The organism is Enterobacter sp. N18-03635 (genome assembly GCF_004006055.1).
Classification (GTDB): Bacteria; Pseudomonadota; Gammaproteobacteria; order Enterobacterales; family Enterobacteriaceae; genus Enterobacter; species Enterobacter vonholyi.
Genome location: NZ_CP034769.1, coordinates 2,867,639 through 2,925,309 on the forward strand (window position 1 = coordinate 2,867,639; position 57,671 = coordinate 2,925,309).

The following is a 57,671-nucleotide window of genomic DNA, read 5'->3' on the forward strand; positions in this document are numbered from 1 at the left end:
GCAGCTTAACCAGTGGACCCAGAAAGTCGATACCGCGCTGAATTTCTGGCGCGAGAAGAAGCAGCGGCTGCAGGCCTGGCAGACTTTACAGGACCGACAGATCGCGGCAACGACCCTGGCGGAAAACCGTCTGGATCAGAAGAAAATGGATGAGTTTGCCCAGCGCGCATCAATGAGGAAACCGGAATGATCACACTGCAACAACTGCTGATGAGCGACAGCGACCTGTCAGGCGGCACGCAAACAGGGAAAGGCACCGACGGTGCTCAGGACTTTCTCTCTCTGCTGGCGGGCGCCCTGTCGGACGCAACGGGCAAGGGCAAAGATGCGCCGCTGACCCTGGCTGACCTGAAAGCCGCCGGCAGTAAACTGTCAAAAGTGGCCCAGGACGCAAAAGGTGATACCACCCTGCAGGCCAAAATTGCCGACCTGCTCTCGCGCCAGACGGCGCTGAATGGCGATGATACGTCGCCCGTCACGTCGCTTGATACGCTGGTTTCGGGGCTGGTGCCGCTGTCTAAGGGCGACGCGCTGAAGACGCTCAATGCGGCGAACAGCAAAGATGACGGTAAAAGCGAGCTGAGCGAAGAAGAACTGGCCGGATTAAGCGCCCTGATGGCGATGCTGCCTCACCAGCAAACTACCGCCTCTCGCGCGGCAGGCAGTGAGGGCGTTTCCGCCACCTCAACGCTGAGTTCCGCGACGCTTTCGCAAAACGGCGTGGGCCAGCCGTCCCTGAACGCGTCCGCGGGAAGCCACGATAAAGCGCAGAGTTCTACGCCTTATCAGAGCCAGGCGAAAACCAACGAACCCGCTCTGTCGGGCAACGTGCCTGCTACACCGGCCGTGGCCGCAGCAGCAGAGAAGCAGGAGCTCGCCAGTTCGTCCTCCTCATCATCACCAACGGCCACCCTGGCACCGATTATGTCCAGCCATACGACCAGCCAGACGGCCGCTACCATTGCCACCGCGCCGGTGTTAAGCCAGCCTCTGGGAACCCACGAGTGGCAGCAGTCTCTGAGCCAGCACATCACCCTGTTCACTAAGCAGGGCCAGCAGACGGCAGAGCTGCGCCTGCACCCGGAAGATCTGGGTCAGGTGCAAATTTCGCTTAAGCTGGATGATAACCAGGCGCAGTTACAGATGGTCTCAGCGCACAGCCATGTTCGTGCGGCGCTGGAAGCCGCGCTGCCGGTACTGCGGACCTCACTGGCGGAAAACGGCATTCAGCTTGCACAGAGCAGCGTCAGCAGCGAGAGCTTCGCCGGGCAGCAGCAGTCCTCATCCCAGCAGCAGCACCAGGCTTCGCGTTCCGGCAATACCGGCGGTTTTAATGAAGAGAGCGATGAGTTGCTGCCTGTTCCTTCCGCCCTGCAGTCCGCAGCGCGCGGTAACAGTGCCGTAGACATCTTCGCCTAAACGCCAGAGGTAGCGTGATTATCCCCGTCTTTTCCACGCTTTGACGACAGCAGGACACGGGATAATCACCTTATTAAGCTGTACCGAAACAGGAAGCTCGTATCAGATGACTGACTCCGCTATCACCAAAAAAAGTAAGCGTTCCATCTGGATCCCGCTGCTGGTGTTGATCACGCTCGCCGCCTGCGCTACCGCGGGCTATAGTTACTGGCGTATGCAGCAGGAACCGACCACCGCTGCGGCCAAAGCTGAAGCACCTCCTCCGCCGGCTCCAGTGTTCTTCCCGCTGGATACCTTCACCGTCAATCTCGGTGATGCGGATCGCGTGCTTTACGTTGGCATTACGCTGCGCCTGAAAGATGAAGCCACCCGTTCACGTCTGAACGATTACCTTCCTGAAGTGCGTAGCCGTCTGTTGCTGCTGTTCTCTCGTCAGGACGCTTCGGCGCTGGCCACCGATGTGGGTAAGCAAAAGCTGGTCGACGCTATTAAACAAACGCTGGCGACCCCGCTGGTAAACGGCCAACCTAAGCAGGAAGTCACTGACGTTCTGTATACAGCATTCATTCTGCGGTAACGACATGGGCGACAGTATTCTTTCTCAGGCAGAAATCGATGCGCTGCTCAACGGCGACAGCGATAAAAGTGATGATCCGCAACCGGGTATTGGCGGCGATAGCGATATTCGTCCCTATGACCCGAATACCCAGCGTCGCGTGGTACGTGAACGTCTGCAGGCGCTGGAGATCATTAACGAACGTTTTGCACGTCAGTTCCGTATGGGGCTGTTTAACCTGCTGCGTCGTAGCCCGGATATTACGGTCGGTGCGATCCGCATTCAGCCGTACCATGAGTTTGCCCGCAACCTGCCGGTGCCAACCAACCTTAACCTGATTCATCTGAAGCCGCTGCGCGGCACCGGTCTGGTGGTGTTTTCGCCAAGCCTGGTGTTCATCGCGGTGGATAACCTGTTCGGCGGCGACGGGCGTTTCCCGACCAAAGTAGAAGGTCGTGAATTCACCCACACCGAACAGCGCGTTATTAACCGCATGCTGAAGCTGGCGCTGGAATCATACAGCGACGCGTGGAAAGCGATTAACCCGCTGGAAGTGGAGTACGTCCGTTCTGAGATGCAGGTGAAATTTACCAATATCACCACCTCCCCGAACGATATCGTTGTTAACACGCCGTTCCACGTGGAGATCGGTAACCTGACCGGCGAGTTCAACATCTGCCTGCCGTTCAGTATGATCGAACCGCTGCGCGAGCTGCTGGTTAACCCGCCGCTGGAGAACTCCCGCAACGAAGACCAGAACTGGCGTGAAAACCTGGTCCGCCAGGTCCAGCATTCGCAGCTTGAACTGGTGGCGAGCTTCGCCGATATCCCGCTGCGGTTATCTCAGATCCTGAAATTACAACCCGGCGATGTTTTGCCGATAGAAAAACCCGACCGCATTATTGCCCATGTGGATGGTGTCCCCGTGCTGACAAGCCAGTACGGCACGATTAACGGTCAGTATGCGTTACGCGTTGAGCACTTGATCAACCCGATTTTGAATTCGCTGAATGAGGAACAGCCCAAATGAGTGACATGAACAATCCGTCCGATGAAAACAGCGGAGCACTGGACGATCTGTGGGCTGACGCGTTAAACGAGCAAAAAGCGACCCCGGCCAAAAGCGCAGCGGATGCCGTATTCCAGCAGCTCGGCGGCGGTGACGTCAGCGGCACGCTGCAGGACATCGACCTGATCATGGATATCCCGGTTAAGCTGACCGTTGAGCTGGGACGCACCCGTATGACCATTAAAGAGCTGCTGCGCCTGACGCAGGGTTCCGTGGTGGCCCTTGACGGTCTGGCCGGTGAGCCGCTGGATATCCTGATCAACGGCTATCTGATTGCCCAGGGTGAAGTCGTAGTGGTTGCCGATAAATACGGCGTGCGCATCACCGACATCATTACCCCGTCTGAACGTATGCGTCGTCTGAGCCGTTAAGCATGAAAACCCAGGCAACAATATCACAGCCTTCTGCCGTTCCCGGCTCACCTCTGCTCCAGGTGAGCGGGGCGTTGTTCGGTATTATTGCCTTTATTCTTATCGCCGCCTGGCTGGCAAAACGCTTTGGCCTGGCGGGTAAAACCGCCGGTGCCCGCGGCCTGAAGGTCAGCGCCAGCACCACCCTGGGTCCACGCGAACGCGTGGTCATCGTCGAGGTGGAAGATGCGCGTCTGGTTCTGGGCGTAACGGCCTCAAACATCAGCGTATTACACAAGCTGCCGCCCGCCCCTGTTGTGGTGGACGAGCGCGCAGAGGCCCCTGCGGATTTTCAGTCCGTCATGAAGAGTTTGCTTAAGCGTTCCGGGAGATCCTGATGCGCCGTTTGTTATCCCTGACGCTTGCGGGCGTTGCCCTGTTTGCTCCCGCGGTCTATGCACAGCTGCCCGGTCTGGTCTCAACCCCTCTCGCGGGCGGCGGACAAAGCTGGTCACTTCCCGTTCAGACGCTGGTGTTCATCACCTCGCTGACGTTTATTCCGGCCATCCTGCTGATGATGACCAGCTTCACCCGCATCATCATCGTTTTCGGTCTGCTGCGAAACGCGCTGGGCACCCCTTCCGCTCCGCCAAACCAGGTTCTGCTCGGGCTGGCGCTGTTTTTGACCTTTTTCATTATGTCGCCGGTGATCGATAAGATTTATACCGACGCCTATCAGCCGTTCAGCGAAGACAAAATCTCCATGCAGGAGGCGCTCGATAAAGGCGCACAGCCGCTGCGGGAATTTATGCTGCGCCAGACGCGCGAAGCCGACCTGGCCCTTTTCGCCCGCCTGTCCAACACCGGTGAGCTGCAAGGACCGGAAGCGGTGCCAATGCGTATTCTGCTGCCCGCCTATGTCACCAGCGAGCTGAAAACCGCGTTCCAGATTGGCTTTACCATTTTTATTCCGTTCCTGATTATCGATCTCGTGATCGCCAGCGTCCTGATGGCGCTCGGGATGATGATGGTGCCGCCCGCGACCATTGCCCTGCCGTTTAAGATCATGCTCTTTGTACTGGTCGACGGCTGGCAGCTGCTGGTCAGCTCGCTGGCGCAGAGTTTCTACAGTTAAGGAACGGCAATGACACCCGAATCGGTCATGATGATGGGCACGGAGGCGATGAAAATCGCGATTGCCGTTGCCGCGCCGCTGCTGCTTGTCGCGCTGGTTACCGGTCTGATTATCAGTATTCTGCAGGCCGCCACCCAGATAAACGAAATGACGCTGTCATTCATCCCGAAAATCATCGCCGTGTTCGTGGCGATCATCGTAGCCGGGCCGTGGATGCTGAACCTGTTGCTGGACTATATGCGCAACCTGTTTACCAACCTGCCGTACATCATCGGCTGACCTGACGATGCTGCACTTCACCAGCGACCAGTGGGTTCAGTGGCTCGGCGTCTACTTCTGGCCGATGCTGCGCATCATGGCGCTGATCTCCACCGCCCCCATTCTCAGCGAGAAATCGATACCCAAGCGCGTCAAGGTGGGACTGGGGATTATTATCTCCATTATCGTCGCGCCCTCTCTGCCCCCCGTGGATATTCCGATCTTCTCGGCGAACGCGGTGTGGGTGGCCTTGCAGCAGGTTATGATTGGCGTCGCCGTCGGCTTTACCATGCAGCTGGCCTTTGCCGCCGTGCGTACCGCGGGGGAACTGATTGGCCTGCAGATGGGGTTATCTTTTGCCACATTTGTCGATCCCGGCAGTCATCTCAACATGCCCGTTCTGGCGCGCATTATCGATCTGCTCGCCATGCTGCTGTTCCTGTCGTTCAACGGCCATCTGTGGCTAATCTCCATGCTGGTGGACACGTTCCATACCCTGCCGATTGGCGAAAACCCGGTGAACAGCAACGCTTTCCTGGCGCTCACCCGAGCGGCGGGGCTGATCTTCCTGAACGGGCTGATGCTGGCGTTACCCATCATCACCCTGCTGCTGACCGTCAACCTGGCTTTAGGTTTACTCAACCGAATGGCGCCGCAGCTTTCGGTGTTTGTCATTGGTTTTCCGCTGACGCTGACGGTCGGAATTTTATTAATGTCATTACTGATGCCACTGATCGCTCCCTTCTGTGAACATTTATTCGGCGAGATATTCAACCTGTTAGCGGATATTGTCAGCGAGCTGCCACGTAAATAATAGCCCTCACTGTTGGTATTGTCTTTCTGAGGATATTCCTAAAATAAAATGCGAAAAACATCTTCCAGGATATATCTGACGCGGTTTAATTGTTTCTAACCACCTCACAATACTTAATATTTACTTTACTTTAAGAAGATTCCTGGCAAATTATACGTAACTTTACGGGATAGTGAGTCCGCCTGAAAGTCTTTGTCATGCTCACAGGTTTATTATTTTTTTCCATCCCGTATGGCTGTTTTGAGCTCTCAGGCAGATGGTGAATTATCGTTACGCATTGAGTGAGGGTATGCCATGTCAACGATCATTATGGATTTATGCAGCTACACCCGGCTAGGGTTAACCGGGTACCTGGCAAGCAGAGGGGTAAGAAAGAGAGACATCAACGATGCACACACCGTTGACGAACTCGCAGCCGCTTGTGACGAACTAAAACCAGGCGTGGTGTTTATTAATGAGGACTGTTTTATTCACGATCCAGCCAACAGTCAGCACATTAAGCAAATCATTAATCAGCATCCAAAAACCCTGTTTATTGTTTTTATGGCGATCGCGAATATCCATTTCGATGAGTATTTGTTGGTCCGTAAAAATTTATTGATCAGTTCTAAATCGATTAAACCCGAGTCGCTGGATGACATTTTGGGTGATTATTTGAATAAAGAAGTTAAAAATGTAGGAGCGGTTAACTTACCCACCCTATCATTAAGCAGGACTGAATCAAGTATGCTGCGAATGTGGATGGCGGGACAAGGAACTATTCAGATCTCCGACCAGATGAATATTAAAGCGAAAACCGTTTCGTCACACAAAGGAAATATTAAACGGAAAATTAAAACGCATAATAAGCAAGTGATCTACCACGTGGTACGCCTGACCGATAATGTGACGAACGGGATTTTCGTCAACATGCGTTAGTCGCTTAAGACCCTGTGCACCCTACCTTTGATCTCTGGCCTGGCCAGAGATTTTTGCTTCTGCAGAGGATGTCGGGCCGCGATGCGCTACCCGACGCCGTGTTAGTCTGCTTTCTCAACAAAGATACCGTCAGGATGCCCCAGTTCGTTAAAAAACCAAATGCCGAGCGGGTAGTCTTCCAGTGATACCAGGTACATTGTCCCTTCACTAAACTCTTCAATTGCCAGCACCACACCCGGGCGGCGCGGCCCACCGTCCGTTTTAACGGTTACCCGATCGTTGACCTTCATACATTCCTCCTCTGGTTTTGAGCCAGTGTAGAACAAAACGCAAAAACGCACATCGCCGCCCGGCGTGAATGGCGTTTTTATACACAGGCTATACTTAACCCTGGACACGTTTGCAGGTTGAAAGAGGAGTCCCGCAATGAAGACGGATAAAGAGTACAGCGATACCATCAAGCGCGAAGTCGAGGTGGATGTCGATGCCCTGCTGGCCGCCATCAATGAGATCAGTGAGTCAGAAGTCCGCCGCTCGGACGACAATTCGGACCGCGTTATTGTCAACGGAAGGGATTATCACACCTATCGTGAGCTGGCGGAGGCCTTCGAGCTCGATATTCACGACTTTAGCGTGTCTGAAGCCAATCGTTAGGGCGAAAAAAATCCCGGTCATGGGGATGACCGGGATCAAAACTTGCTTATGCAAGAAGCACTTGAAAATTCGTTACACCAGGAAATCTGATGTACAAGCCACACTATCCCCAACGAATTTGTCTGACAAGCATATATTCTTATGATGAATATAATATTTTTAACATAATGCTTTTCGCTATGAGCAATAACATACGCCGAATGCGGGTTTGCCAGGGAATACTCTCATTTCTCCTGTTAACAATTCGGTTATTTTTTAGGAATTTTCTTAGATAAGGATGCAGCCGTTACCGGGAGCCACTATGCCTTCACTGCGGGATAACTTGCTGATTTTTTCTGACCTGGACGGCTCGTTGCTGGATATTCATACCTATGACTGGCAACCCGCCATGCCCTGGTTGGACAAACTGCTGGATAATCAGATTCCGGTCATTCTCTGCAGCAGCAAGACCGCGGCGGAGATGATGGATATCCAGCAGGATCTTGGGCTTGAAGGCTTGCCTTTTATTGCCGAGAACGGCGCGGTGATTCAGCCTGACGTGCGCTGGGATAAGGTTCAGCGCCAGACCAGAGGGATGACGCACCGGGATATTCGTCCGCGGATCGAGCAGATTCGTCTGCAGACGGGCTTTAAATTCACCACCTTTGACGATGTGGATGAGCACGTTATCAGCGAGTGGACCGGGCTGACGCGCTACCGTTCGTCGCTTGCCCGCAAGCATGAAGCGTCCGTCACGCTCATCTGGCGCGATACCGACGAGAAAATGGTTCAGTTTGAAGAGGAACTGGCGAATATCGGCCTGAAATGCCTGCAGGGTGCGCGGTTCTGGCATATTCTGGACGCCCGCTGCGGCAAAGACGTAGCGGTGAACTGGCTGATTGCACAGTATCGCGAGCAGGACGAGATCGAGCCGACCACGCTGGGGCTCGGCGACGGTCCTAACGATGCGCCGCTGCTCGACAGCGTTGACTTCGCGGTGGTGATTAAGGGGATTAATCGCCAGGGCATCACGCTACTGGATGATAACCCTGCCCGCGTTTATCACACCCAGCAGCCCGGCCCGGCAGGCTGGCGGGAGGGGCTGGATCACTTCCTGTCCTGATCTCGCCACACGACCCGGTTACGCCCGCTCTGCTTGGCCTCATAGAGCCGGACGTCCGCCACGGACTGCAGCTGCTCAAAATCGTAGTTACCCGCTTCATCCGCGCTGCTGACCCCCAGTGACGCGCTGATGCGCAGGGTCGTGCTTTTCTTCACCAGGATCTCCTTACTGTTGATTCGGCAACGAATGCGATCCGCGACGCCTCTCGCCTCCTCCAGACCAATCCCAGGCAAGACGACGCAAAACTCTTCCCCGCCCACGCGCCCTGCCACATCATTCTTGCGTAACGCGCTGGCAATCAGTCCTGCCGTGTGGGAGAGCACCTTATCACCGGCCTGATGGCCGAAGCGGTCGTTGATGTTTTTAAAATGGTCGAGATCGATCTGAATCACCGAGAACGGCAGCGACTGCTGGCGACAGGTTTCTGCCAGCATTTTTGCGCGGTCGAACAGCGCGCCGCGATTATTCAGCCGCGTAAGCGGATCGTGCCAGGCCTGCCACTGGAGGGAGTGCTGAAGCGTATACATGTTACTCACCATCCGGCGGATCACCAGCCACGAGATCAACAGCATGGCGGTAAAGAGCGCCCACAGCAGCGCCAGTACGATACTGATGCTACCAAAGTCATCCTGTACCCCTTCATGCAGAGTGTGGATCCGCAGGACGACGCCATCGAAGTGATCGAGCCGCTCCCAGGTAATAAACCGGCTCCCGAGGCGGATACCGCCGCCGGTATCATGCTCAATCGCCTGGGCAATCTGCGCCGCTTCGCGTTCGTCAAAATGGTTAACCGGGCTTCCCGCGTGGGCTGAGGTGGCGATCATATTTAGCCGGGTATCGTACAGCTGATACTCTCCCTCCGTTCGATCTTCCGTCGCATCGGCCAGCAGACGCTGCATCGTGCTCAATGTAAAGTCCATCGCCACGACGCCGTACCAGTAACGATCGAAATAGATGGGGACGCTGGCGGTGATCGTTCGTTCATCCCCGGTCCAGGATGAAGGCGTGGAGATAAACCAGCGCACGGCGCGGGCGCGGTTGTTACGTTCTGACTGCTGGGTAAACCAGGACTGCGTGACCAGATTATAATAGCGGGCGGTAATATCACCCGCCCGATCCGGCGTATCCGTGGAAAGGAAAAATCCGGCGCGGGAGACGTAGATCACTCGCGCTTCCGTTTGCGCTCTCGACGACGCCAGTCTGAGCAAATAGCCCACTTCGAGCGCGGCAGAAATTTCATGGCTTATGCGTTCAGCGTCCCGATTGAGAAGCGTGGTTTTTTCGACAAAGGCGTCCGAGACCCCGTTAATGGGAAGGGTACGTTTTTTATCAACGGCAAGCTGCCAGGTGGAGAGCATGCGGACGGTATTGAAGCGTGACACCGCATCCTGTAAGACTTCAAAGGCCAGCGGCGTCTCGATTGCATCATGCATGCCCTGGCGAAATAACAGCAGCCTGTCGATGCTGTTCTGTAACTGCCTGTCCAGAGAGCTGGCCACCGTATCCAGATGATTGCGCTGGCTGGAGATGTATGCCTCTTCCAGCACCACCACCTCACGCCAGGTAAGTAGAGTGGAAAATACCAGAACGATCAGAAAACAGAGATTAACAATCCGCCCCGGATTGCTACGCTTATGCAGCCATTGCAAAAAAGATTGTCTTACAACAAAGGTATCGCGCTGCACACACACTCCATGATCGCTACCTAACACCCAGTACCAGAGATAAAAACGCCCGGCAAAGCCGGGCGTTATGTGATTAAGCCTTGTCCCGCTTGTGCTGCCCGTCACCCGGCTGAAGCTCATCTTCACGAAATGCTTCCCGCTTGATGCTATAGCCATCGTGCCACCGGCATTCCACCATTCCGCTGGAATACCCGGTGACGATCATACGTGGGCCGCCCTTTTTAGGCTTAACTTCATCACTGACCAAAAAGACCATACCTGCCTCCTGTATCAGGGTGAAACTGTTTCAATTTAGACGAGGAATGGTCTTTTTGCATCCTGCCGCGGGTAACAATTAGTGCGACGTGCCGCGAATTTTCTCAACCAGCTTCACCGCCGCAACGACGATAGCGCCAATGATAAAGCCCAGCACCAGATTCAGCAGGGTGGGTAGAATCGCCGCGATAACGGCCCCCTGCGTGGAGGAGAAATGTTCGATGGCATGGTGCAGCGGCGCAATACCGTGAACCACAATTCCGCCGCCCACGAGGAACATCGCCAGCGTGCCCACCACCGACAAACTCTTCATCAGCCAGGGCGCCAGCACCAGCAGGCTTTTGCCGATGCCTCTTGCTACCGCGCTCGACTTTTCTTCCAGCCAGTAGCCAATATCGTCCAGCTTGACGATCAGCCCCACCAGACCGTACACGCCCACGGTGACCAGAATCGCAATGCCGGAGAGGATCAGCACCTGGTTCAGAAGCGGCGCGTCAGAGACAATCCCCAGCGTAATCGCGACGATTTCCGCAGACAGGATAAAGTCGGTCCGAATGGCGCCTTTGACCTTATCACGCTCGAAGGTTTTCGGATCCTGCGCGGCCAGCGCTTCAAGACGCTGCTGGCGTACCTCCGGCGTATCGCTCTGCTTGCTCGCGCTAAAGGAGTGGAGCACCTTCTCCACACCCTCGAAGCAGAGAAATGCCCCACCGATCATCAGCAACGGCGTGATGGCCCAGGGGATAAAGGCGCTGATCAGCAGCGCCAGCGGCACCAGGATCACCTTATTCAGGAAAGAGCCTTTCGCCACGCCCCACACCACCGGCAGTTCACGGTTTGCCCTCACCCCACTCACCTGCTGAGCGTTAAGCGATAAATCATCGCCCAGCACGCCTGCGGTTTTCTTCGCCGCCAGTTTCCCCATCACTGAAATGTCGTCCAGTAAGGTGGCAATATCATCCAGCAATGTTAATAAGCTACTTCCTGCCAAAATCTTAATCCTTCATTTTTTGGTAATTAAGTGAATAGTATGGAGCAAAAGCGCCAACCCGGAAACAGGCACCTTACGTCAACAAAAAATTCACATCTGCCACACAATTAAAGGGCTCGCCAGCGCGATAGTTTTCGCGTTTACTATCAGCGAACTTTTTATTTCGTCGTGAGGGATTATGCGTTTCCGGCAATTGCTACCGCTCATCGGGGCACTCTTTTCGCTGTACATCATCTGGGGGTCAACCTACTTTGTCATTCGCATCGGCGTGGAAAGCTGGCCGCCGCTGATGATGGCGGGCATTCGTTTTCTCTCGGCGGGCATCCTGCTGCTTGCCTTCCTGCTGCTGCGCGGGCATAAGCTTCCCCCGCTGCGTCCGATGCTGAATGCCGCCCTGATCGGCCTGCTGCTGCTGGCTGTGGGGAACGGATTTGTGACGATTGCCGAGCACCAGAACGTACCGTCCGGGATCGCCGCCGTGGTCGTTGCCACCGTACCGCTGTTTACCCTGTGCTTCAGCCGCCTCTTTGGTATCCGCACCCGCAAGCTGGAGTGGCTGGGTATTGGGATTGGCCTTGCTGGCATCATTCTGCTGAATAGCGGCGGTAACCTGAGCGGGAATCCGTGGGGTGCAGTCATCATCCTGATTGGCTCGATGAGCTGGGCGTTTGGTTCCGTGTACGGTTCGCGTATCGAACTGCCTACCGGCATGATGGCGGGCGCAATCGAGATGCTTGCCGCCGGGATTGTACTGCTGCTCGCCTCCATGCTTACGGGAGAAAAGCTGACAACCCTGCCGCCGCTGTCGGGCTTGCTGGCGGTAGGCTACCTGGCGCTGTTCGGCTCTATCATCGCCATTAACGCCTATATGTTCCTGATCCGCAATGTCTCTCCGGCTGTCGCCACCAGCTACGCTTACGTCAACCCGGTCGTGGCCGTGCTGCTCGGGACAGGACTGGGGGGAGAAACGCTCTCGCCAGTGGAATGGATTGCATTAGGGATCATTGTGTTTGCCGTCGTGCTGGTCACGCTGGGCAAATATTTGCTGCCGGCAAAACCGGTAGTCACGCCTTGCGAGGCGGAGAAACCGTAAGCAGGTGAATGCCCTGCGTGTCGATCTGCGCGGTCTGGCCGCCGCCGCAGATCCACTCTTCAAGCCGTTCGGTCAGATCGGTATCATTCAGCTTTAATCTGCCTCTCAGCGCACACTCCCAGACAATCAGCACCCGCCAGCCCTGCTCAATAAGCGTCGAGAGGTCCCGCTCGTCGCGCTCGACGTTTTTAGCAATCTTATCCAGCCAGAAATCGGTGCGCGTCGCGGGGACTTTAAACAGGTAGCAGTCGTGATGGTGCCAGAAACAGCCGTGGGTAAAGATGATGCACTGCCAGGCGTCGATGACGAAATCGGGACGCCCCGCCAGGGCGGGATCCTGGACGCGGAAGTCAAACCCCGCCTGCGTCAGCAGCGCGGCCAGGCGCTTTTCAATCGCGGTGTCACGCGTGCCGATGGCACGCATGTTTTTACTGCGCGTCGCCTTATCGTGAACGTCCGTCATTGACGGCCTCACTCTGGCGGAGCGCCACCGCCTGCCTGATGCGCGAGGCCAGCAGCTTTGCGACCGCCGCAAACGCGGGAACGACCACAGAATTACCAAACTGGCGGTACGCCTGGGTATCCGAAACCGGAATCCGGAAACCGTAGCCTTGCGGCGTTTCAAAGCCCATCAGCCGGGCGCATTCCCGCGGCGTTAAGCGTCGCGGACGGTGACGCTGGTTGTGCGGATCGTCGAAATCTTTTTCACCCAGCGCCTTGTCCCATCCTCTGTCGATCAGGATTTCCGCGCCGTCTTTATAGTAGCGAGCAGACAGCGTGCGGGTGACGCTGTGCGGATCGTTAGGGTTTACCATCCCAAAGCCGAAGCCGTTACCTTTCGCCTGGTGCTTCTTGGCATAGCGGTAGAGGTATTTCCACAGCACCGGGGTCAGGATAAATTTCGCGTCGACGACCGGTTCCAGCAGGTCGGCCACGGTGGGACGCCGCTCGGGATACAGAGAGGGTATATCCCGCAGGGTAAAATCGCCTTTCAGATTGAGATCGCGACGGAAGCCCACCAGCACGATACGTTCGCGATGCTGGGGCAGGAAATGTTTCCCATCAATAATTTTAGGGTCGTCCGCCCCCATGTCCTGTGAATCGGCCACGTCATAACCCAGCTCATCCAGGGTTTGCATGATAATGCGGAAGGTTTTCCCGCCGTCGTGGCTTTTTAAATTTTTGACGTTTTCCAGCACAAAGATGGGCGGGCGGCGGGCGTCAATAATGCGCGCCACATCAAAAAAAAGCGTTCCCTGCGTATCGCAGGCGAAACCGTGGGCGCGTCCAAGGGCATTCTTTTTGGAGACGCCCGCCAGCGAGAAGGGCTGACACGGGAAGCCTGCCAGCAGCACGTCATGCGCCGGGATCGTCTGACGAATGTGCTCGGCGGCCTGTTCATCGCTCACGCCGCTTTTATGGCTCAGGGTCACATCGCGGATATCCGCGTTGAAATGATGCTCGTTCGGATCGCAGTACCAGTTAGCCTTGTAGGTGCGTACGGCATGTTTGTTCCACTCGCTGGTAAACACGCACTGTCCGCCGATGGCTTCAAAACCGTGCCGGATGCCGCCGATACCGGCAAAAAGATCGATAAAGCGGAAGGCATAGTTCGGGTGCGCGGCAGAAGGACGCGGAAGCAGGTTTTGCAGATAACGATACTCGCCTTCACTCAGGCGACGCCCTGCTCGCTCGCTGGTCAGCAGGCGTTTAAGGATCGCCGGGCTCCAGTGGCTCTCGCCGTGCGCCACCAGCAGGCTGGCCAGCGTTTTAGCATCATAGATATCCAACAGCTGGCGCAGTAAGGCCTGCACCGTTGCCGTTGATTTCTCAGCCTGCGCGGGCGCGGGCTCTGTCACTGATCGATTTTCCTGCATTCTTTTAACCGGAGAATAAAGACTGGAAACAGATTACCACAGTTCAGTTGCGCAAACTGCGACGGAAACGGCTCAGCACCTGGCTATCCAGCCCGAGGCAGTCGCCGTGTAATTCGGCGCTGAGTTTCGCCATAAACTGGATCAGGAAATCGGCATTGTGACGTGCCAGTTCGCGGCCCATGTCCGTTTGCATTGTATCAGGCAATCGCAGCAGCTTGGTCTGAAAATGGTCGAGGGCAAACGCACGGTCGTCGAGGGGACGCGCATCGGCGAAGGGATCGTTAGCATCAAAAAGCGACACGCCCAGCGCGCCCGAGACGGCAAAAACGCGCGCCAGGCCGATAGCGCCTAACGCTTCCAGCCGGTCTGCATCCTGCACAATTTTGGCCTCCATGCTCTGCGGCGCAATCCCGGCGCTGAAGCTGTGCGCCTCAATCGCGTGCCCGACGGCGGCAATATGCTCTGGCGGAAAGTCCGGGAAGTCGTGGCGCAGAATGTCGCTCGTCTTAAGCGCCGCGAGCCGTGACGACCGGCTGCGTTCAGGATGATTTTTCGGCAGGCTGACAATATCGTGAAAATAGCATGCGGTCAGAATCACCAGCGGCTCGACCATGTGGTGAACCATGATTTTTTGCGCCGTCATCCAGACCCGACGAAAATGCGAAATATCATGTGCGGTATCGTCGGTGCTGTGATTCTCCTCGAGCCAGTGCTCAAATCGTTGCTGCCACCGGGCAAGTTCCATCGTCATGTCCTGTCGTCTAAAAGAGAAAGAATTATAACACAGGTAAACTAAACCAATTAAAAAATAGAAATTCGAAATACTTAATAATAATTACACCCTATAAATTCAAGCAACTAATTCACAGGAAAAATAAAGAGACTAATTGAAATATTTAGCAATATTTAAAAGGTTTTAATTACATTTGTTTTTAGAACTAAATAACACATCCTGGAATAGTATCCATCCTGTAATTGCGGGGAGTGATTACATATATTCATATAAATTATCTTTCAAGGGAATATATAATGAAAAGAAAAGTTTTGGCAATTATTGCACCTGCATTATTAATTGCAGGCATAGCAAATGCGGCTGAAGTTTACAACAGCAATGGCAATAAACTCGACCTGTACGGTAAAGTAGATGGTCTGCATTATTTCTCTGACGACACGGGATCAGATGGCGACGTAAGCTACGTTCGTCTGGGCTTCAAAGGCGAAACGCAGATCAACGACCTGCTTAGCGGCTATGGCCAGTGGGAATATAATATTCAGGCTAACAAAACAGAGAACTCAGGCAATCAGTCATGGACACGCCTTGGCTTCGCTGGTCTGAAATTTGGTGAATACGGTTCATTCGACTACGGTCGTAACTACGGCGTGGTTTACGATGTTGAAGGCTGGACCGATATGCTGCCTGAGTTCGGCGGAGATTCCTATACCTATACCGATAACTTTATGACCGGCCGTACAAACGGTGTTGCAACCTACCGTAATAATGATTTCTTTGGTCTGGCTCAGGGCCTGGATTTCGCTATTCAGTATCAAGGCAATAACGAAAGCGCCTCTAACGATCAGGAAGGTACTAACAATGGCCGTGATATCCGCAAAGAAAACGGAGACGGTTGGGGTATTTCAACCTCCTACGATTTCGGTATGGGATTCAACGCCGCCGCTGCATATGCTTCATCTGACCGTACCAACGACCAGGTTACCAAAACAACAGCCGGTGGTGACAAGGCTGACGTCTGGACTGTTGGCTTGAAATACGATGCCAACGATATCTATCTGGCAACCATGTATGCAGAAACCCGCAATATGACGCCTTACGGTGACTTCGGCGTTGCTAATAAAACTCAGAACTTTGAAGTGACAGCGCAGTATCAGTTTGATTTCGGCCTGCGCCCTGCGGTCTCTTTCCTGATGTCTAAAGGTAAGGATCTGAATTCCTTCTACGGAAGTGATAAAGATCTGGTGAAATATGCTGACGTGGGTGCGACCTATTATTTCAACAAAAATATGTCCACCTATGTTGACTACAAAATCAACCTGCTGGATGAAGATGACAATTTCTACAACGCGAATGGCATCAGCACCGATGACATCTTAGCAGTCGGTCTTGTTTATCAGTTCTAATCCCCAAAATACCAAAGGCCGCAATTGCGGCCTTTTTTATTTCTTCATTTTTATTATGGCGCTTCCTGCAGCGCCACCCGAATAAACCCGTTATTCTGCGCCAGCAGTTCATGGGCCTTCCACGCATCCAGCCCTGTGAGCACCATCAATACCGCCGTTTTACAGTGATGGTTACAGCTCTCCAGCGCGGCTTTTGCTTCAGCCCGGGAGCATCCCCCCGCTTCCATCACGATGGCGATTTGGCGTTCGGCCCATTTGGTGTTGCTTGCCTCAAGATCCACGCGCAGGTTGCTATAAACCCGTCCGGTCCGAACGGCCAGCCCTGTAGCGATCATTGATAGGATCATTTTCTGCGCGATCCCCGCTTTGGTGTTGATATAGCCTGCGACGACATCGGCACCCAGCTCCGGAGCGATAACCATGCTCGCCAGATGCGCGGCTTCACTTTGCGCATCGCCGGTAATGATGGCCACAGGCGAACCCAGCGACCACGCATGGCGCATTGCCCCCCAGACCCACGGCGTTTTTCCGCTGACGGTCACGGCCAGCATCATATCGTGTTCACCAAACTTAATGGCCTGCAGATCGGCAACGCCGCGCTCGTAGCTCCCTTCCCCTTCTTGTGCCGTAACGGCAATCACCGGGGTTTTGCCCGGCGCATACTCATCGGTAACCTGTTGCGCAACGCGCCCAGACGGCCCCTCGCCAACGATGACCAGGCGACCGCCGTGGCTGAGCGCCGCGGCGGCGTTGTCTACCACGCGTGCAATAGTATCTAAACAGGGGGTAATAGCAGCAGAAATGAGTGCATCATCCTGGTGAATGACTTTCAGCATGTCCAGCGTGGACAATCTATCAATATTCATCGTGCTGGCGTGCCGTCTTTCCCTGACCGAACCGGTAAGCATAACGCTCATAAACAGCCTCCTTATTATGAGTACCCACACACTATAAAGTGTTTTATATAGATGACCTGCGAGGAGGGTCACGAAAAGAGGACCAAATCCACGCCTTTACATGGCTTTAAGAAAAGCGCGTCATCGGCGATAATTACCCCCTTTCTTAATCATCGCGGAGTGTTGATGAGCGATTTGCAGCCTTTCCTTCCGACGCGCAAGCGCCCCATGAAACTCAATACGCTGGTCACGCTGATGGTGTGCGCGATTATTGCCTCTGTGCTGCTGGTGGTCTTTGCGCTCTACTCCGTACAAATCACCCGGGCGACCCGTGATGATGTTAAAGATACTGCGCTCGGCATTGCCCGCACCCTCGCCGACAGCCCCGAGATACAGCGCGGCCTGATGCAGGCACCGCAGGAGAATATTATTCAGCCTATCGCCCAGGCGGTGACGAAGCGAAACGATCTGCTGTTCACCGTGGTCACCGATATGCGCGGGATCCGCTATTCACACCCGAACGAGGCGCTGCTGGGGCTGCATTTTATCGGCGATGATTTAACCCCTGCGCTGGAAGGCAAAGAGAACGTATCGGTTAACCGGGGCGCGCTCGCCGAAGCGCTGCGCGTTTTTACGCCCGTCTACGACGGCCAGCACGAGCAGATCGGCGTGGTGGTAGTCGGTATCTCCCTGAATAAGGTTGAAGAGCAGATTGCCCGCGGGCGGCTAAACGCCGTCTGGACCATTTTATTCAGTATTTTTATGAGCTCCATGGCAATTTGGGGTCTGGTGCGGGTACTGAAACGCATCCTGTTCGGGCTCGAACCTTACGAAATTTCCGCCCTGTTCGAACAGCGTCAGGCAATGCTGCAGTCGCTTCGCGAAGGGGTTCTGGCCGTCGATATTCACGGGCGCGTGACGATGATCAACCAGACCGCCAGAGAAATATTGCTTCTCCCCTCCGGCAAGCAGACCGAAAACGCCAGCGCGCCCCTGCTGGCCAGCCTGCGTGACGTCTCGAAGACGGGCGTTGCGCGCCAGGATCAGGAGATCAGCTGCAACGGTAGGCTATTGCTGTGCAACATGGTCCCCGTGAAAAGTCAGGATCGGGTGATCGGCGCCATCACCACCTTTCGTGATAAAACGGAAATCAGCCAGCTGATGCAGCGTCTGGACGGCATGGTTAACTACGTCGATGCCCTGCGCGCCCACACCCACGAGTTTATGAATAAACTGCATGTGATACTCGGCCTGCTGAATATTAAGCGCTACGACAAGCTGGAAGAGTACATTCTCCAGACGGCACATCATTACCAGACGGATATCGGTACGATACAGAGCAAGGTAAAATCCCCGGTGGTTGCCGGGTTCCTGCTGGGTAAAATCAACCGGGCGAAAGAAGCGGGCGTCACCCTGACGCTGGCGGATGAAAGCCAGATACCGGATACCGCAAGTGAAGAGCAGGTCGCGGTGCTGATCACCGCGCTGGGCAACCTCATTGAAAATGCGCTCGACGCGATGGAAGGACAGCAGGAGGGCGAGATCGGCCTGCTGCTGCATTATCAGAACGGCTGGCTCAGCTGTGAAGTCAGCGACGATGGCCCCGGCATTGATCCCACTCAGCTGGAGTCTATTTTTACAAAGGGCTTCTCAACAAAAGGTGAAAACCGCGGCGTTGGGCTGTTCCTTGCTCGCCAGCAGATTCAGAACCTCGGCGGCGATATCTCCGTCGAGTCTGAGCCCGGCGTATTTACCCAATTTTTTGTTCACATCCCCTGGGATAGCGAGAGGAAAATCGCGTGATAAATGTGTTAATTGTCGATGATGACGCCATGGTGGCCGACCTCAACCGTCTGTACGTCAACCGTGTTGAAGGCTTTACCTGCAGTGGCGTCGCCTCCACGCTAAACCAGGCCGAGGCCATCATTAATGACCCCAGCCATCCTGTCGATCTGGTGCTGCTGGATGTCTATATGCAGCAGGATAACGGGCTGGATCTGCTGCCCGTCATTCGCGCATCCGGCCGCCCAATCGACGTGATCATGATCACCTCGGCCGCCGACGCCGCCACGATCCAGACCTCCATTCACTACGGCGTGGTGGATTATTTGATCAAGCCTTTCCAGTTCCCGCGCTTTGAAGAGGCGCTGAACGGCTGGAAGGCAAAGCATAGCCTGATGGGTTCGCACCAGTATTACGAGCAGGCCGACGTCGACCGGCTGATCCACGGCGGGGCACCGGAACTGGCTGACAGCAAAAAGCTGCCGAAGGGATTAACGCCGCAAACGCTGCGCACGATTTGCCAGTGGATTGACGCTCATCCGGAGACGGAGTTTTCTACCGATGACCTGGCAAATGCGGTCAATATCTCCCGCGTGTCCTGTCGCAAATACCTGATTTGGCTCGCCCAAATCAACATTCTGTTCACCAGCATTCACTACGGCGCCACCGGGCGTCCGGTGTATCGCTACCGCCTCCAGCCGGAGCAGACGGGCCTGCTCAAACAATACTGCCAGTAACGCGGTAGGTATCATCCAGCAGGGTAAAGCGGAAGTGGTGTGCTGAAGAGAACACCACTTCTTTTGTTTTGGTCACAAAGATCGCTTCTATGTCGGGACGCGCGCGCAGCGCAGCGCGGCCCTTCTCCACGCCCATGCCGTACATCAGCGTGGTCCAGATATCGCCGTCGATGGAATCTTTTGAAATGATGGTCACGCTGTCCAGTTCGTTATCCAGCGGATACCCGGTGCGCGGATCGAGAATGTGGTGATAGCGTTTGCCGTCTTGTTCAAAATAGCGCTCGTACGTTCCCGACGTCACGACGGACAGGTTCTCTACGGTCATAGTGCCGATCAGCGCGTCACCGGCGAACGGTTTTTTCAGCCCGACGCTCCAGCCCCCTTCCGGCGAGCCTAACGTCTGAATGTTTCCGCCGAGGTTAATCAGCCCCAGCTCAGCGCCCTCTTTATGCAGGTAATCCCGCACCCTGTCGGCGATGTAGCCTTTGGCAATCGCCCCCAGATCGATCTCCATCCCCGCTCTGGTCAGAAACACGCTGCTGCTGGCCTCATCAAGGAGAACATCCTCGGGGCGGGTAATCGCCAGCAGCGAGGCGATTTCATCGGCAGGCGGAACGCTGTCCCCCTGAAAGCCTATTTTCCAGCGCTTCACCAGCGGACCGATCGCCAGGTTAAAGGCGCTGTCCTTGAGCAAACTTGCCGCTTTTGCACAGCGGATCAGATCAAACACCGGCCGGCTGACGGTGACCGGATGGTGGCCCGCAGCATGGTTAATATCCATCACCTGCGAATGCGCGCGGTTAACGGTGAGCAGATCTTCGTACTGTTTGATCAGACGAAACACGCGGGACGCGAGGGCTTCGTCATGGGAGAAGAGCTTCAGGAGGATGGGTGAGCCCATCAGAACGGCGGAGTAACTGTAAACGCGATGGCTATCAGGCATGGCAGGAATCCTCAGATGTCGCCCCGGCAGGCACCGCGCCGCCGGGGAAAATGCCGGATAGCGCTACGCGTATCCGGCCCGGGAAGCAGGTGCCTCACATCTTTTTCGAACGCAGAGCCGCCTGATGTCCTGCAAGGGTACCAAAAATAATGATATCTGCCACCGCGTTACCGCCGATACGGTTGCCGCCGTGGATCCCGCCGACCACTTCACCGGCCGCAAACGCGCCCGGCAGCACGTTATGGTTGCTGTCCAGCACGCAGGTTTCGGTGTTGATGGTCACGCCGCCCATGGTGTGGTGCACCCCCGGCGCAATCTGAATGGCGTAGAATGGCCCTTCATTGATTGGCGCACGCAGCGCGGTGGTACGACCAAAGTCATCATCGTGCTGTTTTTCAACGAAACCGTTGTAACGTTCCAGGGTCGCCAGGAAAGCGTGGTGATCCATACCGAGCGCTTCCGCCAGAGCTTTTGGCGAGCTGGCGCTGGTCACGAAGCCTTTGGCAATGTACTCATCAGCGGCTTTGTTTTTGGCGCGTACGTGCTCGTCAAAGACGATGTAAGCGTATTTCTCCGGCAGCGCGATGATTGCAGCCGAGACTTTATCGCGGGTCGACATTTCATTATAGAATCGCTCCCCTTTCTGATTGACCAGAATCGCACCGCCCCCGCGGATGGATTCGGAAATCAGGTACGAGGTTTTCTGCTCAACGGTTGGGTGAATTTGAATTTCTCCCATATCGACAGTGCCAGCCCCGATGCGCTCCAGCAGCGCGATGCCGCCACCGGTCGCCCCTTTGTGGTTGGTGGTGACGAAACCTTCCAGATCCGGACGATATTTCACGACCATCTGGCTGTTGGCGCTGAAGCCGCCTGTGGCGACAATCACGCTTTTCGCTGCCACGGTGACGGTTTCATTCTCTTCGGTGGTCAGGCGCACGCCGGTGACTTCACCGTTTTCGAAGATAATGTCGCTGACGGAGGTATCCAGCATTACCTCGATGTTGCGTTTGTTGACGTTACGCACCAGGCCGCTAATCAGGTAACCGCCCACCGCAGAACCGTCTTTTGGACGGTGAGTACGGTCGATGCTCATCCCGCCGGTGGTGGTGATGTCGTTCAGCATGATGCCGCGCGTTGCCAGCCACTCAATAGCCTGCGGCGCGTTCTCGACGAAGCGGCGCAGCAGTTCCGGGTTGTTCTTGTTGCCGCCGCCTTTCAGGCTTTCCTGGTAGAACAGCTCTTTGCTGTCCTGAATGCCCCTCACGCGCTGGAAGCGGGTTTCGGCGGCGTTCATACCGGCAGAGGCTTTAATGGTGTTCCCACCGATGGTTGGCATTTTCTCGACGATCAGCACGCTCGCGCCTTCGTCGTGAGCCTGAATCGCCGCAGCCAGACCGGCGCCGCCGCTGCCGACAACCACCACGTCCACACTGCGGGTTTCGTTCGGGTCAACGCCCTCTTCCGCTGCCAGCGCTTTGCTGGATTTCAGCATCGCTTTAGACACCGCTTTCTTCACCGCCTCGCTCTGGCTGGTGGCGCCGGTGATGGCATCCACGTGCGGGGTGTTGGCATCCAGAATGCGGGTGCGGATCTCTTCAAAGCTGGTGACAAACTCAACGTCTTCGCTCGGGCCAGAGGCCAGCTCGATGTCCGCAATGCGGTCGGTTTCCAGACTGACGTTAATCACCAGCTCGTTCGCGTCGTCCTGCACCTTCTCAGTAAACATGCCCGGTTTGAATTTCGATTCGCCCATGCTCATGTCGCGGATCATCGCTTCCACCAGCGAGAAGCGCCACAGCGGCTCTGGAATGTTCAGCGCCTCGCGCTGGGTGCTGTCCATAAACAGCTCCAGGTTTTCCCCGGCCGCGATGCGGTCGGTCCAGTTCGGGTAAGCGATGGTGGCACGGCCAACGGCAATCAGGTCGTAACCGTGGTCCAGCGCTTCATTGGCATCGGCGGCATTCACCACGCCGCCCACGCCCATCACCGGTACCTGAGCCAGCGTTTCAGAACGCATCGCGCAGTATTTTTCGATAAGCGGCGTCGGGTCCTGGGTGTCAACAATGGAAGGACGCAGGGTCGCGCCGACGGAGAAGTGGAGGTAGTCCACGCCGCGAGCCGCCAGTTTTTCCAGCAGGTACATGGTGTCTTCAAAGCGAATGCCCGGCACTTCAAGCTCTTCAGGAGAGAAGCGGTAGCCAATAATAAAGGCGTCGTCCGCGTACTGGCGCACCATTTTGTGGGTGATATCCAGAACCGCCAGCGGGAACTTCGCGCGGTTATCGCGGCTGCCGCCCCACTCGTCGTCACGCTGGTTAGAGTTTGGCGAATAGAACTGCTGAATCAGATAGGTGTTCGCCCCGTGGATTTCCACGCCGTCGAAGCCGGCCTGGATCGCGCGGCGCACCGCTTCACCAAACTTGCCGATCATGCCTTCGACTTCTTCGCCAGTCAGCGCCACTGGCGTTGCTGCGCCCTCACGCGGCGCGGCAACAGCGCTTGGGCCAACCGGCGTACGGCCACCGATCAGTTTCGGGTCAACCATGCGGCCGCCGTGGTAGATCTGCAGCAGGGCCTTTGACCCTTTGGATTTAATCGCCTCCGCGATTTTCGCCAGCCCGGCAATTTTCTCGTCATTATCAATCCCGATCGCGCCCGGGAAGGCGAGGCCGAGATCGTCAACGAAGCAACACTCCACAATGATGGTGCCGATGCTGCCGGAACGAGCACGATAGTACTCCACCAGTTCGCTGGTAACGGTGCCGTCGTAATAGCCGGTACAGGTGGTCATAGGGGCCATTAACAAACGGTTTTTCAGTTCAGTGCCATTCGGTAATGTGAAGGGGCTAAGAATGCGTTCGTTAGTGCTCATAATAGAAACTCCAAACTTTTAAAAAATTAAGAATTCGTTATCGGAGTGATTTTTTAGTTCGTCGTTATTTGCCGATGTCATGATATTAATATAATGATTTTTTTAGTTTCTAAAGTTATTACGTTAGTTAATAAACTATTTAATCCCTGCAATAACACAAATAACACATTGGTGTTAGAGAATGTAATTTAGTCATTCACAATAATTTAAAATTCGTTAAATAAAAATTGGTAAAACCAATTTCCGTATCACATTAAAAACAATAAAAAACAATAAGATAAAAAAAACAAAGAAGGCATAGATGTTACAAAAATGATAAAACAAACCAATAAAACAGGTAATACCCACATACGCCTGAGTGGTTATTAATAAAAGCATAAAAATAACGCTGCAATTCTGTTTTTTTGATCGCGATCAATAGTTATGGCATCCAAAGGCGCAATATAAAAACATCATCAATTTTTAATTTAGCGCCTCCACAAAAGCGTTAAATTGCTATTACTGAAAATACAAAACCGCACCTTTAATAACTAAAGAAAGCAAAGAAACTTAAGAAAGTGATTTTGTTTTTTCAGTACGACCGAATCTTTGACAACTTAAGACGTGAAACTATGAATACAAAAACTGCTGTAACGCCCCCTGTGGCGAACCAGGCATCAAATGGAAACGCAAAACGTCTGCTGATGATGGCACTGCCCGTCATCGTCGCCGTACTGCTGCTGTTTGTTCCGGTACCGGAAGGCCTGCCTCCTTACGCGTGGCACTACTTCGCAATCTTTGTCGGCGTGATCGTCGGTTTGATCTTCGAACCGCTGCCGGGTGCGGTGATCGGTCTGACCGGCGTGGTCGCCATTGCCCTGTGCAGCCAGTGGGTGCTGTTTAGCCCTGAACAGCTGGCCGATCCAAAATTCAAGCTGGCGGGCGCCTCCTTTAAATGGGCGGTAAGCGGGTTTGGTAACTCTACCGTCTGGCTGATTTTCGGTGCCTTTATGTTCGCCGCAGGCTATGACAAAACCCGCTTCGGCCGCCGTCTGGCGCTGATTCTGGTGAAATACCTCGGCCGTCGCAGCCTGACGCTCGGTTACGCAATTACGTTTGCTGACCTGCTGCTGGCGCCGTTCACCCCGTCCAACACCGCGCGTAGCGGCGGAACCATCTACCCGATCATCGCTAACCTGCCGCCGCTGTACGGTTCAAAACCTAATGACCCAAGCGCGCGTAAGATTGGTTCGTACCTGATGTGGGTGGCGATCACCGCGGCCTGTATCACCAGTTCAATGTTCCTCTCCGCCCTCGCGCCAAACCTGCTGGCCCTGGCGCTGGTGAAAAGTACGGTTGGGATTGATATCTCCTGGGGCACCTGGTTCCTCGCCTTCCTGCCGCTGGGTATCCTGCTGATTCTGACCATGCCGCTGCTGGCCTACTGGTTCTACCCGCCTGAAGTTAAGGTCAACAACGAAGTGCCGCTGTGGGCGACCCGCGAACTGGAAAAACTCGGCAAACTGTCCCGCAATGAAATTCTGCTGCTGGTGTTCGTGTGCTGCGCGCTGCTGATGTGGATCTTCGCCGCCGCGTGGATTGAACCCGCTATGGCTGCCCTGCTCATCGTCGGCCTGATGCTGTGGACCGGCGTGCTGGAGTGGAACGACATCACCGGTAACAAAGCCGCGTGGAACACCTTCGTCTGGTTCGCCACCCTGGTTGCGCTGGCGGACGGTCTCTCCTCTACCGGCTTTATCAGCTGGCTGGGTAAAGAAGGCGGTCTGCTGATGAGCGGTATCTCTCCGGGCGTGGCGACCATCGTCCTGCTGCTGGCGTTCTACCTGCTGCACTACCTGTTTGCCAGCACCACCGCGCACACTACGGCGCTACTGCCAGCGATGCTGACCATCGCTTCCACCATCCCGGGCATGAATATGGAAGTGTTTGTTCTGCTGATGGTGACCTCGCTGGGCGTGATGGGGATCATCACCCCGTACGGTACTGGCCCAAGCCCGATCTACTACGGTAGCGGCTACCTGCCAACCAAAGACTACTGGCGCCTCGGCACCATCTTCGGTGCCATCTTCCTGGCGGCCCTGCTGCTGATTGGCTATCCGTGGATGTCCATGATGTTCTGATTCCTGACCGCCGGACTTCTCCTCCGGCGGTTTTATTTTTTGTGGAGCAATACGCTATGTCAAACAAACCGTTTATCTACCAGAACCCCTTCCCTCTTGCGCATGACGACACCGAATACTACCTGCTGACCAAAGAGCACGTCTCCGTTGCCGAGTTCGAAGGCCAGGAAATCCTGAAGGTGGAGCCGGAAGCTCTGACCCTGCTGGCGCAGCAGGCCTTCCACGACGCCGCGTTTATGCTGCGTCCTTCCCATCAGAAGCAGGTTGCCGCCATTCTCAACGATCCGGAAGCCAGCCAGAACGATAAGTACGTTGCCCTGCAGTTCCTGCGTAACTCTGAAATCGCGGCCAAAGGCGTGCTGCCGACCTGCCAGGATACCGGCACCGCGATCGTCATGGGTAAAAAAGGCCAGCGCGTCTGGACCGGCGGCGGTGACGAAGCGGCCCTGAGCCAGGGCGTGTATAACACCTACATTGAAGACAACCTGCGCTACTCGCAGAATGCGGCGCTGGATATGTATAAAGAGGTGAACACCGGCACCAACCTGCCGGCGCAGATTGACCTCTACAGCATGGACGGGGACGAATACAAATTCCTGTGCATGGCAAAAGGCGGCGGTTCTGCCAACAAAACCTATCTCTACCAGGAAACCAAAGCGCTGATCACCCCGGCTAAGCTGAAAAATTACCTGGTTGAGAAGATGCGTACCCTGGGGACAGCAGCCTGCCCGCCGTACCACATTGCCTTTGTTATCGGCGGAACCTCGGCGGAAGCCACGCTGAAAACCGTGAAGCTGGCCTCCACGCGCTACTACGACGCCCTGCCGACGGAAGGTAACGAACACGGCCAGGCTTTCCGCGACGTTCAGCTCGAACAGGAGCTGCTTCAGGAAGCACAGAACCTCGGCCTGGGCGCGCAGTTTGGCGGTAAATACTTCGCCCACGACATCCGCGTGATCCGCCTGCCGCGCCACGGCGCGTCCTGCCCGATTGGCATGGGCGTCTCCTGCTCCGCGGACCGCAACATCAAAGCGAAAATCAACCGCGACGGGATCTGGATTGAGAAGCTGGAGCACAACCCGGGTCAGTATATTCCTGAATCGCTGCGCCAGCAGGGTGAAGGCGACGTGGTCAGCATCGATCTGAACAAGCCGATGAACGAGATCCTGGCGCAGCTTTCCGCACACCCGGTCTCTACCCGCCTGTCGCTGAACGGGACCATCATCGTGGCGCGCGACATCGCCCACGCGAAGCTGAAAGAGCTAATCGACAACGGTGAGGAACTGCCGCAGTACGTCAAAGATCACCCGATCTACTACGCGGGCCCGGCCAAAACGCCGGAAGGCTACGCGTCTGGCTCGCTCGGCCCAACCACGGCGGGACGCATGGATTCATATGTGGACCTGCTGCAGTCCCACGGCGCGAGCATGATCATGCTGGCAAAAGGCAACCGCAGCCAGCAGGTAACCGACGCCTGCCATAAGCACGGCGGCTTCTACCTGGGCAGCATCGGCGGCCCGGCGGCGGTGCTGGCGCAAAACAGCATTAAGAGCCTGGAATGCGTCGCGTATCCGGAGCTGGGAATGGAAGCCATCTGGAAAATCGAAGTCGAGAACTTCCCGGCGTTTATCCTGGTGGATGACAAAGGCAACGATTTCTTCCAGCAGATCCAGAACCAGCAGTGTAAAGGCTGTTCACAGCGCTGAGTGCTTCCATACGTCCGGCAAGAGCGACAGCGTTTCAGCGATTGTGCTGCGCTTGTCGCTCCCCGGCTTCCAGATGGTGACCATCGTCTGACCAATTCCCTGGCTGCCCACTTCGGTGTGCAGCCTTTTTACGTTTTGCCACTGCCCGGCGTGAAAATGCGTCGGTAAGAATCCCCAGCCGCAGCCGCGCTCCAGCAGACCGCGCAGCATCTCCGGCTCATTGGTAAAGAGAGTATGCCCGGAAATCTGCAGGCGGCGCGCCACCGGCTCGTCCGAGGCGGGGTGCATGACGACCTGGGGCACAAGGGAAAGATCGAGCAGCGACAGAGGTGAAGCACTGTCCGCAAACAGCCCGCTGGCGGCATAAAAATCCATATCGATGGCACCCAGGGCACGCCACTCCATATCGTTGCCCACGCTGCGGTTGCGTGCCTGGCAGATGGCGAGATCCGCGTCGTTTTTCGCCAGCAGCCGTTCCGATTCATCCCGCGAGGCGCAGATAAGGCTCAGGCGAATTTTTCGCACCGCCATTTCAGCAATCACCCCATGCAGAAAGGCTCTGGGCGTAAAAGGATCGTAGGCCAGCGTCAGGTCCTGCGTGGCACCGTGCGACACCTCTCTGGCAAACGCCTCAAAGGCTTTTACCTGCCGCATCAGCAGGTGCGCCTGGCGCTGAAGCTGTTCCCCTTCGGGGGTGAGCCGCAGGGTGCGGCCGTCGCGAATAAACAGCGCGTAGCCCAACCCATCCTCAAGAAAATCAACCAGATCGCGAAGCGTCGTTCGGTCCTTCTTCAGCGCCACCGCGGCTTTACTCAGGCTCCCGTTCTCGGCCACGGCGGTAAATGCCTCGAGCTGTGCAAAAGAGTAAATCAGTCCCGCCACGCTACGCTCCCTCTGTTTTTTGGGGGGATTTTCCCCCGCTATGCGTTTTTTATTATAGCTCCGGGGTTTTTAAACTGAAGCCGTTCCTAACCTGTAAGAGACGGATATGAAAAACAGAAAAGTAAACCATGCCCTGCTGGCGGGCCTTATCTTCAGCACCCTAATCTCCCCTGCGGCAGTGGCCGCCTGTAAAGGCACCGACCTCAGCGCTTGCCCTGCCCCCTTCGACACCACGCTGCCTGACACCCATAAGATGCTCACCTGGAGTCAGGCCGATCGCGTGGTGGGCTTTCGCAATGACTACCGCAACTACGCCGGGGACGTTTTCCGCCACGGTAGCGCCGTGCCGCTGGAAATGTCGGACAAGCCGCTCACGGACGCACACTATCAGGTCAACGGCAGGCGCTACGGCCTTAAGGACTACCTCCAGCGGCAGAACGTCAGCGGCATGCTGGTGCTGAAGGACGGCAAAATCGCCTGGAAGTATCTTGGAGAGGGCAACACCGACTCCACGCTCTGGACCTCGCGCTCGGTTGGGAAATCGGTGGTATCGGCGCTGGTGGGCGTAGCCCTCAAAGAGGGAAAGATCCACTCGCTTGACGATCGGATCACGCGGTATGAACCCGATCTGAAAGGCACCGCGTGGGACGGTGTGACGCTCAGACAGCTGATCACCCATACGTCCGGCGTGGCCTGGAACGAGGATTACACCAACCCCCACTCCGACTTTGCGCAGCTCACCGAGTGCGAGGCGAAGCCGGGTACCTATGACTGCGTGCGCAAGCTGGTGAAGGGGCTGCGCAGGGCGCATCCGGCCGGAGAGAACTGGTCTTACTCTTCGGGCGGTGCCTGGCTGCTGGGTGACGTGCTGGAGCGGGCCACCGGCATGACGCTCGCAGCCTATCTGGAGAAAAGCATCTGGCAGCCTTACGGCATGGCGAGCGACGGCGTGTGGCATGCCTACAGCAAAGGCCAGCACGACGTCGGCGCGCACGGCTTTAACGCCACGCTGGAGGACTGGGGACGCTTCGGGCAATTTATCCTGAACAACGGTACGCTGCCGAACGGTAAGACCGTACTGCCGGAAAACTGGATAAGGCAGTCGTCAGACTGGACGAAGGCCAAAGGCTCGGTGTCAGACGCCCATCCCGATGGGCTGTACGGCTATCAGTGGTGGAACAATGAAGTGCCCGCCAACGCCACGGGCGTAGAGCCGACGGCACAGGATTCGCTGAAAGGTTCGCTCTGGGCGCTGGGCATTTTCGGGCAGATGATCGTGGTGAACCCAAAGGAAAATCTGGTCATCGTCCAGTGGTCTACCTGGCCGCAGGCGGAACCGTCCTTCAGCGCCCAGCCGCTGGAAGCCTCTCTGATGTTTAGCGCGATTGCCAGGGCGCTGCGCTAAATTGCATCCGCCGGGTAATGAAGCGGTTACCCGGCTCATTCTGAAACGCGCCTCTGCGCCACATCACAAAATCGCAATATCAGAGACTTACAGAATATTGGTGAATAAAAAGCCAACGGTTTGTTAAGTTATTGTTGCCATTAATTGTATTTATTCGTCGGATTATATTCATGCAAGAAATGCATCAGTCGATGCGGCATTTGCGCTTATCTAATTCCTCATCCTGATCCAGTTTTCAGAAACAGACGCATAAAACGTCAACAATAAAACTGGAGATAACCATGTTTTCCTCAACCTCACCTGCAACCGTACGTTCTAAGGCGGGCGCGATACTTCGCGTCACGTCCGGCAACTTTCTTGAGCAGTTCGATTTCTTTCTGTTCGGCTTCTATGCCACCTATATCGCCCACACGTTCTTCCCGGCGAGCAGTGAATTTGCGTCGCTGATGATGACCTTCGCCGTCTTCGGCGCGGGCTTTTTGATGCGTCCCATCGGCGCGATCGTGCTTGGCGCCTATATCGATAAGGTGGGGCGCAGAAAGGGGCTGATCGTCACGCTGTCCATCATGGCGGCGGGGACGTTTCTGATTGTGCTTATCCCCTCTTATCAAAGCATCGGCCTGTGGGCGCCGCTGCTGGTGCTGACGGGCCGTCTGCTGCAGGGCTTTTCCGCCGGCGCGGAGCTTGGAGGCGTGTCGGTCTATCTGGCTGAAATCGCCACGCCGGGCCGCAAGGGTTTTTACACCAGCTGGCAGTCCGGTAGCCAGCAGGTCGCCATTATGGTCGCCGCGGCGATGGGCTTTGCGCTGAATGCCCTGATGGCGGAGAGCGCCATTCGCGAATGGGGCTGGCGCATCCCGTTCCTGTTCGGCTGTTTAATCGTGCCGTTTATCTTCTTCCTGCGCCGCAAGCTGGAAGAGACGGAAGAGTTCAGCGCGCGCCGCCAGCATCTGGAGATGCGTCAGGTCTTTAAAACGCTGCTTGGCAACTGGCAGGTGGTGGTCGCGGGCATGCTGATGGTAGCGATGACCACCACCGCGTTCTACCTGATCACCGTCTACGCTCCCACCTTTGGCAAAAAAGTGCTGATGCTGAGCGCATCGGACAGCCTGCTGGTCACGCTGCTGGTGGCGGTTTCTAACTTCATCTGGCTGCCGGTGGGCGGTGCCCTGTCGGATCGTTTCGGCCGCAAGCCGGTGCTGATTGCCATGACCCTGCTGGCGCTGGCGACCAGCTACCCGGCCCTGACGCTGCTGGCGAGTGCCCCCAGCTTCTCCATGATGCTGAGCGTGCTGCTGTGGCTCTCCTTCCTCTACGGCCTGTATAACGGCGCGATGATCCCGGCCCTGACGGAGATTATGCCTGCCGAAGTGCGCGTGGCGGGCTTCTCGCTGGCTTACAGCCTGGCAACGGCGGTCTTTGGCGGCTTTACCCCGGTAATGTCCACCGCGCTGATTGAATATACCGGTGACAAAGCTTCGCCTGGCTACTGGATGAGCTTCGCCGCGGTGTGTGCCCTGCTGGCCACGCTCTACCTCTACCGCCGCCGTGCGGTATCGCTGCAAAACACCGTCAAGTCACAGGGGGCAGTATGAAACGCACTTATCGCTATACCGCCAGCGCGCTGGTGCTGATGTTCCTGAGCGTCAATGCCTTTGCCCAGGACGTAAAGGTCATGATTTCAGGCGGCTTCAAAGCCGCCCTTGAAAAACTGGCTCCGGAATATGAACGCCAGACCGGGGATAAAATCGTGATCATCCCCGGCCCCTCAATGGGCGCTACGCCGCAGGCGATCCCAAACCGTCTGGCGCGCGGCGAGAAGGCCGACGTGGTGATTATGGTGGGCGATGCGCTGGAGAAACTCGAAAAAGCCAGCCAGACCCAGCCGGGTTCGCGAACTGAACTCGCGGACTCTCCCGTTGGCATGGTGGTGAAAAAAGGTGCGGATGTCCCTGATATCAGCAGCGATGCGAAACTGCGTGAAACGCTGCTGCAGGCCAGCTCCATCGCCTACTCTGACAGCGCCAGCGGTAGGTACGTCAGCCAGACGTTGTTCAAAAAGCTGGGGATTGAAAAAGAAGTGGCGGGTAAAGCGACAATGGTCGAGCGTATCCCGGTCGCCTCTGAAATGGCGAAAGGAAAATACGCCGTGGGCTTCCAGCAGGTTAGCGAGCTGCTGCCCGTTCAGGGCGTCACCTTTATCGGTAAAATCCCGGATAATCTGCAATACATCACGCGCTTCGCGGGTGCGGTCACCCGTCACGCTGAACATCCTGACGAGGGGAAAGCGCTGCTGACCTATCTCGCCTCACCGCCCTCACGCGCCGTCATCGAGAAGACGGGGATGATCCCCGTTACGTCCGGCGATACTGCTCGGTGATCTGCTTTTCCAGTTCAGCCGCGATATAAGACTGGATGCGCCCCCGGCGCCGGATAAGCCCTACGGTGCGTTTGACCTCCGGCGCCACCAGCGGCAGATGCGTCAGCAGCGTGTGCTCTGAGGTCGGCATTGACATGGCGGGAACGGCAGCGATGCCGATCCCCGCCTCAACCATACCGAGCATCGTGGTAACGTGGCGCGTTTCGCAGACGCTGGGCCGCTCGGGAACGATATCCCCCAGCATCCGATCGAGCAGGTTACGGTTACCTGACGTTTTATCGAGAGAGATATAATCCTGCTGATAAAATGCCTGCCACGTCAGGTGACTCTTCTGCGCCAGCGGATGATCCTTTCTGCACGCCGCGACGTAGACATCCTCCACCAGCGGGAAAAATTCGATTTCAGACGGCAGGTTTCCTGCGAAGCAGATACCAAAATCCGCCTGGCTTCGGGCCACGGCGTCAATCACATTCCCCGCGCTGCTGTCGATGAGCTTAATGCGCACGCGCGGATAGCGAGACTGAAAGCGACGGATCACATCAGGCATAAAGTAACAGGCGGCGGAAGGTACCGTGGCAACCGTGATCAGCCCCGTCCGCTCTTCGCTGGCTTTATCGACATCCGCCAGCATTGACTCAACGTTGTCGAGCAGCTGCGCGGAGCGCTCGGCAAAGTTTTGCCCATAGAGCGTCAGCGCCACGCGGCGGGTGGTGCGATCGAACAGCCGGTTCCCCAGCGCGGCTTCCAGCTTTTCAATCCTGCGGCTCAGGGCTGACTGGGATAAGCAGATTGATTCAGCAGCAACACGGAAGTTACCGTATTCCACTAACGCTCTGAAAGCATAAAGATCGTTAAGGTCAAAATTCACGGGCATAGCGTCTGGATGTCCTGTCGGGGAATACGCAACAAAGTCAAAAATAATAGCGTCTTACGGAACCACCGCAACCTGTACGGCGATGAAATAGGTCAAAGGTCGTTGAGATGCAGGCGAACATACCCTGCACGATCGGCAATGGCCTGCCGCTCCTCTTCCTTCATGTCCGCAAGCTGTTTAAAGACAATGCCCAGGCGGGGATTGTTACCCAGACGCGCCTGATTGCGCGCAAAGAAATCCCAGTAAAGGGCATTAAAGGGGCACGCCAGCTCCCCAGTGCGCTGGTTATGTTGATACCGGCACCCCTGACAGTAATTACTCATCTTATGAATATATGACGCGCTCGAGACGTAGGGTTTACTCGCCAGTAAACCGCCATCGCCAAACTGGCTCATGCCGAGGGTGTTGGGCAGCTCCACCCATTCGAAGGCATCAATATAGACCCCCAGATACCATTCATGAACCGCCTGCGGCGACAGGCCGCTGAGCAGGCTAAAGTTGCCGATGACCATCAGGCGCTGGATATGGTGGGCGTAAGCCTCCGTGAGCGACTGCCCAATAGCATGTGACAGGCAGCGCATCTGCGTCCTGCCGGTCCAGAACCAGTCCGGCAGCGGAGCGTGCTGGTCTAAGGCATTCAGCTCCCGATAGCCCGGCATCTGCGACCAGTAGATCCCACGCACGTACTCCCGCCAGCCGAGAATTTGTCGGATAAACCCTTCAACGGCGGGCAGCGGCGCATGGCCCGAACGCCATGCCTGCTGGGCGGCTGCGACCACTTCCCGCGGATTAAGCATTTTGGTGTTTAGCGCGAATGAAATTAACGAGTGGAAAAGAAAAGGTTCCTCCGCGTGCATCGCGTCCTGCCAGTTTCCAAACTGCGGGAGCGCGTGCGCGATAAAATCATCCAGCCTGGCTTTGGCTTCAGCACGGTTGAGCGGCCAGCGAAAATTGTCGGCCTGCGGTTCGCCGAAGGTCTTTACGCCGCAGCGTTGGATCTCCGCCCATAAGGCGGAACGATCGTTGCAGGGACGCGCGTCCACCGGCGCGGGAGGCTCGCCGGACCAGCGCTTGCGGTTTTCAGCATCGAAATTCCATTTACCTCCCTCCGGCTCGTCTTCTGATGTCAAAAGAATGCCGTGCTGACGACGCATTTCCCGGTAAAAGTACTCCATTCGCCAGCTTTTGCGCGTTGCAAAGAACGCGCTGACCTGTTCCCGCGTGGTGAAAAAATGCTCGCTGCTGACGCAGGCCGCTTCAACGGAGGCCGTCTTCGCCCACGCCTGCAGCTGTGTATCCAGACGCCATTCGTCGGGCTCCTGCCATATCACCCTACCCGCGTCGTAATGCGCAACAAGCGCGTTGAGATTGTCTTCCAACGCGCCGCGGTTTGAGCCGTCAGAGAGCCGGACATACCTCACCCGATGCCCCTTCTCCTTTAATGCAGAGGCAAACGCGCGCATGGCGGCGAAGATAGCGATAACTTTCTGGGCGTGATGAAGCACATAGGCGGTTTCTGCCCGGAGTTCCAGCATCACGTAAATGACGTTCGAACTGCAGGTATCAAACCAGCTGTGATGCGGATTAAGCTGATCGCCCAGGATCAGACGCAGCTCGGTCAACGGTGGCTCCTGCGACAGCGCTCAGAACAGTATTTAACCTCATTCCAGCATTTCGCCCATTTCTTGCGCCACGTCATGGGCCGCTGGCAGTGCACACACAGCCGACTGGGCAGGTCCTGCTTGTTACCTTTAAAATCGCTCATCTTTTCAATACCGTACTGATTTCTTCACTGAACCTGTGGATGAAGGCTACGACAGACTTCACAAAATGAAGGTGATGCCTGCAAACCGCTACCCACCGCTACGTACGAATGATAGTTTATTCAGGCTGGAATTGTCGCAGTGAGCGATTTTCTGGCATCTTAACCGAACCTGACTTTCCCATTTTTGTTCAAGTGACGAGTTTGCGAGCAAAGCGATGATAAAGTGGCCCTGGAAAACGAATGAAGCTGGCCGGGATATGGCGCTGCCATGGAATGACGCGCTGACAATCCCTGTTCTGGCTAATCTTAAGCCGGATGAACAAGCGAAACTGGTTCAGCTTGCGGATCGTTTTTTACAGCAAAAACGCCTGGTTCCACTGCAGGGTTTCGAGCTCGATCCGCTTAAAAACGCCCGCATCGCCCTGCTTTTCTGTCTTCCGGTGCTTGAGCTCGGCATTGAGTGGCTGGACGGTTTCCACGAAGTGCTAATCTATCCCGCACCGTTCGTAGTGGATGACGAATGGCAGGACGATATCGGGCTGGTGCACAACCAGCGCGTGGTGCAGTCCGGACAAAGCTGGCAGCAGGGGCCGATTATTCTGAACTGGCTCGACATTCAGGACTCGTTCGATGCGTCCGGTTTTAACCTGATTATCCATGAGGTAGCCCACAAGCTGGATACCCGCAACGGCGATCGCGCCAGCGGCGTTCCATTTATCCCGCTTCGCGAAGTGGCGGGCTGGGAGCACGATCTGCACGCGGCGATGGATAACATCCAGGATGAAATAGACCTGGTCGGCGAAAGCGCGGCCAGCATTGACGCCTATGCGGCAACCGACCCGGCCGAGTGCTTTGCGGTGCTCTCGGAGTATTTCTTCAGCGCACCCGAGCTCTTCGCGCCCCGCTTCCCGGCGCTGTGGCAGCGTTTCTGCCAGTTTTATCAGCAGGATCCCCTGCAGCGTCTGCGGCAAAATGAGGAGTCTGGCGGCCATTCCTCCCGTCAGATCCATTAAGGTTTTTCAGCAGGGGGACGCTCGGTTGACCGTACCCCTATGCTCAACGCTAAAAACAGCAATGCCATTCCCCATGCGGCTACCGTTAAAGACTGCTCGCCGTAAAAACGCGTCACCACGGGCACCAGCAGCGCGCTGACGCCGTAGCCTAACGTGTGGCTGGTGGCGATGACGCCCGCCCCTTTCCCGGTGGTCAGCCTGTCGTTAAGCAGCAGCTGGTAGCCCGGCGTGGCCATCGCCGCCCCGAGTGACGTGATAACAATCCCCACGTAGAACAGCGCTAAACCGGCGACAGTCATCAGCCCTAGCCCTGCCACCATCAACACCGCCGCGATGCAGAGCAACGTCATCGGGGTGAAATGCTGCGGGCGGACCACCAGAAACTGTGCCGCGAGCGTGGCCAGCGCGGCCAGGCTCAGCAGGAGCGCGACATGATGGCTGATCTCCCGGGCGTTGCCGTCCAGCAACGGGCTAAGATGCGGCGACAGGCCAAGCTGCATCAGGCTCACCAGCGCCGCCAGCAGCAGCGCCAGCAGCAGGAACGGCAGCATGGAGGCCTGCAGACGGGTTGCCTGGTGAGCTACCGGCGGCAGCGGCGGATCAGCGACTTCGCGAAGCACCAGCAGCAGAGCGATAAGCGGCGCAACCGCCATCAGCCAGAGCGGCGCCACCGGATTAACGCTGAGCATCAGCGCCGCCAGCGGCGGGCCGAGCAAACGCCCGCAGCTCAGGCCGGAGCTTATCGTCGCCAGCGCGGCCATTCTTTTCTCCAGCCCCGCACGCTGAATTGCCCAGGTCTGGGCCGCAGGCACCAGCCCCGAGACCGTCAGTCCGTAGAGCAGGCGCGAGAATATAAGCCCCGCCAGCCCCCAGACCGTATCCAGCCTTCCGGCCGCCATCGCCCAGACCACCAGCGCCATCACAACAAAACTGGCCAGATAGCCGCCCAGCGAGGCGAGCATCACGTACTTACAGCCCCTTCGCTCGCTTTGACGCCCCCACCAGGGCGATGCGGGTAAAAAGAGCATAGATCCAAACATCAACAGTCCGGCCCAGACCGAGAGCGACAGCCCGGTCAGGTTCACCAGCTGCGGGAGCATCACCAGCAGGCCGTTTTGCCCGATACCTAATAAACCCGCACATAACGCCAGGGGCCAGTTGGCTTTTGAGGTGACGTTTTCGGTCAATATTTCAGAGTCAGCGCGCATGAGAATGTGAACATAGTGTCAATAAATGTGTGGAAATTATGAAGTTTATGAAAACAAATATTGCAAAAATGGTTGCGACTGTAAACAGAATGAATATCATAACGAGAATTATTATCAATCATGGAATGAGGTACATCTATGCGTGCTCTGCTCCGCGCCGCCGGTACAGACGTTGCAGCCCAGTGTTTTTTAAACGCCCTGTTGCGCGAAACGAAGGACTGGCGCTATCTCCCCGCTACTGATGCGGATGCGCTATCTGAGATCCATATCCCGCTTTCCCAGACCCAGGCGCTTCGGGTGCCGGTACGCTATTTCTCTCCCACCCAGCACCATCAGTACCGTTTACCGGCAACGCTTATTCAGAGCAACCTAGATAGTAGTGACGCCGTCACATTCTCTCAACTGGTTGATTTAATTCTTGAAAAACCATCCGTAAAAGGCTCGCTGGATGCCGACACGCTGGCGCGTTTTAAGCAGCGCGTCCTCGAAAGCCATGCCCACACCTGGCAGGCGATCGATTTACGCCACAACTGGGCAACCCTGCGCGATAAGCCGCTGACGTTTGCCGACGCGGAACAGGCGCTGCTGGTCGGCCACGCGTTTCACCCGGCACCAAAGTCGCACGAGCCGTTTAACGAAGCCGAGGCGCGCCGCTACCTGCCCGATTTCGCCTCACGCTTCCCGCTGCGCTGGTTTGCCGTTGAGAGCACGCTCGTTGCCGGCGACAGCCTGAACGTCTCCCTGCGCGAACGTCTGCTGCGCTTCGCGGCCCAGAGCGCGCCCGAGCTGCTCAGCCACTTCACCGACACCCGCTGGCTGCTGCCCATGCATCCGTGGCAGGCCGACTATCTGCTGGAGCAGGACTGGTGCCAGCGTCTGGCAGAAAACGGTTCACTGCAGGACCTGGGTGAAGCGGGCGCACAGTGGCTGCCCACCAGCTCCTCCCGCTCGCTGTACAGCGAAACTAACTGCGACATGATTAAGTTCTCCCTCAGCGTGCGCCTGACCAACTCCGTGCGCACGCTGTCGGTCAAAGAAGTTAAGCGCGGCATGCGCCTGGCGCGCCTGGCGAAAACGGAACGCTGGCAAGATTTACAGGCACGCTACCCGACCATGCGCGTGATGCAGGAAGACGGCTGGGCGGGGCTGCGCGACGAAAGCGGCGCTATTCAGGAAGAGAGCCTGATGGCCCTGCGCGTCAATCTGCTGTTCGATACGCCAGGCACCCAGACCAACGTGCTGGTCAGCCTGACGCAGGCCGCGCCGGACGGCGGCGACAGCCTGCTGGCCGCGGCGGTGCGCCGTCTGAGCCAGCGTCTCGATTTACCGCTCGCCCAGGCCGCCCGCTGCTGGCTGGACGCCTATTGCGACCGCGTATTAATCCCGCTGTTCAGCGCCGAGGCGGACTACGGCCTGGTCCTGCTGGCGCACCAGCAAAATATCCTCGTTGAGATGCAGCAGGATTTCCCGATCGGACTTATCTACCGCGACTGCCAGGGCAGCGCGTGGACCGAAAGTGCCGACGCGTGGCTGAAAGAAGCTGGCGAAACTGAGGTGGAAAACCGTTTCGGTGAGAGCCAGCTGCTGCGCTACTTCCCTTACTACCTGCTGCTGAACTCTACCCTTGCCGTCACCGCCGCCCTCGCTGCCGCCGGTTTCGACAGCGAAGAGAGCCTGATGTCCCGGGTGCGTGCTGCGCTGGCCCAACTGCGCCGCACGGCGAAGCAGACCCGCTGCCTCGACTACGTTCTCGACAGCCCGACCTGGAACTGCAAAGGCAACTTCTTCTGCTACCTGCACGATCGCAATGAAAACACCATCGCCGATCCGGCGGTGATCTATTTCGACTTTAGCAACCCGTTTTACAAGGAGAAGGCGTGATGGCCATCGCGAATATTGTCCATTCCGGCTACGGCTTTCGCTGCACCGCAACGGATCGCGCGCTGCCGCTGACGTTGGGTCTCGACGGCAGCGCGGTGCTGGAGCGTCTGAAGGGGCTCCCGGACGGCTGGCTGGTGCAAGCGCTGGATCAGCTGTTTGTGGCCGCCCCCGCGCTGACCGGCATTACGTTACCGTGGGCGGACTGGCAGGATGAACCCCAGGCTGGGGCGCTGTTTGGCCTGGCCCACGGAGATTATCTGGCGCGCGACGCCTTCTGGCAGCTGCCGCTGTGGCTGAAAGGCGAACGGCCGCAGGCCAGCGGCGGAATGCAGTTTGACGAGAGCCGTCAGCTTTACTTCCCGCTGCGCCCTCGCCGCCCGCAGGGCGAAGTGTATCGCCGTTACGATCCGCAGATTAAGCGCACCCTCAGCTTTCGCGTGGCCGACGTGGCGCTGGACGGCGAGCGTTTTACCCGCTGGATGAACAACCCGCGCGTGAACGCCTTCTGGGAGATGGCGGGCCCGCAGGCCGAGCAGGAAAACTACCTGCGCCGTCAGCTTGACTCGACCTACTGCTACCCGGTTATCGGCTGCTTCGACGACCAGCCGTTTGGCTATTTTGAACTCTACTGGGCACCGGAAGACCGCATTGGCCGCCACTATCGCTGGCAGCCGTTTGATCGCGGGCTGCACATGCTGGTGGGCGAAGAGAACTGGCGCGGCGCGCAGTACATCCGCAGCTGGCTGCGCGGCCTGAGCCACTATCTGTATCTCGATGAACCGCGCACCGCGCGCATCGTCGCCGAGCCGCGCTTCGACAACCAGCGCCTGTTCCGCCATCTGGCCTCTGCCGGTTTCGACACCGTGAAAGAGTTCGACTTCCCGCACAAGCGCTCGCGCCTCATCATGAGCCAGCGTCACCGCTTCTTCAGCGAGGTGGGCCTGTGAACGCGCTCTGGGAGAAAGTGAACCGCGAGATGGTGGCGAAGATCCTCGCCGAGCTGGAGTATGAACGCACCCTGAGCGCCGAGACAGTTTCGTCTGACGCCTGGCGCATCGCCATGGGCATCGAGTCCTGGCAGTTTCGCGCCGCGCGCGGGATCTGGGGCTGGCTGCATATCGACCCGGACAGCCTGACTACCGCCAGCGGTGCCGCCGTGGAGGCGGAAAGCGCGCTGCTGCAGCTGGCAGCGGTGCTGGAGATGAGCGACGCGCAAACGGCGGAGCACATGGAAGACCTCTACGCCACGTTGCGAGGCGATATGCAGCTGCTGCAGGCGCGTGACGCGCTGGACGCGGACGCGCTGATCCACCTCGACCCGGACGAATTACAGTGTCTGATGCGCGGCCACCCGAAGTTTATTTTCAACAAAGGCCGCCGCGGCTGGGGTCTGGACGCGCTGCGTCAGTACGCGCCTGAGTATCGCGGGCGTTTTCGTCTGCACTGGGTTGCCGTTCAGCGGGAGCATCTGGTCTGGAGCAGCGACGTCGATTGCGATATCAGCGCCCTGCTGGCCAGCGCCATGGACAACGCCGAGCGCGCCCGCTTTGACGCCCGCTGGCAGGCGCTGGGTCTCAACGACGGCTGGCTGCCGGTGCCGCTGCATCCGTGGCAGTGGCAGCAGAAGATCGCCATTCATTTCCTGGCGCAGCTGGCGCGCGGTGAGATGGTTGAGCTGGGCGAATTTGGCGACGAGTATCTTGCCCAGCAGTCCCTGCGCACGCTCACAAATGCCAGCCGTCGCGCGCCTTATGACATCAAGCTTCCGCTGACTATTTACAACACCTCCTGCTATCGCGGTATTCCCGGCAAATACATTGCCGCCGGGCCGCTGGCCTCGCGCTGGCTGCAGCAGCAGTTCGCCAGCGACGCTACGCTTGCGCGCTCTGGCGCGCAGGTGCTTGGCGAACCCGCCGCCGGATACCTGTCGCATCCGGGCTATGCGGCGCTGCCGAAAGCGCCCTATCGCTATCAGGAGATGCTGGGGGTGATCTGGCGCGAGAACCCATCCTGCTATTTACAGGACGGCGAACAGGCGGTGCTGCTGGCGGCGCTAATGGAAACCGACAACGACGGGCGCCCGCTGATCGACGCGTGGATTAAACGCTCGGGGTTAAGCGCCGAAGCGTGGCTGGAAAAGCTGTTTGAGGCATCGGTGATCCCGTTCTATCACCTGCTCTGCCGCTACGGCGTGGCGCTGATCGCCCACGGCCAGAACGTGACGCTGGTGATGAAGGATTATGTCCCGCAACGCATCCTGCTGAAGGATTTCCAGGGCGATATGCGCCTGGTGGACGAGGATTTCCCGCAGGCCCAGAGCCTGCCGGAACAGGTGAAGGCCGTCACGGCGCGCCTGAGCGCGGATTACATCATCCACGATCTGCAAACCGGCAACTTTGTGACGGTGCTGCGTTTTATCTCGCGCCTCACGCTGCAATGCGGCGTGAGCGAAACGCGCTTCTACCAGCTTCTGGCCAGAGTTTTACGGGAGTATATGGCGGCGCACCCGGATCTGGCGGAACGCTTCGCCAAATTCGATCTCTTCAAGCCGCAGATTATTCGCGTGATCCTCAACCCGGTCAAACTGACCTTCTCCGAACACGACGGCGGCAGCCGCATGCTGCCGAACTACGTCACCGACCTAGACAACCCTCTTTTTCTGGCCTCCAGGGAGTCAGCGCAATGAAAACCTATGATTTCATCGGCATTGGTATCGGCCCTTTTAACCTCAGCGTCGCCGCGCTGGCGGAAGGGCTGGACGGCTTTAGCTCGCTGTTCCTCGAGCGTAAACCGCACTTCTCCTGGCACCCGGGAATGATGGTGCCGGACTGCCACATGCAAACCAGCTTCCTGAAGGATCTGGTCAGCGCCGTTGAGCCGACCAACCGCCACAGCTTCCTGAACTATCTGGTGCAGCGCAAAAAGTTCTACCGCTTCCTGACCACCGAACAGCGCACCGTTTCGCGGGAAGAGTTTGCGGACTACCTGTGCTGGGCGGCAGACAACCTCACCAACCTTGCCTTCAGCCAGCAGGTGCAGCAGGTGAACTTTGATGAGAAAAGCGGCCTGTTTGAGGTGGTGACCCAGCGCGACCGCTTCCTGGCGCGCCACGTCTGCGTGGGGATTGGCAAACAGATTAACCTGCCGGACTGCGTTACGACACAGGACGATACCTGCTTCCACGCCAGCGAGATGATGCTGCGCACGCCGGACCTTACGGGCAAGCGCGTTACCGTCGTCGGCGGCGGCCAGAGCGGCGCCGACCTGTTCCTGAATATTTTCCGTGGCGAATGGGGCCAGCCGCTGAGCCTGAACTGGGTCTCGCGCCGCAACAACTACAACGCGCTGGATGAAGCCGCCTTTGCTAACGAGTATTTCACGCCGGAGTACGTGGACAGCTTCTCTACGCTCGGTGCAGAGGCGCGTCGTCAGATGCTGCACGAGCAGAAGATGACCTCCGACGGCATCACCACCGAGTCCCTGCTGGCGATTTACCGCGCCATGTACCACCGCTTTGAAGTGCTGCGTGAAAAACCCTGGGCGCACCTGATGCCGTCCCGCTCGGTGACGGCCCTGACGCGCATGGAAAACGGACAGCGCCTGAGCATACAGCATCACCTCGACGGCGGCCGCGAGCAGCTGGAGAGCGACGTGACGATCTTCGCCACCGGCTATCGCGCCGTGCAGCCTGCGTTCCTCGCGCCGCTGTCTCACCGCCTGCATCTGGATACGGACGAAGCCTTCTGCATCAACAACGATTTCACCCTCGAATGGGACGGCCCGCAGAGCAACCGCCTGTTTGCCGTGAATGCCGGGATGCACCGTCTCGGCATTGCCGAACCCCAGCTCAGCCTGATGGCCTGGCGTGCGGCGCGAATTTTGAATCGCGCGCACGGCGACGAGCCGTTTGAACTGGCTACCACCCCTGGCGTTATCCACTGGCGAAGCACCACCAGCCCGGAGAACAGTCAGGTTTTTAAATCCTTAGCAAAAACCACCGAGTACTGACACACACAATCAGGGTCAACATAACAATGAAACGTTCTCATCTTTGGGTTTTAAATCCTTGCTTGCTTGCAATGCTTTCTACCTCTGCGTGGGCGGAAGAACAAAAGGAAGAAAATATCGTGGTCTCCGCCAGCCGCGCGCAACGCAGCGTGGCGGAGATGGCGCAGACCACCTGGGTCATTGAGCGGGCTGAAATTGAGCAGCAGGTTCAGGGCGGGAAAGAGATTAAAGAAGTGCTGGCGCAGCTGATTCCGGGCATGGACGTCAGCAGCCAGGGGCGTACCAACTACGGCATGAACCTGCGCGGCCGCTCCATGATGGTGATGGTGGACGGCGTGCGCCTGAACTCGTCCCGCAGCGACAGCCGCCAGCTGGACTCTATCGATCCGTTCAACATTGACCGTATCGAAGTGATCTCCGGCGCCACGTCACTCTACGGCGGCGGCAGCACCGGTGGCCTGGTGAACATCGTCACCAAAAAGGGCCAGCCGGAGACCGAGGTCGAGTTCCAGACCGGGACAAAGAGCGGGTTTAATAGCCATAACGACCACGATGAGAACGTGTCGGCAGCGGTCAGCGGCGGCAACGATAACGCTTCCGGTCGTCTGTCGGTGTCGTATCAGCGCTACGGCGGCTGGTATGACGGCAACGGCAACGAGGTGATCATCGATAACACCCAGACCGGATTACAGTATTCTGACCGTATTGACGTGATGGGCACAGGCACCATTAACATCGACGATCATCAGCAGCTGCAGCTGACTACCCAGTACTACAAGAGCGAGTCCGACGGTAAGCATGGTCTGTATCTCGGGAAGAACTTCTCGGCGGTCACGGGGAATGCGACCGCGTACAACAAAGGTAACCTGGACTCTGACCGCGTGCCGGGTACCGAGCGCCATCTGATCAACCTGCAGTATTCCAATACCGACTTCTGGGGCCAGGATCTGGTCGCGCAGATTTACTATCGAGACGAGAGCCTGACCTACTACCCGTTCCCGACCCTGACCAAAGGCGTGGTGAGCAGCATCGGCGCGTCCCAGCAGAAAACCGATTTTTACGGCGGCAAGCTGACGCTGAACAGCAAGCCGGTGGACGATTTAACGCTGACCTGGGGTGTGGATGCCGACCACGAAACCTTCGACGCCAACCAGCAGTTCTTTAACCTGAGCAAGGCCGCGGCGAGCGGCGGCATGGAGCTGGATAACGCCTACAACGTGGGCCGCTACCCGGGCTACAGCATCACCAACCTCGCCCCGTTCCTGCAGGCCAGCTACGATATTGACGCCATCACCCTGAGCGGCGGCGTGCGCTACCAGTACACCGAGAACAAGGTAGACGATTTTGTCGGTTACACCCAGCAGCAGGCCATCGCCACCGGGAAAGCAGCCTCCGCCGACGCGGTGCCGGGCGGTAAAACCGATTACAACAACTTCCTGTTTAACGCCGGGATCCTCGGTCGCCTGACCGAACAGCAGCAGCTGTGGTTTAACTTCTCCCAGGGCTTCGAAATTCCGGACCTGGCGAAGTACTACGGCTCCGGCACCTATCAGCTCAGCAACGGTCACTATCGCCTGCTGAACAGCGTCAATGTCAACGACTCGACGCTAGACGGTATCAAGGTCAACGCTTATGAGCTGGGCTGGCGCTACACCGGGGATAATCTGCGCACGCAGGTCGCGGCGTATTACTCGCTCTCGGATAAAACCATCACCATCAACAAGACGGATATGACCATCAACCTGGAAGACGACAAGCGTCGTATCTACGGGGTGGAAGGTCAGGTGGACTATTTCTTCACCGACAGCGACTGGAGCACGGGCGCGAACTTTAACGCCATCAAGTCAGAAACCCGCGAAAACGGGAAATGGGAGAAGCTGACGGTTGACAGCGCCAGCCCGTCGAAAGCCAGCGCGTGGGTCAACTGGGCGCCGGGCGACTGGACCCTGCGCGTGCAGAGCACGCAGACCTTTGACGTGTCAGACTCCGACGGCAAGAAGATTGATGGCTATAACACGGTCGACTTCCTGGGCAGCTACGCCCTGCCGGTGGGTAAAGTCAGCTTCAGCGTGGAAAACCTGCTGGACAAAGACTACACCACCGCCTGGGGCCAGCGCGCGCCGGGGCTGTATAGCCCAACCTACGGTGCACCGGGTCTGTATACCTATAAAGGCCGTGGACGGACGTTTGGTCTGAACTACTCCGTACTGTTCTAATCCTGCGCGCCGCCTGCGGGCGGTGCATTTCACTGTGTAATTTCAACGCAAATTTACTATAAAATCAGCGATTTGCTGAAATTGTCGACAAACGAATGAAAAGTGCGTTTTCACCCTTTGACAAGGCGCAGTGAGGTCGCTACTATGCGCCTCGTTCACACGATTCCTCTGTAGTTCAGTCGGTAGAACGGCGGACTGTTAATCCGTATGTCACTGGTTCGAGTCCAGTCAGAGGAGCCAAATTTGAAAAGCCTGCTTTTGAAGCAGGCTTTTTACTTTTCTGCGTTCGGAAAATTTGCCGGGTGGCGGCTTCGCCTTACCCGGCCCAGGGGACCCTGGGGCACGGTAAGCGCAGCGCCTCCGGGCAATAAACCGCTGCTCTCATCATTTTTCCTCTGTCTTATTTTCGACTGGCGGAAAGACCAGTAATACTCAGGGCAGCCTGGCAATCACCTTAATTTCAAACTGGAACCCGTACAGCCACGTCACGCCGAGCCCGGTCAGCGTAGGGTAAGGCGCTTCCCCCCAATATTCTGGCAGGATACTCCAGATTGCGTCGAGGTTTGACTCGGGATCGACGACAAAGAGGGTCACGTCAACCACGTCATCGAACGTGCAGCCCGCAGCCGCGAGGACAGCAATAAGATTATCGAAGGCCAGCCTGACCTGCGCTTTCAGATCGGGCTCAGGCGAACCATCCTCGCGACTACCCACCTGCCCCGAGACGAACAAGAAACCGTTGGATTTGATGGCCGGTGAATACCGATTGCGCTCATAGAGTGCCTGGCGTCCGAGGGGAAAAACAGCTTCGCGTGTTGTCATGTTTGTACCTTTGAAATAGGGCGAAATCAGCCCGTTGAACATAAAGACACTTTACAGGCGCAGGTTCGGGCGGATAAACAAGCGACTTTGTCCATCATTGTTTGTAATATCCAAACAATCGGTGAAAAGAGAGGACAAGGGATGGATCGTTTCGACGCGATGCGCGCCTTTGCTCGCGTGGTGGAGGCAGGTAGCTTCACAAAGGCTGCCCAAACGCTTCATATGAGCAAAACCACGGTGACGCAGCTCATTCAGCAGCTGGAAGCGCGCCTGCGCGTCAAATTGCTCCATCGCACCACCCGCAGGCTCGGCGTTACTCCTGATGGCGCGGTCTACTACGAGCGCGTCATCCGCCTGCTGGCGGACATGGAAGATGCTGAAAACAGCCTGTCCAGTGCGACGATGACGCCCAGGGGACGCCTGCGGGTAGATGTGCCGACTCCTCTCGCCCGCCTGGTGCTGGTGCCCGCGCTACCGGCTTTTCACGCGCGCTACCCTGAAATTCAGTTCGACATGGGCGTGAGTGACCGGGTGGTGGATCTGATCGGCGACAACGTGGATTGTGTCGTGCGGGGCGGCGAAATCAACGACCAGTCCCTGATCGCACGCCATGTCGGCGATTTGCAAATCGGTGTTTACGTCGCACCGAGCTATGTGGAACGCCTCGGCGCCCCTGCGCACCCGCGAGAGCTGGAAAATACCGACCATCGCATAGTGGGATTCTTATCCTCACGCACCGGTAAGATTGATCCTCTGGTACTGAACGATGAGAGTGAACATATTGAAATCACGGGCAACTATGTACTTGCCGTGGATGATGGCAATGCTTACCTCGAAGCTGGGCTAGCGGGATTGGGCGTGATTGCGCTGCCGGTCTATATGGCGGCAGCACATCAGGCTCGCGGTGCCTTGATTCCGCTATTTGAACGCTGGCGTATTGCTCCAATGCCCCTGTACCTGGCATTTCCGCCGAACCGCCATGTCAACGCCAGACTGCGTGTTTTTATTGACTGGATCGTTGAGTTGATGCAGCAGCATGTCCCCACTACTTACAACAAGTGACGACATCCCTGCCCCCTGATTCGGCCAGCGCAGCGCCACCGGGCAAGCCAGCACCTAAATCTGATAATCAATCGCCACTTCTTCCGGCTCCATGACCTGACGTTTAATCTCATCCACCGACAGCCCGGCATTGCACAGCTCGATAAAGCGCCACACATAGTTGCGCTGCAGCTGTCCGCGCTTCAGGCCAAGCCATACGGTGTTGGCGTCAAACAGATGACGCGTGTCAAGACGCACCAGGTTACCGTCTTCGCGTTCTCCGCTGGACTGTTCCGCCACCAGACCAATGCCCAGCCCCAGCTCGACGTAGGTTTTGATCACATCAGAATCCTGCGCGCTCAGCACGATGTCCGGCGTTAACCCTTTACGGTTGAAGGCTTCATCAATACGCGAGCGTCCGGTGATCCCCTGGCGGTAGGTAATGAGCGGCCATTTCGCAACGTCTTCCAGCGTCAGGGGAGAGACCTGATTGAGCGGATGATCGACCGGAAGTAACAAGCTGTGGTACCAGCGGAACCAGGGGAACGCCACCAGCAGCGGGTCGTTGCTCAGGCGTTCGCTGGCAATGCCGATATCCGCCCCACCGTTTTGCAGCAGCACTTCAATTTCCTGCGGCGTGCCCTGGATAAGCTCCAGACGGACGTCAGGGAAAAGTTCGCGGAACGCTTTGATCACCGGCGGCAGGCTGTAGCGCGCCTGGGTGTGGGTGGTGGCGATGGTGAGCACGCCCGAAGCGTCATTGGTGAAGAGATCCGCCAGACGACGCACGTTGCTGGCCTCGTTGAGGATCCGCTCTGCGATGGTGAGCAAAGCCTTACCCGGCTCCGTCATGCCGAGCAGTCGCTTGCCGCGACGGATAAAGATCTCTATGCCCAGTTCCTCTTCCAGCTCGCGGATATGGCGGCTGACGCCGGACTGAGAGGTATAAAGCATATTGGCGACCTCGGTCAGGTTGTAGTCCCGCCTGGCCGCCTCACGGATGATTTTAAGTTGCTGGAAATTCACGATTCACTCCGGCGCATCTGACATAGCTCTATTGTTAGAGTCTGTCGCGCTGCAGAACAAATAATAAAAACCAGCATCTTATGCTTTTATGGAATATCAGCTCACGAGCTGGAGTTCACGGTTCTCAAGCGACGGCTTGCTGACCAGCGACATCAAAATCTCTTTTACCGCCTGCGCCTGCGGCGACAGCGAACCGCGAGCAGACATGTTCAGCGACAGCGGCAGGCTCATGGAAGGCGTGGTGATCCGCGCCATCCAGCCGTTTGCCGCGCTGCACAGCGAGCGGGCTGCGGATTCCGGCAGCACGGTCACCCCCATCCCGCTGGCAATGGCCGCGGTGAGCGTGGAGATTGAGTCAATTTCACCGATGATTTTGGCCGTCAGGCGGCGCAGGGAGAACGCTTCGTCCACGCGCACGCGCACGGCGCTGTAGTCGCGCGGCAGATAGAGGTTCATCTCTGCCACGGCGGTAAGGTCTACGCTCTGACCCGGACAGTCGCGGGTGCCCACGAGGTAGAGATCTTCTTTCAGCAGCGGCTGGCTGGTGATCCCGGCGACCGGGGAGCGATCGTAAAGAACCGCCATATCTAACTGGCCGTTGAGCAGTTTTTCATTCAGTACGGAACCGCTGTTTTCGTGCAGATAGACCAGAACTTCAGGCAGCTCGGCGCGGACGGCCTGCAGCAGCGGCATGGTAATAGAGGACGCGGCCGTTCCCGGCGCCAGGCCGATAGAAACGTGCCCGCTCAGTGTCTGGCCTACGTTGTTCACCGCCAGCTGCGCCTGTTCACACTGGCGAAGAATGGTGCGCGCGTGGGTATAGAGGATTTTGCCTGCTTCCGTTGGCGTAACGCCGCGTTTGGTACGAATCAGTAGCTGCTGATCCATCTCGCCTTCCAGAGTAGCCACCTGCTGGCTCAGCGCAGGCTGCGCGATATGCAGCACTTCTGCCGCTTGAGTCAGGCTGCCGATATCGACGATTTTTACGAAGTATTTCAGTCGTCTTAAGTTCATTTTGCCCCCTGTTCGAAATGCTGTGCCGGAACCGGCTGTCGTTGTTGAACAGGTTTTGCAATATGAATGCCACTTTTACCAGGCGGTCTGAATTGGGCGCTAAGCGCCTGAAAATAAGGAAACCTAATCATGGAGGGGGGTTTTATTACCGAAACAGCAGTTTATGATCTGCCCCATTAGGGGTATACCCGCACCATGACGGTGCATTCCGCTGCCAAAAACATCACTTTGCCGATTTTGTCAGCAAACGATCAAAAGGCGTTGATCCACCCTTTGACAAGGCGAACGTTGGTCGATAATATGCGCCCCGTTCACACGATTCCTCTGTAGTTCAGTCGGTAGAACGGCGGACTGTTAATCCGTATGTCACTGGTTCGAGTCCAGTCAGAGGAGCCAAATTTGAAAAGCCTGCTTTAAAAGCAGGCTTTTTGCTTTTCTGCGTCGGGTAAAATTGTCGGGTGGCGGCTTCGCCTTACCCGCCCTACGGGACTCGTGTGTCCCCGCACTATGCCTTTACATGCCAAGCTTCACCGGCATCCCGGACCGCCGTTCCAGTTCGGCTCCTGCCCCCTCGTTTATCAGCTGCGTCCGCTGCGCGGCGGAGATGGGCAGCGGCACTTTCCGGGTCGATTCAAATTCCGCGCGGTTGCGTGATAATGGCTCGTGAACTTCCACCCAGCGGCTGCCGTCCGGCTCGGTGGTGACTTTAACCGGCCTGTCGATAAGCTGCACGCGGGTTCCTACGGGAACGTTATCGAAAAGGTATTTGATGTCGTTATTGCGCAGACGGATACAGCCCTGGCTCACCCGCAGCCCGATGCCGAAATTCGAGTTTGTGCCGTGAATGGCATACAGCCTGCCAATATAAATCGCATACAGGCCCATCGGGTTATCCGGCCCGGCGGGTACGAATGCCGGAAGCGTTTTCCCTTCTGCCGCATAGGCACGGCGCGTGTTCGGCGTCGGAGACCAGGTTGGCCCCTCCTGCTTACGCTCAACGGCCGTCACCCAGTTACGCGGAGTTTCGCGTCCGGCCTGACCGATGCCGATGGGCAGAACTTCAACGGTATTGCCGCCAGGCGGATAATAGTAGAGACGCATTTCCGCAGCATTCACGATAATGCCCTCGCGGACGGTGTCGGGCAAAATCAGCTGCTGAGGGATCGTCAGCCGGGTGCCGGATTTAGGCAAAAAAGGATCTACGCCCGGGTTCGCTTCCAGCAGATTGCTTAGCCCCTGCCCGTACTGCGCGGCAAAGGCTTCCAGAGGCAGCGTGTTACCTTCAGGAACGGTGATGATAATCGGGGTTCCCACCAGACGACTGCCTTCCGGCGGTAGGGTATAGGTTACGGCAAACGCACCGGGTATAGCGGCACACAGCGCAAGGACGAACCAGGTAAGTCGCATCATAATTTCCTGTGCTCAAAAAAGAGAAAGCCCGGGCTCAGGCAGGCTTTCTCAGTTTACGCTATTACGCTTCGGTTTTGCGCCACCTGCGCGTCAGCACTTTCTCCGCCTCGACAATAAGGAACATCACAAAACCAATCAGCAAGGTGATGACCCAGTAGCGGAACGGCAGCGCTTCGGTGCCAAACAGCATCTGCATGAACGGTGCGTAGATGATAAGAAGCTGTAGCGCCAGCAGTACGCCGCTCACGATCCAAATCCCTTTATTCGCCAGCAGGCCTTTGCTCAGCGAGAAGCCATCATTAACGCGGCAGTTAAGCATGTAGAACCACTGCGCGGTCACCAGGGTTTGCAGCAGCACGGTACGGATAAATTCCGCCGAATAGCCGCGCGGCTGTAGCCACGCTTCCAGCACGAAGGCGCTAATGGCAATCATCAGACCGACAAACACCACGCGCCAGATGGCATAGCCATCCATCACATGCAGATTCGCCTTACGCGGTGGGCGGTTCATGATGTCCTTCTCACCCGCTTCAAACGCCAGGCCAAACGACAGCGTTGCCGACGTCGCCATGTTCATCCACAGGATCAGGACCGGGGTGAGCGGGATCAGGTTCCCCGCCAGCAGCGCGATGATGATCAGCAGGGCCTGCGCGATGTTGCTCGGGATAACGAACAGAATGGTTTTTTTCAGGTTATCGTAAACCCGACGTCCCTCGTGCACCGCACTGGCAATGGTGGCAAAGTTGTCATCCGTTAACACCATGTCGGCGGCTTCCTTGGTGACTTCCGTCCCCTTAATCCCCATGGCGATACCCACATCCGCCCGCTTGAGCGCCGGGGCATCATTTACGCCATCCCCGGTCATGCCCACCACTTCCTGTTTACTTTGCAGGGCCTGCACGAGGCGGAATTTATCCTCCGGGCTGGTTCGGGCGAAAATATCGTACTGTTGCGCGGCGTCGCTCAGCTGACGATCGTCCATTGCCTCCAGCTCGCGTCCGGTGATAGCGCTTGCGGCGTTACCAATCCCCAACATTTGCCCGATGCTCATGGCCGTTTGCGGGTGGTCGCCGGTGATCATTTTCACGCGGATCCCGGCCTGCAGACAGTCGGCAATCGCGGTAATGGCCTCCGGACGCGGCGGATCCATCATTCCTGCAATACCCAGCAGGATCACGCCATCATGGAGGTCCGGGTGATCCAGCTCGCGCTGTCCCTCGCGGGCAGGTTTCCAGGCCGCAGCCACCATACGCAACCCTTCCCGGGCATACTCTTCAATCTTTCCTTCCCAGTAAGGCTGATCGAAAGGCTGCAGTCCGTCATTCGTCTGCTGGTACTGGCAGAGGCGGAACAGGACGTCCGGCGCGCCGGTGATTAAAATCGCCTCTTCTTCGCCCAGCCGGTACAGGGTGGACATGTATTTATACTGCGAATCAAACGGGATTTTGCTGCGCATTTCGGTATCAAGCGGTGGAAGCGAAATTTTCGCCGCCAGCACCTTCAGCGCGCCCTCGGTCGGACCGCCGGTGATTTTCCACAGCCCCTGCTCGTCTTTTATCAGCTGGCTGTCATTGCAGAGGTCGATTGTACGCAGGTAGCGTTCCAGCAGGGAACCCTGCGTCACGCTGACGGGCGTCGGGTCATCTACGGGGTGAATATTCCCCACCGGTTCGTAGCTGTCGCCCTCCACGCGATAGGTCGTGTCAGCGGTAATCACCGCTTTGACCGTCATTTCATTCATCGTCAGGGTGCCGGTTTTATCCGAGCAGATGACCGTCATTGCACCCAGCGTTTCCACCGTGGGCAACTTGCGAATAATGGCCTTGCGGCGCGCCATAGCCTGTACGCCAAGCGAAAGGATGATGGAAATGATGGCCGGCAGGCCTTCCGGCACGGCGGCAACGGCGAGGCTGATAAGCGACAGCACCAGTTCAGAAACCGGCATATCCCGGAACAGGAGGCTAAAGACGAACAGCGCCACCATCATCACCAGGATAGTAATGAAGATGGTTTTACCGAGCTTATCCATTTGCACCATCAGCGGCGTGCGGTGCTTTTCAATGTCGGACATCATCTGATTGATATGGCCAAGCTCGGTCTCGCCCCCGGTTGCCACCACCACGCCTTTACCGCCGCCGGAGCTAACGGTGGTGCCTGAGTAGAGCAGATTATACCGGTCACCTAACGGCAGTTCCCCGCTTAACGCATCGCTGTTTTTCTCAACAACGGTGGATTCGCCGGTCAGGATGGCCTCCTCCACGCGAAGGTTATGCGCTTCAATGACGCGCAGGTCCGCAGGGATACGATCCCCGGCACGGATCACCACGATATCTCCCGGCACCAGCGCCGTGGTGGGGATCGTTTCATGATTCCCCTGTCGTACCACCACGGCTTCGCTGGAGAGCATATTGCGAATACTCTGCAACGATTTTTCAGCATTGCTCTCCTGGATATGGCCAATCAGCGCGTTAATGATGGCAACCCCAAGGATCACAAACATGTCTACCCAGTGGCCCATAAAGAGCTTAAGCAACGCGGCCACCAGCAGAACGTAAATCAATACATCGTTAAAATGCGCCAGGAAGCGCAGCCAGGCGGGTTTGCCCTTTTTTTGCGGCAACGCATTCTCACCATGCTGCTGAAGTCGGGCTGATGCCTCAGTGCCGCTAAGTCCTTCCAGAGTGGAGTGGATATTCGACAGGGTTTCGTCAACGGTTTGTTGATAATACGGACGTTCAGGTTTTCCTGTTTTCATCGTTCCTTCCTCAGGTTCTATTCAGAAATCACCTTGCTTTCATGTAATTAACGAATAACGAAAACAGGAACATGGGCGTAACGGACAATACTTGCCGCCTCCGAACCTAACAAATGGGTTTGAATATTGGGATTTCGAGAGCCGACAATAATCGCGCCAGCAGCAAGTTCATCCGCCAGCTTAATAACCTCATCACGAACATTTCCGCTACGAACATGGAGATGGACACGATCTTCCGGCAGATTCAATTTTTTGACCAGGTCAGACAGTTTTTCTTTCGAATTATTAATCATATATTCATCCATCTTGCGCGCATCTGAAATAAAACCGCGCGTCAGTTCGGCTGAAAATTTGGGCATGACGTGCAGCAAATGAATGTCACCCGATGCGCTTTGCGCCAGAAAATGTGCATGCTGCAACGCTTTATCCGCCAGGCTTGTCTCGTAGACATCCACCGGAACGAGAATGTTTTTATACATATCGAGCATCCTTTTTATAACCAACACGAGAGTGAATGAAGCAAAAAAACGCATTAAATGCAGGGGGTTGCCCTTAATGCCAGTTACGGTAAAAAGAGATGGATGATATTAAACGTAGCACAGGAATATCAGGTTTAGCGCTTGCCCACTGATAATGGTTATTTAACATTTATCTTTTCGCAGACTATGCTCATAGTCAGCCACCGCTTCCGGCTCATGGAGGAATTTATGTATGGTTTAAGCCTGATCCGCCTGGGTATGTTTATCGCGCTTGCTATTATCGCCAGCACGGCGATTGGTTTATTTACCTATATGGTCGTCACTGTTCTGGCTGAATAGTGTCACCCCTGTCCAGGTTATGGAATAAATAAAACAGTTATTTATTAGGGGAATACAGTGAACCGCTACCTCTCTCTTTTACCGTTCGTTTTGTTAACGCTCACGGCGTGCGACCCGAAACCCAAGCAAGCGTCCCCCCTGCCCAGGATGGTAAAAGTGGCGGAGGTGACGGTTCCCGGTCACGCCCAGCAGCGCATTTTCCCCGCCCGCATTGAATCGGGCGATGCTACAGACCTTTCCTTCAAGCGCGCAGGCCAAATTGAAGTGCTCGATGTACGTCAGGGCGCAGCCGTTAAACAGGGACAACAGCTTGCCAGACTGAACGCCCGTGAAGCCCAGCAGCGGGTTAACGACAGACAAACGGCGGCGACGCTGGCCCAGAGGCAATTCGATCGCTTCCAGACCCTGGCGGGCCGCCAGGCGATTTCGAAAGCAGAAATGGACGTGCAGCGCGCGAACCGTGATTCAGCGAATGCGGCGCTACAAATTGCCCGAGAAGAGTTGAATCAGATGACGCTCGTCGCCCCCTTTAGCGGGACGGTGGCCAGCGTACATGTCCGAAACCATCAGGTGGTGTCAGCCGGTCAGCCCATCGCGACGTTAACCCGCACCGACCTGCTGGACGTTGTGTTTAGTATTCCTGAGAACCTGTTTAAGACCTTTGATATCCGCAACGCGCAGTATCGCCCCGTGGTGAGAATTAACGCCATTCCGGATCGGGAATTTACCGCCGTCTACAAAGAGCACTCGGGCAGCAGCGACAGCAATACCCTGACCTGGCAGGTGATACTGACCATGCCGCGACCAGATGATTTTCCCGCCGTCGGTGGCGTAAGCGGTACGGTGACCATCAATTTAACCAACCTCCCTGCTGGCGCAGGCGCTCAGGCGCTGGTCGTACCGGTTGAGGCCGTATTTAACCCGGACAACAGCCCGCGCAATGAGCCGCACGTCTGGGTCGTGGCAGGAGAAGGCGACGCGCTCCATCTTGAAGACCGCAAGGTCAGCGTAGGTCAAGTGAGTAGCGAAGGCGTGACGATCGTCAGCGGGCTTAAAGCGGGCGAACGCGTGGTTGCCGCAGGCGTTGGGGAACTCCATGCTAACCAGCCGGTGCGTATCTGGACGCGTGAACGGGGACTGTAATGGATATTTCTCGTCAATTTATTAATAACCCCGTTCGCGTCTGGCTAACGATTCTGCTGCTGGGCATCGGGGGTATTTTCGCCCTGTTAAATATCGGCAGGCTGGAAGATCCCGCCTTTACCATCAAAACCGCAGTGGTGGTCACCCACTACCCCGGCGCATCCGCTCAGCAGGTTGAAGAAGAGGTGACGCTTCCGCTGGAGAATGCCCTTCAGCAGCTGCCTTATCTGGACAACGTGAGCTCTATCTCTTCAAACGGTCTGTCGCAAATCACCGTTAACATCGCGTCACGCTATCACTCGAACGAACTGCCGCAGATTTGGGATGAACTGCGCCGCCGCGTGGGCGACGCCTCGCGTCAGTTCCCGCCCGGCGTCGTCACGCCCTTTGTAAATGACGATTTCGGCGACGTATTCGGCTTCTTCTTCGCCATTTCCGGGGATGAATTCAGTAATCCTGAACTGTTGAGATATGCGGAACAGCTGCGCCGCGAGTTAATTCTGGTTCCCGGGGTTGCGAAGGTCGCCATCGGCGGGGCCATTAGCCAGCAGGTCAACATCGATATCTCTCTGACCAAAATGGCCGCGCGCGGCATTACGCTGAACCAGCTTTCCGCTCTGCTCAGCAGACTTAACGTCGTTTCCAGCGCCGGAGAAATCACCTCCGGCAGCGAATCCATTCGTCTGCACCCGACCGGTGAATTCGAGAATCTTGATGAACTGGCTGATCTCATCATCACGCCTTCCGGCACCGGGGCGGCGACGCGTCTGCGGGACATCGCCACGCTGTCGCGCGGGCTAAACGAATCGCCGGCCAGTATCTACCATGCCAACGGCAAAAAAGCCGTCACCATGGGCGTCTCGTTTATTCCCGGCGTGAATGTGATCGACGTCGGCCACGCGCTGGAGGCGAAGCTAAACCAGATGTCGGCGGAAAAACCGGCAGGCATACAGATAGCCCTGTTTTACGATCAGGCAGCCGAAGTGGGCCACTCTGTTAACGGTTTTATTATTAACTTTCTGATGGCGCTGGCGATCGTCATCGGCGTGCTGCTGATCTTTATGGGGGTGCGCAGCGGGATAATCATCGCGGTTTCTCTGGCCCTTAACGTGCTGGGTACGCTGCTGATTATGTATCTGTGTGGCATTGAGCTGCAGCGGATCTCGCTCGGGGCGCTGATTATTGCCCTCAGCATGCTGGTGGATAACGCCATCGTGATTGTCGAAGGGGTGTTGGTTGCCCGGCAGCAGGGCTCACCGCTGTTAACCGCCGTTAATAATATCATCCGCCGCTCCGCCCTGCCGCTGCTGGGGGCGACGGTGATCGCCATCCTGGCGTTTGCGCCTATCGGGCTGTCGCAGGATTCCACCGGGGAATACTGTAAATCCCTTTTCCAGGTGCTGCTGATTTCCCTGATGCTGAGCTGGTTCTCGGCGCTCACCCTCACCCCGGTGCTGATTAAGTGGTGGTTGTTTAAAAACGACAGCGCGCCGGACAACGCCGACGAGTCAGATCCTTACGACAAACGTCTCTACCGCCTCTACCAGCGCCTGCTTAACACGCTGCTGCACCATAAGGCACCGACGCTGGTAGTGATGGCCGCCCTGCTGGCCGCGTCTGTCTGGGGGTTTGGCGCGGTGCGGCAAAACTTTTTCCCGTCGTCCAACACGCCGATTTTCTTTGTCGACCTGTGGTTACCCTACGGGACCGATATCAAATGGACCGAGAAAATGACCGGTGATATTGAGAAAACCATCACGGGCCAGCCCGGCGTGGAAACCACCGTCTCTACCATCGGTCAGGGGAGCATGCGCTTTATTCTGACCTACAGCGGACAGCGGCAGTACAGCAACTACGCGCAGATCATGGTGCGCATGGATGACCAGCGCAACATCGCCGCTCTGACGCGCTACGTGGATGAGTACATCGCGCGAAACTATCCGCAGGTCAACGCCAGCACCAAACGGGTGATGTTTGGCCCCTCCGGCGACAGCGCCATTGAAGTGCGTATTAAAGGCCCGGATCCTGACAGGCTGCGCCTGATTGCCAGCCAGGTGGACGATATTCTGGCGCGCGACCCGGCCACGGGCAGCGTCCGAAACGACTGGCAAAACCGCAGCAAAGTGATACGTCCGCAGTACGTCGCCGCGCTGGGACGCGAGCTTGGCGTGGATAAGCAGGACGTCGACAACGCGCTGGAAATGAATTTCTCCGGCAGCCGGGCGGGGTTGTATCGGGAAGGCAGCGACCTGCTGCCCGTGGTGGTGAGGCCCCCGGAAAGTGAAAGGCTGGATGCCAGCCACCTGAACAACGTGCTGGTGTGGAGCCAGGCGCGGCAGCAGTATATCCCGCTGAGTAACGTCGTCAGCAGCTTCTCGCTGGAGTGGGAAGATCCGCTCATCCTTCGACGCGACCGCTCGCGGGTACTGACGGTTCAGACGGACCCGGACCCGCTTAGCCAGCAAACCTCCGGCGATATTCTCGCCCGCGTCAAGCCGCAAGTGGATGCCCTTACCCTGCCACACGGCTACAGCATCGAGTGGGGAGGCGATGCGGAAAACTCCAGCGAAGCGCAGCAAGGACTATTCACAACGCTGCCCCTCGGGTATCTGGTGATGTTTGTCATTACGGTGCTGATG

51 protein-coding genes and 2 tRNA genes (2 of these 53 running past the window's edge) are annotated in these 57,671 nt (G+C 56.9%); 32 read left to right on the plus strand and 21 right to left on the minus strand.

Features of this window, described 5'->3' with window-relative positions; genetic code table 11:
* The 10 genes from fliJ to rcsA form a co-directional block, all read left to right on the plus strand.
* Positions 1–190, plus strand: partial view of a flagellar export protein FliJ gene (fliJ, locus tag ELK40_RS14425; RefSeq protein ID WP_023312304.1) — the end only. Its footprint begins 254 nt before the window's first position; 190 of the gene's 444 nt are visible here — the last part of the coding sequence; the start codon falls outside the window, past its left edge; it ends in the stop codon at positions 188–190.
* The gene (gene fliK / locus ELK40_RS14430; RefSeq protein ID WP_127731514.1) at positions 187–1,419 is read left to right on the plus strand and encodes a flagellar hook length control protein FliK; all 1,233 of its coding nucleotides are present in this window, start codon (positions 187–189) and stop codon (positions 1,417–1,419) included. Before fliJ ends, fliK begins: the two co-directional genes overlap by 4 nt.
* Before the next feature lie 106 nt (positions 1,420–1,525).
* Positions 1,526–1,996 (plus strand): flagellar basal body-associated protein FliL, encoded by a 471-nt coding sequence (fliL, locus tag ELK40_RS14435; protein ID WP_023312306.1) that lies wholly within the window; start codon positions 1,526–1,528, stop codon positions 1,994–1,996.
* Between the two features lie 4 nt (positions 1,997–2,000).
* Positions 2,001–3,005, plus strand: a complete 1,005-nt coding sequence (gene fliM / locus ELK40_RS14440) for a flagellar motor switch protein FliM (RefSeq protein WP_008500320.1) — start codon at positions 2,001–2,003, stop codon at positions 3,003–3,005.
* Complete coding sequence (gene fliN, locus ELK40_RS14445) at positions 3,002–3,415, plus strand: flagellar motor switch protein FliN (RefSeq protein WP_008500318.1); 414 nt, start codon at positions 3,002–3,004, stop codon at positions 3,413–3,415. The genes fliM and fliN overlap by 4 nt, the downstream gene beginning before the upstream one ends.
* Before the next feature lie 2 nt (positions 3,416–3,417).
* Complete coding sequence (gene fliO / locus ELK40_RS14450) at positions 3,418–3,792, plus strand: flagellar biosynthetic protein FliO (protein ID WP_127731516.1); 375 nt, start codon at positions 3,418–3,420, stop codon at positions 3,790–3,792.
* Positions 3,792–4,529, plus strand: coding sequence for a flagellar type III secretion system pore protein FliP (fliP, locus tag ELK40_RS14455; RefSeq protein ID WP_023619313.1), 738 nt, complete (start codon positions 3,792–3,794; stop codon positions 4,527–4,529). The genes fliO and fliP overlap by 1 nt, the downstream gene beginning before the upstream one ends.
* 9 nt (positions 4,530–4,538) lie before the next feature.
* On the plus strand, positions 4,539–4,808 hold the full coding sequence (gene fliQ / locus ELK40_RS14460) for a flagellar biosynthesis protein FliQ (protein ID WP_008500315.1): 270 nt from the start codon (positions 4,539–4,541) through the stop codon (positions 4,806–4,808).
* 7 nt (positions 4,809–4,815) lie between these two features.
* Positions 4,816–5,601, plus strand: coding sequence for a flagellar biosynthetic protein FliR (gene fliR, locus ELK40_RS14465; protein ID WP_008500314.1), 786 nt, complete (start codon positions 4,816–4,818; stop codon positions 5,599–5,601).
* Positions 5,602–5,895: 294 nt separating this feature from the next.
* The gene (rcsA, locus tag ELK40_RS14470) at positions 5,896–6,519 is read left to right on the plus strand and encodes a transcriptional regulator RcsA (protein ID WP_008500313.1); all 624 of its coding nucleotides are present in this window, start codon (positions 5,896–5,898) and stop codon (positions 6,517–6,519) included.
* Positions 6,520–6,620: 101 nt separating this feature from the next.
* On the opposite strand, the gene dsrB is transcribed toward rcsA, so the two are convergent.
* Positions 6,621–6,809 (minus strand): protein DsrB, encoded by a 189-nt coding sequence (gene dsrB, locus ELK40_RS22785; RefSeq protein WP_008500312.1) that lies wholly within the window; start codon positions 6,807–6,809, stop codon positions 6,621–6,623.
* Positions 6,810–6,945: 136 nt separating this feature from the next.
* Here dsrB and yodD point away from each other — a divergent pair, with 136 nt between their 5' ends.
* Positions 6,946–7,173 (plus strand): YodD family peroxide/acid resistance protein, encoded by a 228-nt coding sequence (gene yodD, locus ELK40_RS14480; protein ID WP_008500310.1) that lies wholly within the window; start codon positions 6,946–6,948, stop codon positions 7,171–7,173.
* A gap of 301 nt (positions 7,174–7,474) precedes the next feature.
* Positions 7,475–8,275: a mannosyl-3-phosphoglycerate phosphatase-related protein gene (locus ELK40_RS14485; protein ID WP_115875730.1), complete on the plus strand. Its 801-nt coding sequence runs from the start codon at positions 7,475–7,477 to the stop codon at positions 8,273–8,275.
* Here ELK40_RS14485 and dgcQ read toward each other — a convergent pair.
* From dgcQ to ELK40_RS14500, 3 genes are all read right to left on the minus strand, one after another.
* Complete coding sequence (dgcQ, locus tag ELK40_RS14490) at positions 8,260–9,960, minus strand: cellulose biosynthesis regulator diguanylate cyclase DgcQ (RefSeq protein WP_127731520.1); 1,701 nt, start codon at positions 9,958–9,960, stop codon at positions 8,260–8,262. The genes ELK40_RS14485 and dgcQ overlap by 16 nt on opposite strands.
* A gap of 73 nt (positions 9,961–10,033) precedes the next feature.
* Positions 10,034–10,216 carry a DUF2158 domain-containing protein gene (locus tag ELK40_RS14495; protein WP_008500307.1) on the minus strand — a complete coding sequence of 61 codons (183 nt, stop codon included), beginning with the start codon at positions 10,214–10,216 and terminating at the stop codon, positions 10,034–10,036.
* A gap of 78 nt (positions 10,217–10,294) precedes the next feature.
* A complete protein-coding gene (locus tag ELK40_RS14500) occupies positions 10,295–11,206 on the minus strand; it encodes a DUF808 domain-containing protein (protein WP_127731522.1) in 912 nt (303 codons plus the stop codon).
* Between the two features lie 178 nt (positions 11,207–11,384).
* Here ELK40_RS14500 and yedA point away from each other — a divergent pair, with 178 nt between their 5' ends.
* Positions 11,385–12,299, plus strand: coding sequence for a drug/metabolite exporter YedA (gene yedA, locus ELK40_RS14505; RefSeq protein ID WP_115875733.1), 915 nt, complete (start codon positions 11,385–11,387; stop codon positions 12,297–12,299).
* On the opposite strand, the gene ELK40_RS14510 is transcribed toward yedA, so the two are convergent.
* The 3 genes from ELK40_RS14510 to ELK40_RS14520 form a co-directional block, all read right to left on the minus strand.
* Positions 12,271–12,762: a very short patch repair endonuclease gene (locus ELK40_RS14510; protein WP_127731524.1), complete on the minus strand. Its 492-nt coding sequence runs from the start codon at positions 12,760–12,762 to the stop codon at positions 12,271–12,273. The genes yedA and ELK40_RS14510 overlap by 29 nt on opposite strands.
* Positions 12,743–14,158, minus strand: a complete 1,416-nt coding sequence (locus ELK40_RS14515; protein WP_127731526.1) for a DNA cytosine methyltransferase — start codon at positions 14,156–14,158, stop codon at positions 12,743–12,745. Before ELK40_RS14515 ends, ELK40_RS14510 begins: the two co-directional genes overlap by 20 nt.
* Positions 14,159–14,219: 61 nt before the next feature.
* A complete protein-coding gene (locus tag ELK40_RS14520; protein WP_127731528.1) occupies positions 14,220–14,921 on the minus strand; it encodes a phosphohydrolase in 702 nt (233 codons plus the stop codon).
* Between the two features lie 284 nt (positions 14,922–15,205).
* On the opposite strand from ELK40_RS14520, the gene ompC reads away from it, so the two are divergent.
* Positions 15,206–16,312 carry a porin OmpC gene (gene ompC / locus ELK40_RS14525; protein ID WP_127731530.1) on the plus strand — a complete coding sequence of 369 codons (1,107 nt, stop codon included), beginning with the start codon at positions 15,206–15,208 and terminating at the stop codon, positions 16,310–16,312.
* 53 nt (positions 16,313–16,365) lie between these two features.
* On the opposite strand, the gene ELK40_RS14530 is transcribed toward ompC, so the two are convergent.
* Entirely contained in the window at positions 16,366–17,229 is an 864-nt protein-coding gene (locus ELK40_RS14530) for an N-acetylmuramic acid 6-phosphate etherase (RefSeq protein WP_127731532.1), read from the minus strand.
* Between the two features lie 165 nt (positions 17,230–17,394).
* On the opposite strand from ELK40_RS14530, the gene ELK40_RS14535 reads away from it, so the two are divergent.
* Together ELK40_RS14535 and dcuR are read left to right on the plus strand one after the other, a co-directional pair.
* Positions 17,395–19,011, plus strand: coding sequence for a sensor histidine kinase (locus ELK40_RS14535; RefSeq protein ID WP_115875739.1), 1,617 nt, complete (start codon positions 17,395–17,397; stop codon positions 19,009–19,011).
* Positions 19,008–19,727 carry a two-component system response regulator DcuR gene (dcuR, locus tag ELK40_RS14540; RefSeq protein WP_127731534.1) on the plus strand — a complete coding sequence of 240 codons (720 nt, stop codon included), beginning with the start codon at positions 19,008–19,010 and terminating at the stop codon, positions 19,725–19,727. The genes ELK40_RS14535 and dcuR overlap by 4 nt, the downstream gene beginning before the upstream one ends.
* Here dcuR and ELK40_RS14545 read toward each other — a convergent pair.
* Positions 19,708–20,670, minus strand: a complete 963-nt coding sequence (locus ELK40_RS14545) for an FAD:protein FMN transferase (RefSeq protein WP_127731536.1) — start codon at positions 20,668–20,670, stop codon at positions 19,708–19,710. The two genes, dcuR and ELK40_RS14545, sit on opposite strands and share 20 nt — an antisense overlap.
* Positions 20,671–20,764: 94 nt before the next feature.
* Positions 20,765–23,545, minus strand: coding sequence for a flavocytochrome c (locus ELK40_RS14550; RefSeq protein WP_127731538.1), 2,781 nt, complete (start codon positions 23,543–23,545; stop codon positions 20,765–20,767).
* A gap of 611 nt (positions 23,546–24,156) precedes the next feature.
* Here ELK40_RS14550 and ELK40_RS14555 point away from each other — a divergent pair.
* A complete protein-coding gene (locus ELK40_RS14555; protein WP_023325580.1) occupies positions 24,157–25,665 on the plus strand; it encodes an anion permease in 1,509 nt (502 codons plus the stop codon).
* A gap of 56 nt (positions 25,666–25,721) precedes the next feature.
* Positions 25,722–27,371, plus strand: a complete 1,650-nt coding sequence (gene fumA / locus ELK40_RS14560) for a class I fumarate hydratase FumA (protein ID WP_127731540.1) — start codon at positions 25,722–25,724, stop codon at positions 27,369–27,371.
* Here fumA and ELK40_RS14565 read toward each other — a convergent pair.
* Positions 27,360–28,253, minus strand: coding sequence for a LysR family transcriptional regulator (locus tag ELK40_RS14565; RefSeq protein WP_127731542.1), 894 nt, complete (start codon positions 28,251–28,253; stop codon positions 27,360–27,362). The genes fumA and ELK40_RS14565 overlap by 12 nt on opposite strands.
* Before the next feature lie 106 nt (positions 28,254–28,359).
* On the opposite strand from ELK40_RS14565, the gene ELK40_RS14570 reads away from it, so the two are divergent.
* The 3 genes from ELK40_RS14570 to ELK40_RS14580 all read left to right on the plus strand — a co-directional run bounded on the left by ELK40_RS14570 (position 28,360) and on the right by ELK40_RS14580 (position 32,038).
* Positions 28,360–29,658, plus strand: coding sequence for a serine hydrolase (locus tag ELK40_RS14570; RefSeq protein WP_127731544.1), 1,299 nt, complete (start codon positions 28,360–28,362; stop codon positions 29,656–29,658).
* A 281-nt stretch (positions 29,659–29,939) separates the two neighbouring features.
* A complete protein-coding gene (locus tag ELK40_RS14575; RefSeq protein WP_127731546.1) occupies positions 29,940–31,253 on the plus strand; it encodes an MFS transporter in 1,314 nt (437 codons plus the stop codon).
* Positions 31,250–32,038 (plus strand): substrate-binding domain-containing protein, encoded by a 789-nt coding sequence (locus ELK40_RS14580; protein ID WP_127731548.1) that lies wholly within the window; start codon positions 31,250–31,252, stop codon positions 32,036–32,038. The genes ELK40_RS14575 and ELK40_RS14580 overlap by 4 nt, the downstream gene beginning before the upstream one ends.
* Here ELK40_RS14580 and ELK40_RS14585 read toward each other — a convergent pair.
* The 3 genes from ELK40_RS14585 to ELK40_RS14595 all read right to left on the minus strand — a co-directional run bounded on the left by ELK40_RS14585 (position 32,013) and on the right by ELK40_RS14595 (position 34,677).
* Positions 32,013–32,912 carry a LysR family transcriptional regulator gene (locus ELK40_RS14585; RefSeq protein WP_111966038.1) on the minus strand — a complete coding sequence of 300 codons (900 nt, stop codon included), beginning with the start codon at positions 32,910–32,912 and terminating at the stop codon, positions 32,013–32,015. The two genes, ELK40_RS14580 and ELK40_RS14585, sit on opposite strands and share 26 nt — an antisense overlap.
* Before the next feature lie 92 nt (positions 32,913–33,004).
* Positions 33,005–34,534, minus strand: a complete 1,530-nt coding sequence (locus ELK40_RS14590; protein WP_127731550.1) for a cryptochrome/photolyase family protein — start codon at positions 34,532–34,534, stop codon at positions 33,005–33,007.
* The gene (locus ELK40_RS14595; protein ID WP_071530926.1) at positions 34,531–34,677 is read right to left on the minus strand and encodes a DUF2256 domain-containing protein; all 147 of its coding nucleotides are present in this window, start codon (positions 34,675–34,677) and stop codon (positions 34,531–34,533) included. Before ELK40_RS14595 ends, ELK40_RS14590 begins: the two co-directional genes overlap by 4 nt.
* 215 nt (positions 34,678–34,892) lie before the next feature.
* On the opposite strand from ELK40_RS14595, the gene mtfA reads away from it, so the two are divergent.
* Positions 34,893–35,690 carry a DgsA anti-repressor MtfA gene (mtfA, locus tag ELK40_RS14600; protein WP_111966040.1) on the plus strand — a complete coding sequence of 266 codons (798 nt, stop codon included), beginning with the start codon at positions 34,893–34,895 and terminating at the stop codon, positions 35,688–35,690.
* Here the strand turns inward: mtfA and ELK40_RS14605 are convergent.
* Positions 35,687–36,898, minus strand: a complete 1,212-nt coding sequence (locus tag ELK40_RS14605) for an MFS transporter (RefSeq protein WP_127731552.1) — start codon at positions 36,896–36,898, stop codon at positions 35,687–35,689. The genes mtfA and ELK40_RS14605 overlap by 4 nt on opposite strands.
* Before the next feature lie 138 nt (positions 36,899–37,036).
* Between ELK40_RS14605 and ELK40_RS14610 the strand changes: the two genes are divergently transcribed.
* From ELK40_RS14610 to ELK40_RS14635, 6 genes are all read left to right on the plus strand, one after another.
* Positions 37,037–38,779: an IucA/IucC family protein gene (locus ELK40_RS14610; RefSeq protein ID WP_127731554.1), complete on the plus strand. Its 1,743-nt coding sequence runs from the start codon at positions 37,037–37,039 to the stop codon at positions 38,777–38,779.
* Positions 38,779–39,726: a GNAT family N-acetyltransferase gene (locus tag ELK40_RS14615; protein WP_127731556.1), complete on the plus strand. Its 948-nt coding sequence runs from the start codon at positions 38,779–38,781 to the stop codon at positions 39,724–39,726. Before ELK40_RS14610 ends, ELK40_RS14615 begins: the two co-directional genes overlap by 1 nt.
* On the plus strand, positions 39,723–41,465 hold the full coding sequence (gene iucC, locus ELK40_RS14620; RefSeq protein WP_127731558.1) for an IucA/IucC family siderophore biosynthesis protein: 1,743 nt from the start codon (positions 39,723–39,725) through the stop codon (positions 41,463–41,465). Before ELK40_RS14615 ends, iucC begins: the two co-directional genes overlap by 4 nt.
* Positions 41,462–42,787 (plus strand): SidA/IucD/PvdA family monooxygenase, encoded by a 1,326-nt coding sequence (locus ELK40_RS14625; RefSeq protein WP_127731560.1) that lies wholly within the window; start codon positions 41,462–41,464, stop codon positions 42,785–42,787. The genes iucC and ELK40_RS14625 overlap by 4 nt, the downstream gene beginning before the upstream one ends.
* Before the next feature lie 26 nt (positions 42,788–42,813).
* Positions 42,814–45,003: a TonB-dependent siderophore receptor gene (locus tag ELK40_RS14630; protein WP_127731562.1), complete on the plus strand. Its 2,190-nt coding sequence runs from the start codon at positions 42,814–42,816 to the stop codon at positions 45,001–45,003.
* A gap of 164 nt (positions 45,004–45,167) precedes the next feature.
* A tRNA-Asn gene (locus ELK40_RS14635) sits at positions 45,168–45,243 on the plus strand.
* A gap of 192 nt (positions 45,244–45,435) precedes the next feature.
* Here ELK40_RS14635 and ELK40_RS14640 read toward each other — a convergent pair.
* Positions 45,436–45,825: a RidA family protein gene (locus ELK40_RS14640; protein ID WP_127731564.1), complete on the minus strand. Its 390-nt coding sequence runs from the start codon at positions 45,823–45,825 to the stop codon at positions 45,436–45,438.
* A 141-nt stretch (positions 45,826–45,966) separates the two neighbouring features.
* On the opposite strand from ELK40_RS14640, the gene ELK40_RS14645 reads away from it, so the two are divergent.
* The gene (locus tag ELK40_RS14645; RefSeq protein WP_127731566.1) at positions 45,967–46,887 is read left to right on the plus strand and encodes a LysR family transcriptional regulator; all 921 of its coding nucleotides are present in this window, start codon (positions 45,967–45,969) and stop codon (positions 46,885–46,887) included.
* 54 nt (positions 46,888–46,941) lie between these two features.
* Here the strand turns inward: ELK40_RS14645 and cbl are convergent, their stop codons facing one another.
* Together cbl and nac are read right to left on the minus strand one after the other, a co-directional pair.
* Complete coding sequence (gene cbl, locus ELK40_RS14650; protein WP_111966052.1) at positions 46,942–47,892, minus strand: HTH-type transcriptional regulator Cbl; 951 nt, start codon at positions 47,890–47,892, stop codon at positions 46,942–46,944.
* Between the two features lie 96 nt (positions 47,893–47,988).
* Positions 47,989–48,906: a nitrogen assimilation transcriptional regulator NAC gene (nac, locus tag ELK40_RS14655; protein WP_111966053.1), complete on the minus strand. Its 918-nt coding sequence runs from the start codon at positions 48,904–48,906 to the stop codon at positions 47,989–47,991.
* Between the two features lie 320 nt (positions 48,907–49,226).
* Between nac and ELK40_RS14660 the strand changes: the two genes are divergently transcribed.
* Positions 49,227–49,302: transfer RNA gene (locus ELK40_RS14660), tRNA-Asn, on the plus strand.
* A 117-nt stretch (positions 49,303–49,419) separates the two neighbouring features.
* Here the strand turns inward: ELK40_RS14660 and ldtA are convergent.
* The 3 genes from ldtA to ELK40_RS14675 form a co-directional block, all read right to left on the minus strand.
* Positions 49,420–50,316 carry a L,D-transpeptidase gene (ldtA, locus tag ELK40_RS14665; protein ID WP_115875759.1) on the minus strand — a complete coding sequence of 299 codons (897 nt, stop codon included), beginning with the start codon at positions 50,314–50,316 and terminating at the stop codon, positions 49,420–49,422.
* A gap of 61 nt (positions 50,317–50,377) precedes the next feature.
* Entirely contained in the window at positions 50,378–53,071 is a 2,694-nt protein-coding gene (locus ELK40_RS14670) for a cation-transporting P-type ATPase (RefSeq protein ID WP_115875760.1), read from the minus strand.
* Between the two features lie 47 nt (positions 53,072–53,118).
* A complete protein-coding gene (locus ELK40_RS14675) occupies positions 53,119–53,550 on the minus strand; it encodes a universal stress protein (protein ID WP_127731568.1) in 432 nt (143 codons plus the stop codon).
* A 396-nt stretch (positions 53,551–53,946) separates the two neighbouring features.
* Between ELK40_RS14675 and ELK40_RS14680 the strand changes: the two genes are divergently transcribed.
* Together ELK40_RS14680 and ELK40_RS14685 are read left to right on the plus strand one after the other, a co-directional pair.
* A complete protein-coding gene (locus ELK40_RS14680) occupies positions 53,947–55,032 on the plus strand; it encodes an efflux RND transporter periplasmic adaptor subunit (protein WP_164850635.1) in 1,086 nt (361 codons plus the stop codon).
* A protein-coding gene (locus ELK40_RS14685; RefSeq protein WP_127731570.1) for an efflux RND transporter permease subunit crosses the window boundary here: on the plus strand, positions 55,032–57,671 show its 5' portion. 423 nt of this gene lie beyond the right edge of the window; the window shows 2,640 of its 3,063 coding nt (coding positions 1–2,640); the start codon lies at positions 55,032–55,034; the stop codon falls past the right edge of the window. Before ELK40_RS14680 ends, ELK40_RS14685 begins: the two co-directional genes overlap by 1 nt.

Coding starts and splice junctions, on each gene's coding strand:
- fliK (WP_127731514.1), top strand. CDS start 187: ATGATCACACTGCAACAACTGCTGATGAGCGACAGCGACCTGTCAGGC.
- fliL (WP_023312306.1), top strand. CDS start 1,526: ATGACTGACTCCGCTATCACCAAAAAAAGTAAGCGTTCCATCTGGATC.
- fliM (WP_008500320.1), top strand. CDS start 2,001: ATGGGCGACAGTATTCTTTCTCAGGCAGAAATCGATGCGCTGCTCAAC.
- fliN (WP_008500318.1), top strand. CDS start 3,002: ATGAGTGACATGAACAATCCGTCCGATGAAAACAGCGGAGCACTGGAC.
- fliO (WP_127731516.1), top strand. CDS start 3,418: ATGAAAACCCAGGCAACAATATCACAGCCTTCTGCCGTTCCCGGCTCA.
- fliP (WP_023619313.1), top strand. CDS start 3,792: ATGCGCCGTTTGTTATCCCTGACGCTTGCGGGCGTTGCCCTGTTTGCT.
- fliQ (WP_008500315.1), top strand. CDS start 4,539: ATGACACCCGAATCGGTCATGATGATGGGCACGGAGGCGATGAAAATC.
- fliR (WP_008500314.1), top strand. CDS start 4,816: ATGCTGCACTTCACCAGCGACCAGTGGGTTCAGTGGCTCGGCGTCTAC.
- rcsA (WP_008500313.1), top strand. CDS start 5,896: ATGTCAACGATCATTATGGATTTATGCAGCTACACCCGGCTAGGGTTA.
- dsrB (WP_008500312.1), bottom strand. CDS start 6,809: ATGAAGGTCAACGATCGGGTAACCGTTAAAACGGACGGTGGGCCGCGC.
- yodD (WP_008500310.1), top strand. CDS start 6,946: ATGAAGACGGATAAAGAGTACAGCGATACCATCAAGCGCGAAGTCGAG.
- ELK40_RS14485 (WP_115875730.1), top strand. CDS start 7,475: ATGCCTTCACTGCGGGATAACTTGCTGATTTTTTCTGACCTGGACGGC.
- ELK40_RS14495 (WP_008500307.1), bottom strand. CDS start 10,216: ATGGTCTTTTTGGTCAGTGATGAAGTTAAGCCTAAAAAGGGCGGCCCA.
- yedA (WP_115875733.1), top strand. CDS start 11,385: ATGCGTTTCCGGCAATTGCTACCGCTCATCGGGGCACTCTTTTCGCTG.
- ELK40_RS14510 (WP_127731524.1), bottom strand. CDS start 12,762: ATGACGGACGTTCACGATAAGGCGACGCGCAGTAAAAACATGCGTGCC.
- ELK40_RS14520 (WP_127731528.1), bottom strand. CDS start 14,921: ATGGAACTTGCCCGGTGGCAGCAACGATTTGAGCACTGGCTCGAGGAG.
- ompC (WP_127731530.1), top strand. CDS start 15,206: ATGAAAAGAAAAGTTTTGGCAATTATTGCACCTGCATTATTAATTGCA.
- ELK40_RS14530 (WP_127731532.1), bottom strand. CDS start 17,229: ATGAGCGTTATGCTTACCGGTTCGGTCAGGGAAAGACGGCACGCCAGC.
- ELK40_RS14535 (WP_115875739.1), top strand. CDS start 17,395: ATGAGCGATTTGCAGCCTTTCCTTCCGACGCGCAAGCGCCCCATGAAA.
- ELK40_RS14545 (WP_127731536.1), bottom strand. CDS start 20,670: ATGCCTGATAGCCATCGCGTTTACAGTTACTCCGCCGTTCTGATGGGC.
- ELK40_RS14550 (WP_127731538.1), bottom strand. CDS start 23,545: ATGAGCACTAACGAACGCATTCTTAGCCCCTTCACATTACCGAATGGC.
- ELK40_RS14555 (WP_023325580.1), top strand. CDS start 24,157: ATGAATACAAAAACTGCTGTAACGCCCCCTGTGGCGAACCAGGCATCA.
- fumA (WP_127731540.1), top strand. CDS start 25,722: ATGTCAAACAAACCGTTTATCTACCAGAACCCCTTCCCTCTTGCGCAT.
- ELK40_RS14570 (WP_127731544.1), top strand. CDS start 28,360: ATGAAAAACAGAAAAGTAAACCATGCCCTGCTGGCGGGCCTTATCTTC.
- ELK40_RS14575 (WP_127731546.1), top strand. CDS start 29,940: ATGTTTTCCTCAACCTCACCTGCAACCGTACGTTCTAAGGCGGGCGCG.
- ELK40_RS14580 (WP_127731548.1), top strand. CDS start 31,250: ATGAAACGCACTTATCGCTATACCGCCAGCGCGCTGGTGCTGATGTTC.
- ELK40_RS14585 (WP_111966038.1), bottom strand. CDS start 32,912: ATGCCCGTGAATTTTGACCTTAACGATCTTTATGCTTTCAGAGCGTTA.
- ELK40_RS14595 (WP_071530926.1), bottom strand. CDS start 34,677: ATGAGCGATTTTAAAGGTAACAAGCAGGACCTGCCCAGTCGGCTGTGT.
- mtfA (WP_111966040.1), top strand. CDS start 34,893: ATGATAAAGTGGCCCTGGAAAACGAATGAAGCTGGCCGGGATATGGCG.
- ELK40_RS14605 (WP_127731552.1), bottom strand. CDS start 36,898: ATGCGCGCTGACTCTGAAATATTGACCGAAAACGTCACCTCAAAAGCC.
- ELK40_RS14610 (WP_127731554.1), top strand. CDS start 37,037: ATGCGTGCTCTGCTCCGCGCCGCCGGTACAGACGTTGCAGCCCAGTGT.
- ELK40_RS14615 (WP_127731556.1), top strand. CDS start 38,779: ATGGCCATCGCGAATATTGTCCATTCCGGCTACGGCTTTCGCTGCACC.
- ELK40_RS14625 (WP_127731560.1), top strand. CDS start 41,462: ATGAAAACCTATGATTTCATCGGCATTGGTATCGGCCCTTTTAACCTC.
- ELK40_RS14630 (WP_127731562.1), top strand. CDS start 42,814: ATGAAACGTTCTCATCTTTGGGTTTTAAATCCTTGCTTGCTTGCAATG.
- ELK40_RS14640 (WP_127731564.1), bottom strand. CDS start 45,825: ATGACAACACGCGAAGCTGTTTTTCCCCTCGGACGCCAGGCACTCTAT.
- ELK40_RS14645 (WP_127731566.1), top strand. CDS start 45,967: ATGGATCGTTTCGACGCGATGCGCGCCTTTGCTCGCGTGGTGGAGGCA.
- nac (WP_111966053.1), bottom strand. CDS start 48,906: ATGAACTTAAGACGACTGAAATACTTCGTAAAAATCGTCGATATCGGC.
- ldtA (WP_115875759.1), bottom strand. CDS start 50,316: ATGATGCGACTTACCTGGTTCGTCCTTGCGCTGTGTGCCGCTATACCC.
- ELK40_RS14670 (WP_115875760.1), bottom strand. CDS start 53,071: ATGAAAACAGGAAAACCTGAACGTCCGTATTATCAACAAACCGTTGAC.
- ELK40_RS14675 (WP_127731568.1), bottom strand. CDS start 53,550: ATGTATAAAAACATTCTCGTTCCGGTGGATGTCTACGAGACAAGCCTG.